Below are 57421 nucleotides of genomic sequence, written 5' to 3' on the forward strand. Positions count from 1 at the left end.
GGGAATGCGGTCGCCGGGGCGCACCAGGATGATGTCGCCGATGGCGAGGCTGTCGGCGCTCACCTCACGGGTGGTGCCGTCGCGCTCCACCCAGGCGGTCTTGGGCACCAGGTCGGTGAGCGAAGCGATGGAGGCGCGGGCCCGTCCGGCTGCGACCCCTTCCAGCAGTTCGCCCACGAGGAACAGGAACACCACCGCCGCCGCCTCTTCGGCCGCGCCGATGATGACGGCGCCCACCGCGGCGACGGTCATCAGCGTCTCGATGGTGAACGGCATGCCATTGGTGGCGGCGGCGAACGCGCGGCGGGCGATAGGCACGAGGCCCACCAGCATGGCGAGCACGAACAGCGGCGTGTCGAAGCGCGGCGCCAGCAGGCCGGCGCCGAAAGCGGCGGCCAGGGCAACGCCGCTGGCCAGGGTCAGGCGCGCCTTGGTCGAGCGCCACCACGGGCCCTCGATCGCCTCATGCTGGTGGCCATGCCCACCGGCGGGCGCGGGGGCATGGTCGTGCCCCGAGTGGTCGTGCCCCGAGTGGTCGTGCGCGGCGTGGTCGTGCCTGGCATGGCCATGCTCTGCAGGGTCATGCCCGTGTGCGGCTGGGGCGGCCTCGCGCGCGGCGAGCGGGGACAGGGTGTAGCCGAGCGTGCCGAGACGCTGTTCCAGCGTATCGAGATCGGCTTCCGGCGCATGGTGGAGGGTCACGGTGCCAGCGGTGACCGAGACGGAAACCTCGGAGATTCCGGCGACGCGCCGCGCGGCGCCCTCGATCTTGGTGGCGCAGGAGGCGCAGTCCATGCCGGTGACACGATACCGACTCTGCACGATGGGAGCGTTCACGTCGGGCCCCTTTCCTTGAAGTCGCGGGCACCCTACATCCTCTAGCGACTAGAGGAGCAAGGGGCGGGAGAGCGGAAAATGAGCGCGGGCGTGTCCATCGGCGCGGCGGCGAAGGCGAGCGGAGTGAAGGTGCCCACCATCCGCTTCTACGAGCAGATCGGCCTCATGCCGCCGCTGGTGCGCACCGAGGGCAATCGCCGCCTGTACGGGCCGGCGGACCTGCGGCGGCTCGCCTTCATCCGCCACGCGCGGGAACTCGGCTTCGAGATCGAGGCCATCCGCGCGCTGCTGGCGCTGCAGGACCATCCCGAGCAATCCTGCGCCGGGGCGGACGCCATGGCCCATGCCCGGCTGGAGGAGGTGCGCCGGCGCATCGCCAGCCTCAGGGCCCTGGAGGCGGAATTGGAGCGCATGGTGGGCGAGTGCAGCCATGGCCGTGTGGCTGAATGCCGGGTCATCGAGGTGCTCGCGGATCATTGCGAGTGCCGCTTCCATGCCCATGAGGAGGGCCGCGCCGGCACCGCTGGCGAGGCCTGAGCCGCACACGCACCGGTCCTGATCCCGGCCTCGCGCGGGTTCGCCCGATCATTGACGACTCCTATGATTATCGAATATCGATATTGATATGCGATATATCGCCATGTCCGGCAGGCGGGCATGCCGCGCCGCCGTGCTGTCGGCCGGTCATCCGGGGGCAGGTCCATGGGTTGCGACGCCGTCGAACACGCCGTCCCCACGGGTGCCGGATCGCCGGCCGAGGTGTTCCGGGCCTTTCTGAAGCTTGGGCTCACCTCATTCGGCGGTCCTGTCGCCCACATCGGCTATTTTCGGGACGAGCTGGTGCTGAAGCGGCGCTGGCTGGACGATGCCGGCTTCGCCGATCTCGTGGCGCTGTGCCAGTTCCTGCCCGGCCCGGCGTCCAGCCAGCTTGGGTTCGCCCTTGGCATCCTGCGCGGTGGCGGCCTGCTCGGCGGGCTTGCCGCCTGGTGCGCCTTCACGCTGCCGTCGGCCCTGGCGCTGGTCGCCTTCGCCCTGGGGGCGGCGGCTCTGAGCGGGCCCTGGATGGCAGGCGCCCTGCATGGGCTCAAGCTGGTTGCGGTTGCGGTGGTGGCCCAGGCGGTGTGGGGCATGGCGCGCACTCTCGCGCCCGATGGCCCGCGCGCGGCCCTGGCGCTGGTGGGCGTGCTGATGGTGGTGTTCGTCGGCGGCGCGGTGGGGCAGCTCGGCGCCCTGGCGGTCGGGGCCGTGGCGGGCCTGAGATTGTGTCGCGGCGCGGCCGGCGCGCGCGCTGGCGCGTTCGCCTTTCCCCTGTCGCGCCGGCGTGGCGCGGCCCTGCTCGTGCTGTTCGCGCTGCTGCTGACGGTGCCGCCGCTGCTGGCGGGCGGGGCGCAGGGGGTGGCGCTGTTCGAGGCGTTTTATCGATCCGGCGCCCTGGTGTTCGGTGGCGGCCACGTGGTGCTGCCGCTGCTGCAAGCGGCGGTGGTGGAGCCGGGATGGGTGAGCAACCAGGCTTTCCTCGCCGGCTACGGCCTCGCCCAGGCGGTGCCGGGGCCCCTGTTCACCTTCGCGGCCTATCTCGGCGCGGTGATGGGGCCGGCCCCGACCGGCCTCGCCGGCGCGGCCATCGCCCTTGTGGCGGTGTTCCTGCCCGGCCTGCTGCTGGTGGCGGGCATGTTGCCGTTCTGGAACGGGTTGCGGGCGCGCGCTTCCGCCCAGGCCGCCATGCGGGGGGCGAACGCGGCGGTGGTCGGCATTCTGGGGGCGGCGCTCTACGATCCGGTGTGGACGGGAGCGGTGCTCGGCCCGGCCGACTTCGCCCTCGCTGTGGCCGGCTTCCTCCTGCTCACCCGCTGGCGGGCGCCGCCGGTGCTGGTGGTGGCGTTGCTCACTCTCGCCGGCCTCATCGGCGTGCACGTGTAAGCGCCGCCCGTTTCTCATATGGAGGGGGACGGGCGAACACGGCCCATGTCCGGCGCGAATCGGCGCCGGCGCGCGTCGGAGGGGCGAGACTACGGGCTCTCCTATTAAGGAGGTGCCAAAATACCAATGTTCCGCCTGTGGGCGCGCCCCGGTGATCGACCTCTCCAATTCGTGACCGGCGCCCCGGCCCGCCGTTGCGGCGATGTCCGAATTCTCCGCGTTTACGACCTTAGGCGCAGTGCCATCCGGCGACTAAGCTTCTCCGGAACATTTCCAAGCTGGACATAGCCATGAGCACCATCCGCGTGAACGGACGCCCGCATGACGTGACGGTGGAGCCTGACACGCCCCTGCTGTGGGTGCTGCGCGACACGCTGGGGTTGACCGGAACCAAATATGGCTGCGGCGTCGCCCAGTGCGGGGCCTGCACGGTCATCATCGATGGTGCGGCCGCGCGCTCCTGCCAGGTGAGCGTGGACAGCCTCGCCGGTGCCGACATCCGCACCATCGAGGCGGTGGAGGAGGATGAGGTGGGGCGCAGGGTGGTGGAGGCCTGGACCCGGGTGCAGGTGCCGCAATGCGGCTATTGCCAGTCCGGCCAGGTGATGGCGGCCACCGCCCTGCTTGCCAGGACCCCCCATCCCACCGACGCCGAGATCGCCGACGCCATGACCAACCTGTGCCGCTGCGGCACCTACAACCGCATCGCCGAGGCGATCCGCCAGGTGGCGGGCTGAGGGAGGCCATCATGAACGCTCTCGTCAAGCTCACGCCCGCCACCACTCTGCCACTGATGCGGGAACAGGGCGTCTCCAACCTGTCGCGCCGGCGCTTTCTCGGCATCGGCGCCGGGGCCCTGGTGCTCGGCGCGGTGCTTCCGACGGCGGTGCGCGCCGCCGTGCCGGTGGCCGACGCCGTGAAGCCGGGCACGCGGGTTCCCGCATTCCTGGTGGTGACGCCGGACAACCGCTTCACCCTGCTCAGCCCGTTCGTGGAAGGCGGGCAGGGCATCAGCACCGGGCTTGCTCAGATCCTGGGGGAGGAGCTGGACGTGGCTCCGGCCCGCTTCACGGTGGAATGCGCGCCGCCGGGGCCGGACTATGCCCTCGTCGATGGCCTGCGCCTTACTGGCGGCAGCTTCTCCACCCGGTCAAGCTATGCGGCCCTGCGCCGGCTGGGCGCCACGGCGCGCGACATGTTCATCCGCGCCGCCGCGACCCGGTTCAAGCTGGCGCCCGAGGCCATCGCCACCGATGACGCGACGCTCGTGCTGCCGGACGGGCGTCGCATTCCCTATGGTGAGGTCGCCGCCGAGGCGCTTGCCCTGGCGCCGGCGGATGACGTGAAGCTGCGCGATCCAAGCACCTTCCGCTATATCCGCCAGCCGGTGCCGCGCCTTGATGCCCGTGCCAAATCCACCGGCCGGGCGGTCTATGCCATCGACCAGAAGCTGGAAGGCATGCTGTACGCGGCGGTGGTGCATGCCGATCACCTGGGCACCGAGCCGGTGTCCATCGCCAATGAGGACGCGGTTGCCGCCATGCCCGGCGTGCATTCGGTGCATTGGCTGCCTGGCGCGGTGGCGGTCGCGGCCGACAGCTGGTTCCGCGCCCGCAAGGCGGTGGAGGCGCTGAAGGTCACCTGGTCCAGGCCCGTCGCCACCGGCCTGGATGCCATGGCGGCGGACTATTCCTCCGCGGGCCTTCTGGCGGCGCTCAAGGCGTCCGAGGCGAAGGGGCTGGTGGCCGAGCAGCAGGGCGATGTGGCCCGCGCCTTCGCCCATGCGGCCAAGGTGATCGAGGCGGAGTATGACGCGCCCTACCTTGCCCATGCCCAGCTGGAGCCCCCATCCTCCATGGCGCGCTTCAACGGCGACGGCACGCTGGAGCTGTGGGTGCCGAACCAGATGCCGGACCTGTTTGTATCGCTGGCGGCGCGGGCGGCGGCCCTGCCGCCGGACAAGGTGATCCTGCATTCGCCGCAGCTCGGCGGCTTCTTCGGTCGCCATTTCGCCTACGGCACCGCCAACCCGTTCCCGCAGGCCATCATCCTGGCCAAGGCCACCGGCCGGCCGGTGAAGGTGCTGTGGTCGCGGGAGGAGGAGTTCAAGATGGACGCGCTGCGCCCGCTGAGCTTCAGCCGCTTCCGGGCTGCCCTGGACGCCGCCGGCCAGCCGGTGGCGATCGAGGTGCGCACCGTGGGCGAGGGGCCGCTCGGGCGCTATTTCGGATTGCCGGACGGGAAGGTGGACGATTCCGCCGTGGAGGGCATCATCAAGAAGCCCTATGCCATCGCCAACCGGTCCGTGGCCTTCGTGAAGCGCGCCCACCCGGCGCCGCTCGCCTTCTGGCGCTCGGTCGGGCACTCCATGAACGACTATTTCTACGAGAGCTTCTTCGACGAGATGGCCGATGCCGGCGGGCAGGACCCGTTCGCCCTGCGCCGCGCGCTGTTGCAGCACGATCCGCGCCGCCTGAAGCTGCTGGACACCGTGGCCGACCTCTCCGGTGGGTGGCGGCGCGGGCCCTATGCGGCCGAAGGCGGGCGGCGGGCGCGCGGCGTCGCCATGGCCTCGCCGTTCGGCTCCGAGACCGCCACCATCGCCGAGGTGTCGGTGGAGGGCGGCGCGGTGAAGGTCCATAATGTGTGGGTGGCGTTCGATCCGGGCAGCATCGTCAACCCGGCCATCGTCACCTCGCAGGTGGAATCGGCGGTGGCGCTGGGCCTGTCCTCCACCCTGGTGGAGGAACTGGCCTATGCGAGCGGGGTGCGCCAGTCGCACAATTTCGATGACTATCCCATCCTCACCCGCGCCGACATGCCGGCGGTGCATGTGGCGATCGTGGAGAGCGGCGCGCCCATGGGCGGGGTCGGCGAGCCGGGATTGCCCGGCGTGCCGCCGGCGGTGGTGAATGCGGTGGCGGCCCTCACCGGCCGGCATATTCGCAGCCTGCCGCTGGCCAAGGCGCGCTTCGGCGCCTGACACTGGCGGTCACGCAGGCGAAGCAGGCGGGGGCCGGCAGGCCGGCTCCCGCCGCCGATCACAGCGGGCCGAGCGTCAGCACCAGCGACTTCGGCGCATGCACGCCGATGTAGCTGCTCTGCTCGCAGGTGTCGTCATAGCCGAAGGCGTAGGCCTTGCCGCCGATGGCCAAAGCGTGCAGGGCGCTGGCATAGATGTTCACCGGCTCGCTCTTGTAGAACTGGGCCTTGCGGCAGGCGTTCAGGTCGTCGCTCGTCAGCAGGGTCGTGCGCATGTAGGCGCCCTGCAACAGCGCCCCGATGGCGCGTCCCCGCCGTTCCAGGACCGGGTCGGTGGGGAGCGGCGAGGGCACGAAATTGCCGATGTAGGCGTTGAAGGAATCCGGCCGCGGGAAACGGAAGGTGCCCTTGGTCTTCGGATCGGTGAACACCAGGTCGCGGCCCACGGCGCGGCCGGTGAAGGTCACGCCCTCGGAGGTGCCACGCAAGGTCTTTGTGGCATATTGGATATAGGCTTGGTTGATGTAGGATTGGAGCTGGCCGCGCGGGAACCAGCCCATCTCCATGCCGTGATAGGGGGCGATCACGCGGATCGGTTTGCCGGCGGCATCGCGCATCACCAGACGGCTCCACGGGGCACCGGCCTTCAGCAGGGCGGAGAAATAGTCCCGCCGCATGCTGGTGTTGGGATTGACGGCGAAGCCGACGCTCTTGGTCACTGGGGTCTTCAGGTCGCTGTCGAGGCCGGCGAGGTCGATGCGCATGGCCATGCCGACCATGTCCACCTGGGTCAGGTTGCCGCCGAGGGAGGACAGCCCGTCCTTGACCCAGGTGAATTCCGCCCAGTCGAAGATGGTGTTGAAGTTCGGATCGTTCGGCACCCATCCGGCCGGCGCGCCGGGCACGCCATCGGGGCTGGTGTTCACCAGCAGCGGCTTGTCGAGCGAGACATAGATGCGCATGCCCACCAGCTGCGGCAATTGCAGGTCCATTTTGGTGGCCTTGCCGATGTTCAGCGCGAACGCGCGCGGGGTGGGCGAATAGGTGGAGCGTGCCACGTTCCCCTTGGCGTCGGTGACTGTGTACCAGTTTCCATTCACCATTCCGGTGATGGAGACATAGACGTTCTTGCCCGATGCCGTGTTGTTCTTGATGGTGAGCGGCAGGGTTTCGAGCCCGAGATTGTTGGCGGCGAGCGCGGGGGGCGCCAGCAGTGCGGCGGCGGCAAGAAGAGCACCGCCGAGGCGGGTGCGAAGACGCGACAGGCGCGTGCTCATGGTTGTCTCCGTGGATCGTGGAATGATTGCGGCTGGCGATCCGGCCGGGCCGATGCCGGCGATGGTCTTGGCCGTCAGCGGACGGGTTCCGATGCGGGGGCGCCTCGGGCTGGCCAGGGCGGGGAGCGCCCCTGGGCTCCCGGGGTGGTGCATGAGGCCTGGATTGTCTGGCCCTTTTCCGATGAAGCCGTCATGGGACTGATGTTTCCGTGTCCGCCGCAGATGTGAGGCGTGGAGTGCGCCACCTCGTCACGCTGGACTCTGTAGCTGTTCCCGAGCGGTCCTGCATCGGGTCGGACGCGGCCGGCGCCTGTTCTGGCGAACACTTGTGCGTGTAATGACGATGGCCCGGTTCGATTCATCGCCGGCGCCGCCACTTGCGGTGCCGCCATGCCGCCGGCGTTCCGGCTGCCGTTGCGCAGGGGCTTGCGCCGGAGCTGCGCCGTCCCGCGGGCGGTGGCGCTCGATCCGCGCGGCGTCCCGGCCGGTCCGGGCGGACGTGGGAGGAGGAGCGGCCTATGCCTGCGCCAGTGCCGCGTCGGGACGGATGACGACCCGGTTGCGCCCCGTCGCCTTGGCGGCATAGAGCGCCTCGTCCGCCTGGCGCAGGATCTCGGCCGCGGTATCGCCCGGGGTGGGCCGCATCGACGCCACGCCGATGCTGACGCACACCTGGTGCAACGCCGGGGTGCTCGGGCTGGGGGTGGTCAGGTGCATGATGTTGGTGCGGATCTTCTGGGCGACCTGCATCGCCGCGATGGCGCCGGTGCAGGGCAGCAACACCGCGAATTCCTCGCCCCCGTAGCGGGCGGCGAAATCGCCGGGCCGCCGCACGCTCTCGGAAATCTGCCGGGCGATGCGCCGGAGCACCTCGTCGCCGACCGCATGCCCATGGCTATCGTTGATCGCCTTGAAGTGATCCACGTCGATCATGAGAACGGAGACTTCCACCTTGTGCCGGATGGCGCGCCGGATCTCGTTGCTCATGGCCATGTCGAAGGCGCGCCGGTTGGGGATGCCGGTCAGGGCGTCGGTCACCGCCATCATCTCGAGCTGCTCCTCCATGTCCTGGCTGCGCGCGAGGGCCTGGCGCAGGCCATGGAACAGCAGCACGATGAGGATGCAGACGATGATGGTGACCGCCAGCGTCACCAGCGCGCGCTCGTTCCATTCCTTCATGGCCGCGGTGGTGGAGATGCCGATCGACAGCAGAAGCGGAAAATCACCTACCTTCGCGCTGAGATAATACCGACGCGTTTGATCGAGGCGGGAGCTGTCGACGAACGGCTCGCCGGGCTGCTGGAGCATCTTCTGGAATATGGTGGACGTGGAGATGTCGACGCCGATGTTCTCGTCGTTGGCGATCGGCGGGTAGCGGTACAGCAGGACCCCGTCGGTGCGTGCGAGCGCGATCGCGCCGCCCGGGCCGAGGTCCACCTGCTGGAACATCCGGCGGAAGAACTCCATCCGGATCGAGGCCACGGCGATGCCGGCGAACTCCCCCTCTGCGGTGGCGATGCGCCGGCTGAGCGCGACGCTGGGCTCGCCGGCGCGAATGCGGCTGAAAAAGGGGCGGCTGATGAAGGTGGCGCCGTGTCCCGGGGTGCGATGGATCTGGAAATAATCCCGGTCCGCGAAATTGAAGTCGCGCGGGGTGGGGAAGCTGGAATCGAACCGGATATTGCCGTTTGCGTCCATGGTCAGCATGGCGCCGAGAAACTGGGCGCTGGCGGCGCGGTCGAAAAGCAGCATGTTGCGGACTTGTGGGGGAAGATCATCAACCCCTTCAATGCGTGACGCCGTTTCCAGTCCGATCAGCGAAAGCTCGATGATCTCCAGGTTGCGTTCGATGGTGGCGGCGATGGTGTGCAGCACGTTTTCGGCCGACCGGGTCGCGAGCAGCCATGTGGCCTGGTACGAGCGGTACAACGCATAGCCCTGGGCGCAGATGATGACGGCGACCAGCAGCGCCAGAATGAAGGGAAAGCCCGCGCCCCGTGCGAGGCGCTTCAGGGAATCTTTCATGTGCGCCATCTTGCCCCGGGACGTGGTCCAGCCTGCTTGCGTCTTGAACGCGGCCGGCTTCGCGGCAGACCGCCCTCGGCGCCTCATGATGCACACAGCGCAGGTCTTTGGCATCACCTGCGGGCGCGCGGTGACCTTGCGTTCGTTCGGTGCGCGTGTCTCCTCCATCCCAGACCAGGGCACCTGTCATCGGAGTGTGATGATATTTGGAGCGAGGCCGGCATGGCAATGCGGTCCGCGTGCGCCGGGTGGCCGCCGGCGGCGCGGCGGCACGGTGGTGACCTAGGGTCATGTGTGAGCTAAAAATAGTCGTGACCCTGAAATTCACTGTTTCTAACGTATAGCTGTGTATTTTCGGGGCCAGGGGACGGGCTTTGCTTCCGCGCGCGCGAGCGGGCGACGGGGGTTTATCAACACGATTTTACAGCGATTCTGGGCCGCGGGCGTTCCCCTCGCCGGTTGCCGGCACCGGATTCCCAGGGGGGCGGCGCTGGGCGGCGCTGTCTTCAGCGCGCCGGGCGGACGACCGGGCCGCTGGCGGGGCGCGGCGTTTGCGCGCGCCTCCTTGCGGGGCTGGTCCTGGCGGGCGGCGGCGGCTGGCCGGCGATCCCCCGGAAAGGCCGTGAATGCGGGTCCTTGGTGCCGCCTGCGCTGCGCTGCGCCAAAAGTCATTGACGTCACGCAAGGATGAAAATTCTTTTGCCGCCTGTGGCCGCAATGTGTCAATGATCCGGCCGGCGAACGAATTGAATTTATGAGGACGCGATCTCATGGCCGAAACGAATGCCGCGGGCGGAAACCCGCTCGCCGCGATTTTCATTCTTCTCATTCTGGTTGCGGCTCTTGCCGGCGGCATCGTGTTGTGGGGGCCCGCGGTTCTCGGGCTGACTGGCGTTGTCGGAACCTTCCTGATGTTCATCGCCCTGCTGGTGGTGACCGTTTCCTGACGCAAGGTTCGGAGCGCGCCGGCCGCCAGTGCCGGCGCGCCATCGCCGGCTCCGGGTGCCTCCACCGCTGCGAGCGGAGACCGGGAGGCCGATGGCCTCAGCCCGCGAGCGGGCGTGCGGCGACGCGGGCGGGGGCGCCATCGCCGCCCACCACCGGCAGCGCGCCGAAGAAGAACTCCGCCCTTTGGCCGACCAGCGCATCATGGCCGGTGAGGTGCTCGCAGATCAGCACTCCGTGGCTCAGGAGCAGCTTGTGGACCGGCCAGTCGAAGCCCGCCGGGCGCAGGTGGCCGGCAAGGTCCGGGGTGGGAAAGTCCACGGCCAGCAGCTTGATGCCCTGCGCCACCAGCCACGCCGCCGCCTCCAGGCTCAGGCTGGGGTGCCGGTCGTAGAGCGGGGTGCCGGTGTGGGCCGACCAGCCGGTGTGGAGGGCGAGAATATCGCCCGGTTCCAGGCGCGGCGTCGCCGCTTCGAGCGCCCGCGTCTCGATCAGCCCTTCCGCCTCCACCGCCACCGGCCAGACCACGCCGGGACCGCTGAGGCGGTCCAGCGGAATGTCTTCGAACGCCGGGCCGTCGGTGAAGAAGTGGCGGGGCGAGTCCACATGGGTGCCGACGTGGGCGACGAACTCCAGGCTGGAGATGGTGATGGGATCGGCCGGCAGCGCCTTCAGCGTGTCGAAGCGGGGCGGCGGAAAAACCGGCAGGCGCGGCACCTCGGGGCCGAACGGGTGGGTCAGGTCCAGCCAGGGACCGGCGGGCCGGGCGTCGGGCCGGGCGGCAGGCAGGGGGCGCCATCCGGTCCATCCGGTGCCGAAGGTGTGACGGTCGCACATGGCCTTGTCTCCTCGTCGGGGGGGATCACTCCTGGCCGAGATAGGCCCGCTGCACCGCCGGATCGCCGGCCAGTTCCGCCGCCGGGCCGGCGCGCACCACCGCGCCGTGCTGGAGCACGTAGGCGCGGTCGGCCAGCTCCAGCGCCAGCCGGGCGTTCTGCTCGACGATCAGCAGGGTGAGCCCGTCGGCCTTCCAGCCCGCCAGCACGTCGTGCACCTGGTCCACGAACAGCGGCGACAGCCCCATGGAGGGCTCGTCGATGCACAGCAGGCGGGGCCGGCGCAGCCATGCGCGGCCCAGGGCCAGCATCTGCTGCTCGCCGCCCGACAGGGTGCCGGCCGCCTGCCGGCGCCGCTCCTTCAGGCGGGGAAAGGCGGCGAACACCCGCTCCAGCTCCGCTTCCAGGCCCGTGAGGTCGTGCCGGCGCGGGTAGGCGCCGAGCAGCAGGTTTTCTTGCACCGACATGCGCGGAAACACCCGCCGGCCCTCGGGCACGCTGCCGAGGCCGGCGGCGATGATGTCGGGCGTCGGCTGCCCGTCGATGCGCACGCCGTCGAGGAAGATGGCGCCCCGCGTGGGCCGCACCAGGCCGAGCACGGCCTTGAGGGTGGTGGACTTGCCGGAGGCGTTGCCGCCCAGCACCGCCACCGCCTCGCCGGCCTTTACCTGCAGCGAGACCCCGAACAGCGCCTGCACCGCGCCGTAATGCACGTCGACGGCCTCGATGCGGAGACGAGGTGCGGGTTCAGCCGGGGCGGGTTCAGCCAAGATGGGCGTCCTTGAACAGCTGGCGGTCGGGGCGGGCGTGGCCGAGATAGGCTTCCACCACCTTGGGATGGCTGAGCGCGTCCTCCGGCGGGCCCTCCACCAGGAGCGCGCCCTGGTTCAGCACCAGCACCCGTTGCGCCACCTGCCGCACCAGGGACAGTTTGTGCTCGATGACCAGGATGCCGATGGCCGGATGGGTGCGGCGCAGGTCGCCGATCAGCGCCGTCAGCTCGGCGGTTTCCGTGGGGTTCATGCCGGCGGTGGGCTCGTCCAGCAGCAGGTAGCGCGGCGCGCCGGCCAGCACCCGGGCGATCTCCAGCCGTCGCCTGTTGGCATAGGAGAGCGAGGCGGCGGGCGCCGTCCGGCGCGGCCACAGGCGATCGCCGAACAGCTTCAGCGCGGCCTCCGCCGCCGCTTCCTCGCGGGCGACGCGCCGGCGCCAGAACGGCAGGCCCAGCACCGCGCCGAGGCTTTCGCGCAGCGGATCGATGGCGCGCCGGCCATCGCCCCGCAGCAGGTGAAGCTGGCGGCCCACCAGCACGCTCTCCCACACCGAAAGGGCCGGGAACACCCGCGAGGTCTGGAAGGTGCGGCCGACGCCGAGGGCGGCGATGCGCTCGGGGGACCGTCCGTCCACCCGCGCGCCGTCCACCAGGAGCCGGCCGCCGTCGATGCGGTCCACCCCGCTCATGAGCTGCATCACGGTGGATTTGCCGGCGCCGTTGGGCCCCACCAGCGCCACCGTCTCCCCCGGCTTCAGGTGGAGCGAGACGCCGTCCACCGCGCGCACGCCGCGAAAGGCCTTGAAGACGTTCTCCACCCTATAGCCGGCGGTCATCAGCGCGCTCCCAGAAGACCTTGCGGCCGCAGCCGCAGCATGGCGAGGAGAACGAGGCCGAAGGCGATCATCCGCCAGTCGGCGAGGGCGCGCAGCAGCTCAGGGGCGAGGGTCAGCAGGAAGCCGGCCAGGGCCGCGCCGGTGATGTTGCCGAGCCCGCCCAGCACCGCCATGGTGACGACGACGATGGACAGCTCCACCGTGAAGCTTTCCGGGCTGACCACCGTCTGCACATAGGCCAGGAGTCCGCCCGCCAGCCCGGCCAGGGCCCCGGAGACGGCGAAGGCCAGCAGGATATAGCGCCGCACCGGGATGCCGGCGGCGTGGGCGGCCAGCCGGTCCTCGCGGATCGCCCGCCAGACCCGGCCGATGCTCGACCCCACGAAGCGCTCGGCCACGAGCAGGCCGAGGGCGACGGCCGTCAGCACCAGCCAGTATTTCTGCCCGAGGCTGGCGAGCTTGAGGTCGCCGAAGGCCGCCAGCACCGGCGCCGGCACATTGGGAATGCCGAGCGGCCCGCGCGTCAGCGATACCCAGTTGAGAAAGACGAGATGGCCGATCTGGCCGATGGCCAGGGTGCCGAGCGCCACCGTGTGCCCCGACAGGCGCAGCAGCGGCAGGGCGGCGGCCACCGCCACGGCGGCGGTGAGGACGATGGCGGCGGCGAGGGCGGCTTCCGCCGGCCAGCCCTGGAACCGGGCCAGCAGCGCCACCGCATAGGCGCCGACGCCGAACAGGGCGGAATGGCCGATGGACAGCAGCCCCAGCGTCCCCGACACCAGGCTGACGCTGGCGGCCAGCAGCGCGAAGATGAGGCCGAAGGTGACCGCCTGAAGCCCATAGCCGGCGCCGATCAGCAGCGGCAGCGGCGCCAGCGCGGCGGCGACCAGCGGGAAGCCCCAGGCCGGAAGGGTGATGACGCGACCGCTGGCCGGTCCGCCGCCGGCGGCGAGCAGGCTGGTGCTGGGTGCCGCGCCGGCCGCCGCGTGGGCGCCGCCGAGGGCTTCCAGGCGGTGGTCCCCGAGCAGGCCCTGGGGCCGGAAGGTGAGCAGCAGCAACAGGATGGAGAAGGCCACCACATCGCGATAGGTATCGCCGAAATAGCCGCTGGCCAGCGTCTCCGACACGCCGAGGACAAGGCCGCCGACAAGGGCGCCGGGAATGGAGGTGAGCCCGCCCAGCAGCGCCGCCGCGAAGCCCTTGAGGGCGAAGGGCAGGCCCATCTGCGGGAACACGCTCTGGAAATAAAGCGCCACGAAGATGCCGCTCAGCGCCCCGAGCGCCCCGGCGAGGGCGAAGGAATAGAGCCGCATGGCATCGGTGCGGATGCCCATCTGCAGGGCGGCGTCGCGGTCCTCAGCGGTGGCGCGCAACGCCCGCCCGACCCAGGTGCGCGACAGCACCAGCACCAAAGCGGCGGCGGCCAGCAGGCCGAAGCCGAAAATGGCGATGTCGGTGCCGGTCACATAAGCGGCGCCGATGAAGATGCGCTGCTCGGACAGGGGCGAGGGGAAGGCCTGCGGCTCGGGGGTCCAGATGATCTCGGCGGCCTGGTCCAGAATCATGGCGATGGCGAGGGTGGACAGCAGGGGCGCGATGGCGCTGGCTCCGCCGAGCGGGCGCAGCGCCACCCGCTCCAGCAGCGCGCCGAGGCCGGCCACCAGGATCACCGACAGCAGCGCCGCCGGAATCAGCGGCAGGCCCAGCCAGGCGACGCCGGTGTAGGCCAGGAAGGCCCCCAGCATGAACAGGGCGCCCTGGGCGAAATTGATGATGTTCGCCACCCCGAACACCATTGCGAAGCCGAGCGCGATGAGCGCGTAGACCTGGCCGATGACGAGGCCGTTCAGGATCTGGCTGAGGAAGAGTTCCATGGAAGGCCTGACGGGGACGGCGGCGCGCCGTCGCGGGGGACGAACGCGCGGCCAGGATGTCGCGCTCACGTCGCGGGCGGTTCTGGGCTGATGGCTTGGATTTGGCGGCTTGGATCTGGCGGCTTGGATTCGGGGTGGCGAGCATCTGCCGCCGCCGGCGGCTACCTCGGGCCCGGGTGCCGGGCGATGGCCGACCTTGGCCCGGCGCGGAGGGCCGGGAGCTCCGGGATGCGCGGTGGCGGCGCATCCCGGAGCCGCTACAGGGCCGAATAGGCGCCGTCGCGGATGGTGATGATGGTGGGCTTCTTGGTCACGTCGCCGCGATTGTACTTGGTGACGCCGGTCACGCCCTCGTAGGCGGGACCGTTGTCGAGCGCGTCGCGCACCGCCTCGCCGGTGATCGGCTTGCCCGAGGCCGCCACCCGGCGGATCGCGTCGATGGAGACGCCCGCGGTGTCGTAGGCGAGCGCGGCCCACTGGTCGGGCGGGCGCTTGTAGCGGGCCTCGTAGGCCTTGACGAAGTCCTGCTTGGCGGGATCTCCGACGAAGAAGATGGTGTGCAGCACCACCCCGTCCGCATCCTTGCCGGCGAGCTCGATGAACTTGGGATTGGTGAGCGGGGTCGGCCCGCCGATGGGGATGTTCACTCCCGCCTGTCGCAGATGCTGGGTGAGGATGGCCGCTTCCTGGGCGTAGAGCGCCACGAACACCGCGTCCGGATTCAGCGACTTGATCTTGGAAACCAGCGGGCGGAAGTCCTTGGAGTTCGGCGCCACCGGCTCCAGCAGCAGCACCTTGCCGCCGCCCTTCTCCACCGCCTCGGCGGTGGTCTTGGAGGAGAACTGGCCCCAGTCGTCCTGGTTGTAGGGAATGACGACGGTCTTGGCCTTCAGCTTGTCGAGGATGATCTCGGCGTTGGTGAGGGCGAGATTGTCCTCGCGGTTGTTCTGGCGGAACTGGTAGTCGCTCTGCCGGGTGAAATCGGGATGGGAGACCGAGGGGCTGACCTGCGGAATCTTGGCCTCGCCGAAGATGGGCGCGGCGGCGAGCGAGGCGGTGGTGGAGAAGCCGCCGATGGCCAGCACCAGGCCGGGGGTGTTCACCAGCTTCTGGGCGATGGTGGCGGCGTCCTTGGGCTGGTTGCGGTCGTCCTCGACCACCAGCTCGATGGGGCGGCCGTCGATGCCGCCCTTGGCGTTCACCTCATCCACCTTCAGTTCCACCGCCTCGCGAAAGCGCACGCCATAGGCGGCCACGTTGCCGGTGAGCGGGGCGAAGAAGCCGATGCGGATGGGCTCGGCCGCGCGCGCCGGCGCCATCGCGCCGGAGAGCGACACAAGGGCGCCGACCGAGGCCGCGAGGGTTGCGGCGCTGAGGAGCGCGCGGCGGTTCAGGGGGGGGTCTGAGGTGCGTGACATAAGTCTATTAAATCAATAAAATAACTTTATTGTCAACGTCACCACGGCTCCGCTCCCATGCGCGTCCACGCATAGCGGCTATGTTGCCGGGGTGCCGGGCGGTTCGCCGCCGTCAGCTCCCCGCATCGACGCTGGTGGCGGCGCGCGTGGCCTCGGCCTCGATGAGGGTCCACACCTCGTCCATCAGGCCGAGAAAGGCCGGCGTGCGCTTCAGCGGCAGCGCGCGGGGGCGGGCGAAGGGCACGGCGATGTCGGCCACCACCCGGCCGGGCCGCGCGCCGAACACCAGCACCCGGTCGGCGAGGTAGATCGCCTCGTCGATCTGGTGGGTGATGAACAGCACCGTCTTGCGCCTTTGGGCCCAGATCTTCAGCAACTCCCGCTGCATGATCTCTCGGGTCTGGGCATCGAGGGCGGCGAACGGCTCGTCCATCAGGAGGATGTCGGGATCGATCGCCAGCGCGCGGGCAAGGTTGACGCGCTGGCGCATGCCGCCGGACAGCTCGTGGGGGAACAGCTCGGCGGCATCGGCGAGGCCCACCAGCTCGATCAGCTCGGCCGCCCGCGTCAGCGCCGCCTTGCGGCTGGCCCCCTGCAGCTCCAGGCCGAACACCACATTGTCGACCACCCGCCGCCACGGCAGCAGGCTGTCATGCTGAAACACCAGGCCGCGGTCAGGCCCCGGGCCGTGGATGGGGTGGCCGCCGACCCGGATCTCGCCGCCATCGGGTGCCGCCAGCCCCGCCACCAGGCGCAGGAAGGTGGTCTTGCCGCAGCCGCTGGCGCCGACGACGCAGATGAACTCGCCCGGGGCGATGGCGAGCGACACTTCCGACAGCACCGTGCGGCGGTCGGCACCGCGGCCCTCGAAGCTCTTGGACAGGTTTTTGACTTCAAGCGCGGGCGCCATCAGGAAATCTCCGCCACGGTGGCGCGCCAGGGGGCGATGCGCCGTTCCAGCGCGTGCAGCGCCTCGGTGAGGATGAGGCCCACCAGCGACAGCACCAGCACTCCGAACAGCACCACCGGCGTGTCGAAGCTCTGGCCGGCGGTGGCGATGAGGAAGCCCACCCCGCCATTGGCGGCGAACAGCTCCCCCACCACCACGCCGGTAAGGCCCCGGCCGATGCCGAGCCGCAGGCCCACCACCACCGCCGGCAGGGCGGCGGGCAGCAGGATCTTGGTGAAGCGCTGCAGGCGGCTGGCATTGAAGGCCCGGCCCACGTCCACCAGATGGCGATCGATGGTGGACACGCCCGAATAGGTGGAGAGCAGGATGGGGAACACGGACACGATGAAGACGATGGCGATCTTGGAGGCGTAGCCGAGCCCGAACACCACGATCAGCAGCGGCATCAAGGCCACCAGCGGGCTCGAATAGAGGAACGACACCCAGGGGTCGAAGATGTCGCGGGCGAAGCGGTTTACCGCCATGAGCAGGCCGAACGCCACGCCGACCAGCGCCGCCAGGGCGAAGCCGCCGGCGAATTCGGCCATGCTCACCGCCAGATGGCGGCCGAGCTCGCCGCTCGCCGTCAGCGTCCAGCCGACGGCGAGCACCTTGGACAGGGGCGCGAACAGGATCGGGTTGGTGACCACGAAGCGGCCCACCAGCTCCCACAGCACCAGCCCGCCCACCACCGAGGCGAGACCGCGGACCAGCCGGCAGCGCCGCGCCCGGACGACACGTCGTTCAGCCATGGCCGGTCACGGCTTGCCGGCGGCGGCGAGGGCCGACAGATCGACGAACCCGGCCGGATCGTCGGTGCTCTTGCGGATGTCGAGATAGGGCTTGAGATCGGCGGCGGTCAGGGCGAGATCGGGGGAGATCACCCGGTCGGGGCCGAAATAGAAGTCATAGGTTTTGGCGGCGTCCTCGGGGCTGGACTTGATGGCCTTGACCAGGATGTCGATGGCGGCCTGGCGGTTCTTGTGGTCGTACAGCCACTGCGCGCCGCGCCGGGCGGCGGCGAGGAAGCGGGCGGCCTCCTCGGGGTGGCTCTTCAGCCAGGTCCCGGTGGCGGCGAACACGATGTAGGGGCCGGTGAAGGCGTCGGCGGTGTCGCCCAGCTTCACCTTGCCGTCGGCCACGGCCTTGAAGTCGATGGGCTGCGACAGCAGCGCCGCCGCCACGCCGCCGTTCTGCAGCGCGGCGAAGCGGTTGGGCGTCGCTCCCAGCGCCACCAGCTGGTAGTCGTCCGCCTCCAGGCCGTTCTTCTTCAGCAGCTGCCGCACCATGGTGGCGGCCGCCTCGTTGAGCTGGGTGACGGCGATGGCCTTGCCCTTGAGGTCGGCATAGCCGCGGATGTCGCCCTGGGCGACGAGCGAGAACGAGGTGCGGCGGGTTTCCGTGCCGATGGCCTTGACGTCGCCGCCCTTCTCTGCGGCGGCGATGACCAGTTCCGCCGGCACCGACACGATGTCCACCGCCCCCGTCACCAGGGTCTGGATGGCCTGGCTGGCGCTGTCGATGCGCGTCGCCGTGATGTCGAGGCCGGCTTCCTTGGCGAAGCCCAGTTCGATGGCGGCGAACACGTCCCAATAATAGGCGGTGGAGGAGATGTAGCCGTAGGTCAGCGGCCGCACGGGGGCCGGGGCCGTCTGGGCGAAGGCGGTGGGGGCGCCGAGCAGCGCGCCGGCGAGGGCGAGGGTGGCGAAGGCCGAACGGATCATGGGGCGCAACCGGGGCGGGAGGAACGGAAGGGGACGGCGGGCGCGCGGGCTCATTTCCGGAAGGCGCTCCACAGCGGGGCGAAGGAGGTATCCACCACCTCGTCGAAGCTGGGGGCGGGAGCGGCGATGGCGCCGCTCTTCAGCAGCAGCTCGGAGGTCTTGGCCACGTTCTCGGGGCTCAGCGCCGGGGCGAAGCTGTGCGCCTGCCGGGCCAGCGAGATCTTCACCACGTCCACCCCCGAGCCGCCGTACTCGCGATCGGCGATGGCGGCCAGGGCATCGATGTTGGCGGGATCGACGATGTAGCTCTGGGCCTTGACCAGCGCCCGCACCACCTTCTCGACGATGGGGCGGTTCGTCTTCACATAGTCGCGGGTGGTCTGCAGGGTGATGTAGCCGAGGCCCTGGAACACCTTCGGTCCCTCGCCGGTGGTGATGTTGAGCACATAGGCCCACTTGTTGCTCTTCTCCACCGCGATGACCGACCACGGCTCCATCACGAACGCAGCCTCGATCTCCCCCGCTTCGCCGGCGGTGAGCTGACGGTCGGCGCCGCGGATGGGCACCAGCGTCACGTCCTTCTCGGCGTCCAGGCCGGCATCGGCGAGGATGTAGCGGGTGGACACGTCGGCGAAGCCGCCGCGCGCCAGGGTGCCGATCTTCAGGCCCTTGAGGTCGGCCACCGTCGGCTTGCCGGCGAGTTTATCGGCCACGTCCTTGCGCACGATGACGGCGCCGGCGAAGTCGGTCTGCAGGTTGAGCACCGACACCAGCTTCTGCCCGTTCTTCACCGCCTTGATGTTGTTCTCGAAGGCGGCGTCGATGAACTGCACCGAGCCGCCGATGAGCGCGGCGGTCGCCGGGGTACCGCCGGCGAAATAGTCGATGCCGACGTCCAGCCCTTCCTCGGCGAAGAAGCCGCGCTCCTTGGCCACCACCACCGGCAGGCCCAGAAGCGAGCGGTTGGAGATGCCGATGGCGATCTTTTCCGGCGCGGCGGCCGCCTTGTCCGCGGCGTGGGCGAGGCCGGAGACGAGGCCGCCGGCGAGCGGCAGGGCGAGGCCGGCGGCCAGCACCAGCCGGCGCAGGGGATTGAAGCTGTGGGTCACGGGGCTCTCCTTGGATCGGGTGCGGAAGGGAAGGGGAGGCGGCCGGCGGCTAATGGGCCGCGTCGCGCCAGCGCATGAGGGCGTTGGAGATGGCCAGCACCAGCCGGTCGAGGCCGAAGGCGGCCAGCATCAGCACGGTGAGCGGCATCAGCATGCCGGTCACGTTGAAGTCGCCGGCGGCGCGGTCGATCATGTAGCCGATGCCGGCGCGCGCCGAGATCAGCTCGCCGACGATGGCGCCGATGATGGCGAAGGAAATGGACACCCGCAGGCCGGAGAACAGCCACGGCACGCAATTGGGCAGCAGGACCTTGAAGAAGATCTGCGCCCGCGACGCCCGGAACACCTGCATCAGCTTGACCAGAGCCGGATCGACGCTGCGCAGGCCCTCGTAGGTGTTGATCATCATCGGCACCACCACCAGCGACACCGCCAGCACGAACTTGGAGGCGAAGCCGATGCCCACGAACATGATGATGAGCGGCGCCAGCGCCACCCGAGGCAGGCTGTTGAGGGCGATGACGAACGGTTCCAGCGCCGCGCCCACGAGCCGGCTCAGGCCCAGCAGCAGGCCCAGCAGCACGCCGAGCCCGGCGCCGACCGCGAGCCCGGCCAGGGTCTCGCCGCCGGTCACCAGGGTATGGCGGACGATCTCGCCGGTGCGCAGCGCGGCGATGAAGGCCTCGAGGATGCGGCTCGGGCTGGAGACCCAGAACGGGTCGATGACGCCGATGCGCCCCAGCCCCTCCCACAATGCCAGAACGACCACCAGGATGGCCGCCTGAAGCGACAGGATGGTGCCGGGCGCGGCCGGCCTTGGCGCGCTCATGCGGGCTCCTCCCCGGCGTCGGGGCCATCGGGCGGCTCCTGCCGCAGGTGGTCCCAGATGCGGTCCAGGAGCAGGTTGAAGCGCGGCAGGTTGTGGAGCCTCTGCACGTCGCGCGGGCGGGGCAGCTCCACCGCGTATTCGGCGACCACCCGGCCCGGCCGGGCGCCCATCACCAGCACCCGGTCGGCGAGGGCGATGGCTTCGGCCAGATCATGGGTGACGAGCAGCACCGACTTGCGTTCAGTGGCGCTCGCCGCTTCCCAGGTGCGCAGGAACAGCGCGTGGGCGTTCAGCTTGGTCTGGGCGTCGAGGGCGCCGAACGGCTCGTCCATGAGTAAAAGCGCTGGGTCGGCCACCAGGGTGCGCGCCAGCGCCGCCCGCTGGCGCATGCCGCCGGACAGCTCGGCGGGAAAATGCAGGGCGTGGCCCTCCAGGCCCACCTGGGCCAGCATATGGGTGGCCCGCCGGCGCCGCTCGGCGCGGTCCATGCCGGCCACTTCCAGCCCCAGCTCCACATTGCGCAGCACCGTTCGCCACGGCAGCAGCGCATGGGTCTGGAACATGTAACCGACACCGGCGGCGCCGGGCGGCCCGCCCAGCACCGAGACGCTGCCGGTTTTGACCGGTAGCAGGCCGGCGATGAAATTGAGCAGGGTGCTCTTGCCGCAGCCGCTGGGGCCGACGATGGCGACGAACTCGCCGGCCGCGAGGGTGAGGTCGATGCCGGACAGGATCGGGGTGTGCCCGCCGCCGCGTGCGGCGACGCGAAAGCTAAGGCCGCGGATGGAGACGGCGGGCGCGCCCGCGCCCGCCGCCGCGCCCGGCGCGGTGGCGCGGGCCGCGGCGTCCGCCGTCGCGGCCATCAGGCGGTGAACCCGGTGACGGCGTGGAAGTGGTCGAGCGCCGCCTGGGCCACCACCTGGTCCTCGCCGGCAGTGCCGGAGCTGATGCCCACCCCGCCGACGATGGCGCCATCCACGATCACCGGCAGGCCGCCACCGATGATGGAGAAACGCCCGCCATTGGTGATGTGGATGCCGAAGGTGGGCTGGCCGGGCTGGCAGAGCTGGTTGTAGACGTGGGTGCCCTTGCGCGCCGCCGCCGCCGTGAAGGCCTTGTCGATGGCGATGGAGATGGAGCTGATCTTGCCGCCGTCCATGCGCTTGAAGGCGATCAGGTTGCCGCTCTCGTCGGCCACCGCGATGCACATGGGAATGTGAAGGGCGAGGGAGGATTGAACCGCCCCGTCCACCAGGATCGTGGCTTCGGCGTCGGACAGGCGTTTGATCTCAAGCATCGGCGGGCTCGCGGGCGGGGACGGGGGAGGCGAGGGCGGTGGTGGCGAGATAGGCGTGAAGCGCCTCGAGGTCGGCGCCGGACACCGGGGCATAAGGCGGGTAGGGCAGGCCGGCGGGCACCCCCAGCCAGGTGGAGGCGGCCTTCATCACGGCAGCGAGGCCATTGCCCATCCAGCGGTTTGGAAAGGTGGCGAACTGCTTCTGCAGGGCGATGGCGCGGGCGGTGTCGCCGGCCGCGAAGGCATCGATGGCGTGGCGCGCGATTTCCGCCGCCGGCGGCGGCAGGGTGATGCCGGAGCCGCCGAGCTGCAGGGTGATCAGCAGCATCTGCATGGTGGTGAAATAACGGGCGTGCCCGGCGAGCTCGATCTCGGCGATGAGGCGCGAGACCCGCGCCAGGTCGCGCGAGCTTTCCTTGATGAACTTCACGCGGTCGAGCTTGGCCAGCTCGATGGTGGCGGGAATGGAGACGTCGGCGCCCGGGCCGGCGTTGAGATAGAGCATGATGGGCAGGCGGGTTTCCCGCGCCACCAGCTCGAAATAGCGCACCAGCTCGGCGGTGGTGGGGGCTCCGCCCGTGGGCTTCAGCGGCGCCAGCAGCTGCAGGGCGCTCGCCCCCAGTTCCTCGGCGAAATGGGCAAGGGCGACCGCGACCTTGAACGAGGGGTGGGAGATACCCACTGCCACCGGGCGCCGTCCGTCCACCCGCTCCACCGTGGCGCGGATGAGGTCCTTGCGCTCCTCGAAGGTGAGATACTGGTATTCTTGCGCCTCGACGCCGGCGGCGATGACCATGGAGGCGCGGCAGCGCTCCACCACATAGTCCACGCCGGCCCCAAGCGCCGCGAAATCCACCTTCAGGTCGTCGGTGAACGGCGTCAGCGGGGGAACGATCGTCCCGGAAATCATCTGTCACGTCCTCAGCCGGAGCGCGAGCGGGCGCAGGGCGCGCCGGTCGCGGGGTCCGTAGGGTAAATCACAATATATAAAATCGATAAAATTAATCATTTCTCATAGCAGCTATGGCCGGTGCCGCATTGGCCTCACCGGGGGCGCTATGTGACCCTCGCCTCGGCCGCTTCCGAGCGATGGGTGAAAATGTGAGTATCGTCAGTAGTGTAGACCGGCCCGTGGCAAGCGGTGCGAACGGCGTCTGGGGCAGCGATGTGATCGCCGACACGCTGCGTCGTCTCGGCGTGAAATATGCGGCGCTCACCCCCGGATCGAGCTTTCGCGGCCTCCACGACAGCCTCGTCAACCACCTCGGCAACGAGGCGCCGCATCTGCTGCTGTGCCTGCACGAGGAGCATGCGGTGGCCATCGCCCACGGCTACGCGAAGGTCACAGGCGAGCCGCTGGCCGCCATCGTGCACAGCAACGTCGGCCTGATGCATGCCTCCATGGCCGTGTTCAACGCCTGGTGCGACCGGGTGCCCCTGCTGCTGCTGGGCGCCACCGGCCCGGTGGATGCCGCGGCCCGCCGCCCCTGGATCGACTGGCTGCACACCTGCCGCGACCAGGGCGCGTTGATCCGCCATTACATCAAGTGGGACGATCAGCCGGCCTCGATCCCGGCGGCGGTGGAGGCGCTGGTGCGGGCGGATGCCATAACCCGCACCGCTCCGCACGGCCCGGTCTATGTGAATCTCGATCTCCAGCTCCAGGAACAGCGCCTCGACGGCGCGCCGCCGGCGCCGGACCTGCGGCGGTTCAAGCCGCCGCGGCCGGCGGCGCCTCCCACCGAGGCGGTGGCCGAGGCGGTGGCGCTGTTTGGCGGCGGCGCGCGGGTGGTGATCCTGGCCGGCCGCACCTCGCGCCGGCCGGCCGACTGGGCGCGGCGGGTGGCGCTGGCTGAGCGCCTGGGCGCGCGGGTCATCACCGACATCCGCGTCGGCGCGGCCTTTCCCACCGATCACCCGCTCCATGTGGGCAAGCCGGCCATGTTCCTCGATGCCGCCGGAGCGCAGGCGCTGCGGGCGGCGGATGTGATATTGAGCCTGGACTGGCTCGACCTGGCCGGCACCTTGAAGCTGGCGGCGGCCGGCGGCGCGCCGCTGCGCGCCCGCGTGATCCAGGTGTCGCTGGACCACCAGCTGCACAACGGCTGGGGCATGGAGCATCAGGCGCTGCCGGCGGTGGACCTCTCCATCGCCAGCCTGCCGGACCTCGCCGTGCATGCCCTTGCCGATGCCCTCGGCGTGGGCGAGGGCACGGCGCCCGCCGAGGCGCCGACCCGGCCGGCGGTGGCGCCGGTTGCCGCCGACAGCGCGCTCGACATCCGCCGCCTCGCGGCCGCCCTGGGCGCGGGCCTGGCGGGCGAGCGCGTGTGCCTGGTGCGGTTGCCGCTGGGGTGGAGCGGCGATGAATGGCATTTCCGCCATCCCCTCGATTTCCTTGGCTATGACGGCGGCGGCGGCGTCGGTTCCGGTCCCGGCATGCTCATCGGCGCGGCGCTGGCGCTCGACGGCAGCGGCCGGCTGCCGCTGGCGGTGCTGGGCGACGGCGACCTGCTGATGTCGGCGAGCGCCCTGTGGACCGCCGCCCGCTATCGCATTCCGCTGATCGCCGTGATCGCCAACAACCGCTCCTTCTTCAACGACGAGGTGCACCAGGAGCGGGTGGCGCTGCACCGGGGCCGGCCGGTGGAGAACAAGGGGATCGGCCAGCAGATCGCCGGGCCGGACGTGGACATCGCCGCCCTGGCGCGGGCGCAGGGGGTGGAGGCCATCGGCCCGGTGGCGCGGGCGGGCGAACTCACCGCTGCCGTGCGCCGGGCGGTGGAGATCGCCAAGGCTGGCGCGCCGGTGCTGATCGACGCCCGGGTCGTGCCCGGCTACGGCGCCGGCGTGTCCTCCGCCCTCACCGCCAAGACATCGAGCTGACGGTCAAGGCATCGAGCTGGCCGTCAATCGCACCCTGACCGCGGCGGGGCTTGCCTGCCCGCGGGATGATCGCTGCCGAAGGAGCACGCGTCATGACCCCTCTTGAGACCCCCGCGCAGGGGCTGCCCACCTATGGTCTTTACATTGGCGGAGCCGAGGTGCCGGCCCGCCGCAGCTTCCAGAGCCTCAACCCGTACACCGGCGCGCCGTGGGCGGTGGTGGGGGAGGCCGATGCCGAGGAGGTGGACCGCGCGGTGCGGGCAGCCCGCACGGCCTTCGCCGAGGGCCCCTGGCCGCGCCTCACCGGCGTCGAGCGGGCGGCGCTGCTGCGGCGGCTCGCCGACATCATCGCCCGCGACGCCGAGGTGCTGGCGCGCATCGAGCTGAAGGACAATGGCAAGCTCTATCGCGAGCTGATCGGCCAATGGCGCGACCTGCCGAACCACTTCCTGTTCTTCGCCGGCCTCGCCGACAAGATCAGCGGCGAGGTCGCGCCCTCCGACCGGCCCAATTTCTTCATCTACACCCGGCGCGAGCCGCTGGGCGTGGTGGCCGCCATCACCCCATGGAACTCGCCGGCCCTGCTGCTGGCCTACAAGCTGGCGGCCGGACTGGCGGCCGGCTGCACCTTCGTGGTGAAGCCGTCCGAGCATGCGCCGGTCTCGACGCTGGAGCTGGCGCGGCGCATCGCCGAGGCCGGCTTTCCCGACGGCGTGTTCAACGTGGTGACGGGCCAGGGCGAGACCGGCGCCGCCCTGGCCCGTCATCCCGGGGTGGACAAGATCGCCTTCACCGGCGCCACCGCCACCGGCAAGCGCATTGCCGCCGAGGCGGCGGCGAACCTGACCCGGGTGTCGCTGGAACTGGGCGGCAAGTCGCCCAACATCGTGTTCGATGATGCGGACCTCGATCTTGCCGCCAACGGCGCCGTCGCCGGCATCTTCGGCGCCACCGGACAGACCTGCATGGCCGGCTCGCGGCTTCTGGTGCATGAGCGCGTTCACGACGCGCTGGTGGAAAAGCTGGCGGCGCGCACCCGCGCCATCCGCCTCGGCGATCCCGAGCACCCCGAGACCGAGATGGGGCCGGTGGCGAACCCGCCGCAATACCGCAAGGTGCTGGACTATCTCGACGTGGCGCGGGCCGAAGGCGCGCGCCTGGTCACCGGCGGCCGCGCCGCCCCGCTCGGCGGCCTGTTCGTGGAGCCCACCATCTTCGCCGATGTCACCAACGACATGCGCATCGCCCGCGAGGAGGTGTTCGGGCCGGTCCTGTCCGTCCTGAGGTTCAAGGACGAGGACGAGGCGGTGCGCATCGCCAACGACACACGCTTCGGCCTGGCCGCGGCGGTATGGACGCGCGATGTCTCCCGCGCCCACCGGGTGGCGCACCGGCTGCGCGCCGGAACGGTGTGGATCAACGCCTATCGCGTGGTGTCCTACACCGCCCCCTTCGGCGGCTTCGGCGAAAGCGGCCTCGGCCGTGAAAACGGGGTGCACGCGGTGCAGGAGTTCACCGAGCCGAAGTCGGTCTATGTGGAGCTGTCAGGGGCGCCGCGCGATCCCTTCAAGCTCGGGTAACGGCCGTCCGGGTCTTGGAATAAATATATTAAAACAATCATTATAATTGACATAAAAACGGCCGCCCCCCTATCCTCGGCCGGGCAGAGGGGCGGCCCGGCAATCCCCCCGTGACAGACGAGGGACCCACTTGAACATCCGGCAGCTGCAGCTTTTCGTCGAGATCGCCCGCAGTGGCAGCCTCTCGGGCGCGGCGGCGGTGTTGGGCACGGACCAGCCGTCCCTGAGCCGGCAGGTGAAGCAGCTCGAGGAGGAGGTGGGGGCGCGGCTGTTCTTCCGCACCGGGCGCGGGGTCAAGCTCACCGACGTGGGCGACGACCTGCTCGGCATCTCCAACCGCTACCTTAACGACATGTCGGACCTGCGCCAGCGCATCCAGGACGAACGCGCCCATCCGCGCGGGCGGGTCTCGCTCGGGGTGGTGCAGTTCCTCGGCGCCACCTTCGCGCCCGATCTGCTGATGCGGTTCCGGGAGATGTTTCCTGACATCGCGGTTCACATCACCGGCGGCAACAGCGGTGTCATCCACGAATGGCTGCTGAACGGGCGCATCGATGTCGGCATCCTCTACGATGCCGGGCGCTCCCATGAGCTGAGCGGCGAGCCGATCCTGAAGGAAAGAACCCATCTGTTCGGTTCCCGCGCCCTGGCCGAGGCGCACGGCATCGCGGATGCCGACCATGTGCCGCTGACGGCGCTGGCGCGATTGCCGCTCATCCTCACCAGCCGCCATCACGGCCTGCGGCGGGCCATCGAGCATCAGGCGGCCCGCGCCGGAACGCGCCTGTCCATCGCCTATGAGGTGGACAATCTGGCCACCATCAAGGCCCTGTGCCGCGCCGGGGCCGGCTTCGCGCCGCTGCCGTGCGGCGCCCATGCCGAGGATTGCGCGCTGGAGCAGGGTTTCGCCGCGCCCATCACCCCGGACATCGAGAGCGTGTTCTCCATGGTGTTCGCGCGCCACCGCCCGCTGACTCCGGCGACCCGGGAACTGGCCGGGCTGATCCGCACCGAGATCCGCAAATATGCCCTGCGCCAGGGGCAGTCCGCGGCGGCCTGCTGAGCCGCGGCGCCTTCAGGGCCAAGCCTTTCCGCGACACTTGCGGTTCCCGACATGGCGGTTATGGCGCTCCGCCGGGCGTCCCCTTTGGTGTGGGGCGTGACAAGCTGCGCGCGAAACTCCCGCCCCGCTGAAGCGGGGCGGGACCCCCTTGTCCGCCCCGTTCCAACAGCGCGAAAACCCATGACCTCAGCTTCCGAAGCCGTCGCCGGGCCCCTCGATTTCGAGGACAGCCCGCTTGCGCGCGCCGCCCGCCAGCCGCTCATGCTTGGCCTGTTCCTGCCCACCCAGACCGGCGGCTATTCCCAATCCACCCACCCGCGCGGCACCCGCTGGGATTTCGAGTACAACAAGGCCCTCACCTTGAAGGCGGAGGCGCACGGCTTTGACTTCGTGTTCAGCCTGCAGCAGTGGCTGCCCAAGGGCGGATTCGGCGGCGAGGCCCATTATCGCGAGAACTTCCTCGATCCTTTCATCACCACGGTGGCGCTCGGGGCGGTGACGCGCCGCATCATCGCCATTTCCACCGTGCACGTGCTCTACGGCAACCTGCACCCGCTCTACCTCGCCCGCTTCGCCGCCACCGCCGACCACATCACCGGCGGCCGCTCCGGGGTGAACGTCATCACCGGCTACGATGCCCACGAGCCGCGCATGTTCGGCATGCAGCGGGTGGACCACGACCTGCGCTACGAGCAGGCCGATGAGTTCGTCTCCATCATGGAGGAGTTGTGGGAGGGGGAGGACAACGTCACCCGCGATGGCCGCTTCTACCAGCTCGACGGTGCCTATGTGTCGCCGCGTCCCCACTACGGCCGGCCCATCGTGGTGTCCGCCTGCGCCTCCGACGCCGGCTTCGACTTCGCCGCCCGCCACGCCGACGTGGTGTTCACCTCCAGCCCTGGCGGCGCGGTGTTCGAGACGGCGATCGCGGCGCTGCCGGCCCACACCGCGCGCATCCGCGCCGCCTATGCCAGGACCGGGCGCGCCGGCAAGATCATCATCTTCCCGCTCATCATCTGCCGGCCCACCCGCGCCGAGGCCCTGGCCTATCGCGACGCCATCGTCGAGCGGGCGGACATCGCCTCCATCGTCGCCTATACGGCGCGCCATTCGGGCGGCGACGCGCAGGGCTGGCCCAAGCACGTGCCGGCCGACCGGGTGCTGGGGGGCCACCTGCAGATTGTCGGCGACCCGCAGAGCGTGGCCGACGACATCGCGCGCCTGCACGCCGCCGGCTTCGACGGCATCCAGATCGGCTTCTACGACTATGGGCCGGAGCTGGATTTCTTCCTCGAGAACGTGTTGCCGCTGCTCGAGGCAAAGGGCCTGCGCCTGCCGGTGGCGGCGTCGTGAGCGCGCCCGGCCTCATCCTCAATGTCGCGGTGCTGGGCCTCGGCATGCACCTGGGCGGCTGGCGCAAGCGCGAGGGCTCGCCGTTCGACTATCTCGATCTGTCCTATTACCAGGACATCGGCCGCATCGCCGAGCGCGGCAAGCTGCACGCCGTGTTCCTGGCCGATACGCTGGCGGTGGCGGAGGAGAATTTCGAGCGCCCCAACCTCGGGGCGCTCGATCCGGCAGTGACGCTGGCGGCGGTGGCGGCCTCCACCCGCCACGTGGGCCTCGTGGCCACCGCCTCCACCACCTATAACGAGCCCTACAACCTGGCGCGCCGCACGGCCTCCCTCGACCATCTCAGCGGCGGTCGCGCGGCCTGGAACATCGTCACCACCTTCGTGCCCGACGTGGCCGCCAATTTCGGCGGCGACCCCCTGCCGCTCGGTCCCGAGCGCTACGCCCGGGCCGAGGAGTTCGTGGACGTGGTGCTGGCGCTGTGGGACAGCTGGAAAGAGGGCGCGCTGATCGGCGACAAGGCCGGCGGCCGCTTCGTGGACCGCGCCAAGGTGGCGCCCATCGACCACGTCGGCCGCTATTACAGCGTGCGCGGTCCCCTCACCCTGCCACGCTCGCCGCAGGGCCGGCCGGTCCTGTTCCAGGCCGGCAGCTCGCAGCAGGGGCGGCAACTGGCGGCACGGGTGGCGGACGCGGTGTTCACCGTCCATGCCACCCGTGACAGCGCCGCCGCCTATTACGCCGACATGAAGCGGCGCGCCGCCGGTTTCGGGCGCGCCGCGGATTCCCTCAAGATCCTGCCCGGCATCGTGCCGGTGCTCGGTTCCACGGTGGCGGAGGCGCGCCAGCGCAAGGCCGAGCTGGACGCCCTGGCCGGTGATGCCGAGCTGCGCAAGCTGGCGCTGCGGGTGGGAGTGCGAGTGTCCGATCTCGATCTCGACAAGCCGCTGCCGTTCGATCTCATCGCCGCCAACGGCGGCTTTCGCGCCTCCGAGGGGTTCCGCTCGGCGGCGGTGGAGCTCGGCCGGGCGGGGCCGCTCACCGTGCGCCAGATCGTCTACGAGAACGGTGGCGGCCATATCCAGGTGGTGGGTACCCCCGAGCAGGTGGCCGACACCATCGAGGATTGGTATCGCGCCAAGGCTGCCGATGGCTTCAACCTGATGATCGACACCCTGCCGTCGAGCCTCGACGACTTCGTGGATAGCGTCGTGCCCATCCTGCAGAAACGGGGCGTGTTCCGCACCGATTTCGCCGGCACCACGCTGCGCGCCAACCTGGGCCTGGAGACCCTGCCATGATCGACTACTCGGCCGCCGACGGCGTCGCGCGCATCACCTTCAACACGCCGCAGACGCACAATCATTTCACCTATCAGCTCATGCTCGATTATATCGCGGCCCTCGACGCGGCCCGCGCGAGCGGCGCCCGCGTGCTGGTGATCGCGGCCGAGGGCGAGCATTTCACCCTCGGCCGCGACCAGAAGGAGGTTCGCCCCGATGTGCCGCGCCGCCAGAACCTGGGCCTGATCCTGAAGGCCAACGCGGCGTTGCGGGCGTTTCCGGGGGTCAGCATCGCCCTGGTCAACGGCCGCGCCATGGGCTTCGGCTCCGGCGTGTCGCTGCACACCACCATCTCGCTGGCGGCCGACGATGCCATCTTCGGCTTCGACGAGATCGGCCATGGCCTCGCGCCGCTCATCGTGCAGGTCTACCTGCCTTATTTCATCGCCCCCCGCACGGCGCTGGAACTGGTGGCGACAGGCCGCGACGTGAGCGCCGAGGAGGCGGCCCGCATCGGCCTCGTGAGCCGGGTGGTGCCGAAGGCGCAACTCAAGGCCGAGGGCGAGGCGCTGGTGGAAAAGCTGCGCGCCAACAGCGCCGCCGCGCTCAGCCTCATCACCGCGTTCGGGCGGGAGGTGAACGGCTATCCCGATCCGGCGCTGGGCGAGGCGGCGGCCGACCGGCTCGCCGAGTGGATCGCCGCCGGCAAGCCGGTGCTGGCTGGCGCGTGACTGGCGCACGTCGCTGACCGGCCGGGGTGGGCCCGGCGAGGACCGGGCGCGAAGGCCGGGACGGCCTGCGCGGCATGTCCCGTCCCGGCCTCCCGCGCTCAGCGGGCCAGCGCCGGGGCGCGCCGCGGTCGGTGGCGGATCGTCCGCTGCCGGCGTTTCCCGTCAGGGCCGTGCCGCCCGCGACAGCGGTGGATCGTACCGGCGTCGGACATGGGGATGCCGTCGCCATCATCGCTCCGCCGGGGTTAGCGGGGCACGCTCTTGCAGGGGTAGGCGTCCAGAAGCGACCAATATATGAGGAGCGAGGGATTGTATTTCAGGTCATCCGGATTGTCGTGCACATATGTAAGGAAAAGGTCGACAACCTGACGGCTGGTGATCCCATCGGGCAGGCACACTCCAAGCGTATGTTGTCCGGTTTCGTTGTGAAAATTGAGGAAGGCGAGGGCGGAGTTGATCCAGCCGAGACAATATCCGCTTTGGTAGTTCTGAGTGTATTTGGTGATTTCCTCAGCTTCGTCGGTCTTCACCGACCATTCGAAGGCCGTGCAGCGTTCAACCATGCGTTGCGTGGAGGTCGAGCCTGTGCCGTAGGGCCCCTCCTGAAGCGGCGCGGTGATGACATCCTCCCACACGCCGAGATGAGGCCGCGGCCCGGCTGCATCCTCTGCCGACGCCGCGGCCAGTTGGGCGACCACGCCCAGGCTGAGGGCGGCGATACGAACACCTTCCATCTGCATTCTCCCGTGAGCTTCGAAGTCTGCCGTCCGGCGAGAAGGCCGCGCGGTGGCGGGCCTCCTCGCCGGTGTGGTCCTCAGCACCGCATGCCCGGCCTGCAGGGTTGCGGCCGCGCGGCTGGCGCGGCGCGCGGCACGCTTGGCCGTGGTGGTGCCACCGCCCGCGGCGCGGCTGGATGGGCGGGCGCCGCCGCGCGGGGCGGCGCATTCGGCCGGGACGGTACCCCGGGCCGGGCATTCGGCCGGGTGGGCGCCACGGCCCGGGGCGTGCCGGGGCGGCTCGGGGACACGGCCCGCGATGACGGATGGGGCCGGCTTGGCGCCGCGCCCTGCGGGCGTGCCCCGGGCCGGACGGGGGCCACCTGGCGTGTCGGCACTCCGGGTCGCGTCGGTTGAACCCGGGTCGGCGGCGCGGTGACTGCTCCCGGCCGGCCGGAGTGGGTTTGCGTGCGCGGCCCCGGCCCCGGCGCCGCCGGCACCGGCCGGTTCGCAGGACGCAGGCCCGGCCGGGTGGGCCCGGTTAGGGTGCCGCTTGGCGCCCGCACCCCGGGGGGATGGGCGCCCGGTTGCGTCGGCAGCGCGGCCGGCGCTCCAGGAGGACGCGCGCCTGGGAGAAGGCCACTCGGCGGTCGTCCGCCCGGCTGCGTGGGCAGCGTGGTGGGCGCGCCGGGCAGGTGCCCTCCGGGCGGGCGAGCCCCGGGTGCCGGCAGCGTGGCCGGAGCCCCCGGCAGGTGCCCTCCGGGCGGGCGAGCCCCGGGTGCCGGCAGCGTGGCCGGAGCCCCCGGCAGGTGTCCTCCGGGCGGCCGGACGCCGGGTGTCGGCGGCAGGAGCGGGCTGGTCCCCGGCAGGTGACCGCCGGGCGGCCGGACGCCGGGTGTCGGCGGCAGGAGCGGGCTCGTTCCCGGCAGGTGACCGCCGGGCGGCCGGACGCCGGGTGTCGGCGGCAGGAGCGGGCTCGTTCCCGGCAGGTGTCCTCCGGGCGGCCGGACGCCGGGTGTCGGCGGCAGGAGCGGGCTGGTCCCCGGCAGGTGTCCTCCGGGCGGCCGGACGCCGGGTGTCGGCGGCAGGAGCGGGCTTGTTCCCGGCATGTGTCCTCCGGGCGGCCGGACGCCGGGTGTCGGCGGCAGGAGCGGGCTCGTTCCCGGCAGGTGTCCTCCGGGCGGCCGGACGCCGGGTGTCGGCGGCAGGAGCGGGCTCGTCCCCGGCAGGTGCCCTCCGGGCGGCCGGACGCCGGGTGTCGGCGGCAGGAGCGGGCTCGTCCCCGGCAGGTGACCTCCGGGCGGCCGGACGCCGGGTGTCGGCGGCAGCAGGGGACCCACCCCCGGCGGGTGGCCGCCCGGAAGCGGCGGGCACACCTGTCCCGGCTCGCAGTGACCCGGAGGCCGCGGCGGCAGCACCGGCGGGTAGTGCGGAGGACCGAGAGGCGGCACATACACCGGCGGCACATACACCGGCGGGACGTAGAGCGGCGGCAGCGGATAGACCGGCGGCTCGTAGATGGTCGGCGGGGGCACGTAGTCCGGTGGCACCTCATCCGGCGGCACATAGAGCGGCGGAGCATAGACCGCTGGTGGCGGCGCATGGACCGGCGGCACGTACACGTTCGGCGGTGGGCTCCGCACCACCGGCGGGCGCACGTAGGCTGGAGGCGAATAGGACGGCGGCGGACGCGAGATCAGTGGCGTGGCCGGAGGCTGCGGCGCTGGCGGGCACACCAGCTGCAATTCCCATTGGGTGCCGGTGCCGGTGCCCGGCTCGCAGTTCGGCTCCACCCGCACCCTGACGTTCTGCGCGCCGGGAGGAAGGGTCAGCGGCACGTCCCTGGTTCCCTCCGACCCGACGCAGGTGGTGTCGAGAACATTCTGGCCGTCCACATAGACCAGGATCCGGTCCTTCTTCGAAAAGGTGTTGAACTTGAAGGTCGCTTGTCCTGGACGGTTGGTGACCGCGATATCGATGGTCTCCGGAGTGTCACCCCCTGGATGGAGCGCTTCATCGCAGCTTCCCGGTCGCGGCGTCTCCGGCGTCGGCGTGGGCGTCGGCGTGGGTGTCGGAATGGGCGTCGGCGTGGGCGTGGGAATGGGCGTGGGAACGGGTGTCGGCGGCGTCGTGTTGATGGGGATGCAGGCGCCCTCCGCGCAATTGACGCTGCCCGCCGGCAGGTCGGGCGGCAGTTGCACCGTCAGCGTCAGCGTCAGCGCTTCTCCCGGATTGAGGACCGCGCCGGGATATTCGCACGTCACCTGCAGGCCGTCGGGCGCGCAGGCCCAGGGCTCCGAGGCGCTCAACGCGGTCACGCCGGGCGGCAGCGTGTCGGTGACGCGCGCGGTGTCCGCAAAGACGCCTGCCCCGGAATTGGTGAGCACCACGTTGAACGTGCATGGGCCGCCGGCGGTGCAGGCGGGCTCCACCTGCGCCTTCGTCACCGTGATGTTCGGGGGCGGGGCCGGTGGCGGGAACGGCGGGGTCGAGGTGATGACGATGCAGGTATCGTCGGCGCAATTGACGCTGCCCTGCGGCATGTCCGCGGGCAACTGCACCGTCAGGGTCAGGACCAGCCAGTCTCCGGGATTGAGGGCTGTTTCCGGATACTCGCAGGCCACCTGCTCCCCCAGCGGCGCGCAGGCCCAGGGTTCGGACGCGCTCAGCGGCGTGGTGCCGGGCGGCAGCGTGTCGATGATGCGTGGAATGCCGCTCCACACGCCAGGGCTGTTGTTGGCCAGGACCACGTTGAAGCTGCATGCGCCGCCCGGCGCGCAGACCTCCTCCACCTGCGACTTCGTCACCGTCAGGTCCGGAGCGGACGGCGGGGGCGGCGGCGTGGTGGTGATGACGATGCAGGTGCCTTCGACACAGTTGAGGCTTCCCTGCGGCAGGTCGAGGGGCAACTGCATGGTCAAGGTCAGGCCCAGTTGCTGGCCGGGGTAAAGCACCCCCTGCGGATAGTCGCAGGCCACCTGGTCGCCGATGGCCACGCACCGCCAGGGCGCCGAGGCGCTCAGGACGGCGGTGCCCAGCGGCGGCGTGTCCATGAGGCGCAGGAGACCGCTCCACACATCGGTGCCCACATTGGTGACCATGACCTCGAACGTGCAGGCGCTGCCCGGCAGGCAGGCCGGGTCCACCTGCCGCTTCAGCAGTGTCAAGGTGGAGGGACGGGCCGGTGCCGCCGGCCGCGGCACCGGCGGCGGCGGCGCCTGTGCCTCCCGGGCGCAGGGCTCGTAGATCGCCACATCGCCGATGCGCGTGGCGTCGTTCCGCGTCAACCCGCTGCGCTCTACCTGCCCGTCGGAGCCGACGTTGATGTCGGTGTCGATCAGATAGGATTGGGCAAGGCCGACGGGAGGATAGGGCGGCCCCGCTGGCGGATAGGCCCGCGCGGCCTCCGGCGGCAACAGCTCGTCGGCCATTCCCGCTGGCGTGCCCTGGATGCCGTTCACCTCGGAGCCATCCACGGCGGCCTCGGAACCGGGCGCGAAGCACGGCCCCTTGGCCGAGCACAGGACATCGCCGGAAAGCCACGCCGTCTGGTCGGGCCTCGCCCGGTCTATGCTCCAGTCGCCCGGCGAATAGCCGTAGCCGAAGGCGACGCCGCCGGCGCAATTGGCCCGCACATAGGGCTGCCCCTCGCCACGGCGATCATAGAAGCCCACGTCGTAGCGGCCGGCCGCACGCCAGCCCCCGCCGGCGTCGAGCGCATAGCGCAGGGCCCGGGCCTCGTGGGGCCGGGCGAATGCGTTCTCCGCCGCGAGCCCGAGGTTGCGCAGGCCGCCGCGCTCGCCGAGCAGCATAACGTTCCGGTCGCCGCATTCCGAAAAGGCGATGTCGCTCACCGGGTGGCTGTAGCCCCACCGCGCCACCTCCTCGGGCCGCGTGAAGAAGGCCGGAACCAGAAGCTCGCGACGCACGTCGGTCAGGTCGAACGCGCCATCCTGCGCGATCCGCACCGACCAGACCGCGTTCTGCTTCTCGTCGTCCGGCAGCCGGCTCCAGTCCGTCGCGCCGGGCCCGGGGCCGCTCCACACGGAATAATAGAGGCGGACCTCGCCGGTGCGGACATCGGAGCGCACGGCGATGCCCCAGGTGCGCCGACCGGAGGCGGCGAGGTTCCAGCACTCCGGCGCGCGGGCGAAATCTCCGGCGGGGCAGTCGGCGATGCGCGCGCGCGTGGCGGGGTCGAAGACAAGCGGCGGCAGGCTTTTCAGCTGTCCCGAGGGTGCGTCGACAAACCGTGGCCGCCCCTGTGTTCCGTGATCGTAGGCGCCGAGATCCACGCCGTCCGCCTCGCGGAAACGATGAATGAAGCCGGTCTCGAGATCAGATGCGAAGAGCTGCCGGTGGGCGCGATCAAACGCCAGATTGCCGAGCGCGGCGCCGGTGTTCGGTCGTCCGTTCAGCGTCACGTTCGCAAACACCCGCGGCTGGTAATTGCGCGCGGCGTCGAGGCGATAGATGGTTCCGGGGCCTCCGTCTCGTCCCCACATGCCGGCCATCCATTGCCGTCCGTCCGCCGCCAGGTGCAGGCCGAACGCGGCGGTGGCGCCAACGTAGATGTTGGGCGGCGTGGCATCGTCCAGGGCGATGCCGAAGATCTGTCCCACCTCGCCCGCGCTGACAGGGGTGCGCTGCGGCTCGTCCAGCCAGTGCTCGCCGCGCGGAGGCCGGCCCGGCGCGCGAATATCGATGATCCCGCCCACCGTTCCGTTCACATCGATGGCGGCGCCATCTGGCGTTACACCCGAGAACCGGGTGACGTAGGCCTCACCGGGACGAAGAGGGAATTGCTGCGCTGCGGCCGGATGAGCGCAGACAAATGACAGAAAACAGGCCACCACCACAAGATACCGTCGAACACTGAAGGGCTCTGCCGAGCAGAACGCGAAAGCGCGGTCACCGTCTGGCATTTTCCAACCCCTATATTATGTTCTATTTTCTTGAAACGTACTCCCCTCCTGCGGGATTTGAAATTGTCGGATGTCAAATTTTAAAGTGGGAATCCTTCCATAACACCATACCGGTGAGCGAGGCGGCGCGCGCGGGCGGGCGAGATATGGCGTGTGGCCCCCGACCTGGCGACCTTCGGAAGGCGCGGGTGAAAGAGGCTCGGTCAGCCCAAGCTCGGCGCCGGTGCCCTGTCTTTACGGAAGGACCGGTGCGATGGGGCCTTCCCGCGGGAGGCGAAGCGCCGCTCGCGGCCGGGCCCCGCGGTTTCGCTCCGGCGGCGGTCAGGCGGCGGGCGCTTCCTTATGATTGCCCCCCGATGTGGGGGGAGCCCTGCGGGCGAGCAAGATGTCGGCCGGCGCCGCTTCAGGCGGGAGCCGTGTCAGGATTCCATGGAAGCGCTGGCTGGGCATATCCAGGACCGGAGCGCCGACACCACCAACCTTCCCGCCCCCGCGCGGACGCTGCGTCTCGTCCCGCCAGTAGGGGAGTGCACGGCGCGTGTCGTCACAAGAGCACGGTGAAGCGCCGCCGCCGAAGCCTCCGCGCATCGGCCGGATCGCCGACGCGCTGGTCCGGGGCATGCGGAGCGCCGTGGAGGACGGCGTGCAGAAGGAGGGCGGCGCGCAGAAGAGGGATTCCTCGCCAGTCGGAATCGATGCACAAGCGCCTCGGTCCGGACGAATGGAACCCGCTGAAGCCCTGTCGCGGCAGAGTGGAAGCAGCTATTTGAGCGCCGTCATGACCAATCAATGAACGTCATGTGGCGCGCCCTAGGGGAGTCGAACCCCTCTCTCCACCGTGAAAGGGTGGCGTCCTAACCGATAGACGAAGGGCGCTGAGCGCAGGGTCCTTATAGGCAAGCGCCGGGTGTTCGGCAAGCGTCGGGGGGTGAGTTTTCCAAAGGCTTTCCACGGCGGCTGCATGACCAAGAAAAAGGGGCGCCTCGAACGGGCGCCCCAGTCGCAGAAAACGTGCACATCACGGAAGCGGCCCGGCACGGGCCGGGCCGCCTCGATCCTCACACCGAGTAGTACATCTCGAACTCGACCGGGTGCGGCGTCATTTCGAAACGCATCACTTCGGTGTACTTGAGCTCGATATAGGACTCGATGAAGTCCTTCTGGAACACGTCGCCCTTCAGCAGGTACTCGTGGTCGGCGGCGAGCGAGTCGAGCGCCTCGCGCAGCGAGCCGCACACGGTCGGGATCTGCTTCAGCTCGGCCGGGGGCAGGTCGTAGAGATCCTTGTCCATGGCCTGGCCGGGGTCGATGCGGTTCAGGATGCCGTCCATGCCGGCCATGAACAGCGCAGCGAAGGCGAGGTAGGGGTTCGCGCCGGGATCGGGGAAGCGGACCTCGACGCGCTTGGCCTTCGGGTTGTTGGTGTAGGGAATGCGGCAGGACGCCGAGCGGTTGCGCGCCGAATAGGCGAGCAGCACCGGGGCCTCATAGCCCGGGACCAGGCGCTTGTAGGAGTTGGTCAGCGGGTTGGTGAAGGCGTTCAGCGACTTGGCGTGCTTGATGATGCCGCCGATGTACCACAGGCAGTACTCGGAGAGGTCGGCATACTTGTCGCCGGCGAAGAGCGGCTTGCCCTCCTTCCAGATCGACTGGTGGACGTGCATGCCCGAGCCGTTGTCGCCGAACACCGGCTTCGGCATGAAGGTCGCCGTCTTGCCGTAGATGTTGGCCACCTGATGGATACAATACTTGTAGATCTGCAGGTGGTCGGCCATCGTCACCAGCGAGCCGAACTTGAGGCCCAGCTCGTGCTGGGCGGAAGCGACCTCATGGTGGTGCTTCTCGACCTTGGCGCCCATCTTGGCCATGGCGCCGAGCATCTCGGAGCGGATGTCCTGGGCGCTGTCGATCGGGGGCACGGGGAAGTAGCCGCCCTTGGTCTTCACGCGGTGACCGAGGTTGCCGCCTTCGTACTCGGTGTCGAAGTTGGTGGGCAGCTCGACGGAGTCGAGCTTGAAGCCCGTGTTGTACGGGTCGGCCTTGAAGCGCACGTCGTCGAAAATGAAGAACTCGGCCTCGGGGCCGAAGTACACGGCATCGCCGATGCCGGTGGACTTGGCGTAGGCTTCCGCCTTCTTGGCGATCGAGCGCGGATCACGGCCATAGGGCTGGCCGGTGGTCGGCTCCAGGATGTCGCAGACGATCGACAGCGTGGTCTCGGAGAAGAAGGGGTCGATCACCGCGGTGGTGGGATCCGGCATCAGCTGCATGTCGGATTCGTTGATGGCCTTCCAGCCGGCGATGGAGGAACCGTCGAAGGCGGTGCCTTCGGAGAACAATTCTTCATCCACCATGGAGATGTCGAAGGTGACGTGCTGCCACTTGCCGCGCGGATCGGTAAAGCGCAGGTCGACGTACTTCACATCCTCGGCCTTGATGAAATCGAGGACGTCTTTGCCCGTCTTGATCGTCATGTGGTTGTCTACCTTTCTGCGGAAAACTGCTGAATCTTGAAGGTGTCAGATCGCGTCGAGGCCGGACTCGCCGGTGCGGATGCGGATGGCTTCTTCGACGGGCGAGACAAAGATCTTGCCATCACCGATGCGGCCGGTCTGCGCGGCGCGGCGGATCGCGTCCACGGCCTTTTCGACCATCTCGTCGGGAAGCACGACCTCGATCTTCACCTTGGGGAGGAAGTCCACGACGTACTCGGCGCCGCGATAAAGCTCGGTATGGCCCTTCTGCCGCCCAAAGCCCTTCGCCTCCGTGACGGTGATGCCCTGCAGGCCCACGTCCTGCAACGCTTCCTTCACCTCATCCAGCTTGAAGGGCTTTATAATCGCCTCGATCTTCTTCATGCGCTCCGTCTCCCGTGGCTCGACCCCCCGCCGCAGGGCCAAGCCGGCGACAGTTAAGCAGGATGCGTGCCATGCGCCGGTCCACGGGCAGACGCCGTCGCGTGGCCGAGTTATGGCTTGTAAGTGATGTAAAAATAGTCATTACGCCTAATAAATGTGCAAAGTTTGCCCGTCGGGCCGTTCGCAATTGTGCATGAACTAGGCATTGCCGAGAGGAGACCGGAGTGTACGCGCTTCTCGACCCCCAGGAGATGGGCCGTGCGGACCGCCGTGCGGTGGAAATGGGCGTGCCGTCGCTCGCCTTGATGGAGAAGGCCGGGCGGGCGGTGGCCGATGTGGTGGCCCGCCGCCCCTTCACCACCCGGGTGCTGGTTCTGTGCGGTCCGGGCAACAATGGCGGCGACGGCTTCGTGGCCGCGCGGGTGCTGGCGCAGCGGGGGTACCGTGTGCGGCTGGCGCTGCTCGGAGGCCGGGAGCGGCTGACCGGCGATGCCGCCGCGGTCGCCGCCTTGTGGAGAGGGCCGGTCGAGGACACCGCGGTGGTGGACGTGGAGGCCTGCGACCTGATCGTGGATGCGGTGTTCGGGGCCGGATTGGCGCGGGACCTGGACGGGGCGGCGCTGGCGCTGGTGCAGCGCATGGCCACGTCGGGCCGGCCGATCGTGGCGGTGGACCTTCCGTCGGGCCTGGACGGCGCGACCGGGCAGGTGCGCGGCGCGGCGGCACCTGCGGTCGAAACCGTAACGTTCTTCCGCCGCAAGCCCGGGCATCTGCTGGAGCCCGGCCGCAGCCTGTGCGGGAAGGTGCGGGTCGCGGATATCGGCATTCCCGAGGCGGTGCTCGATCTGGTGCGCCCGCGCACCGCCGTTAATGGTCCCGAGTTCTGGGCCGGGACCTTTCCGCTGCCGCGCCGCGTCGGGCACAAATATGCGCGTGGCCATGCGGTGGTGGTAAGTGGTGGCGCCTGGACCAGCGGCGCGGCGCGGCTGGCGGCGCGCGGGGCGCTGCGCGCCGGGGCCGGGCTGGTCACCGTGGCCTGTCCTGAAGACGCGCTGCCGCTGCATGCGGGTTCCTACGCGGCGATCATGGCGCGGCCACTGGAGTGTCCGCAGGATCTTGCCGCCCTGCTCGCCGATTCGCGGCTCGACACGGTGCTGCTCGGTCCCGGACTGGGCGTCGGGGCGGTGGCGCGGGATCTGGTCGCGATCGCCGCGCCAGGCCGCCGGCTGGTGCTGGATGCGGACGCGCTCACCTCCCATGCCGGCGCGGCCTGGGCGGTGGGCGACTTGGCGCGGCGCGCGCGCGCCCTGGTCATAACCCCCCATGACGGTGAGTTTGCCCGCCTGTTCGAGGGGGTGCCGCAGGTGCTGGAGGCGTCCGGCAAGCTTGCCCGCGCCCGCGCCGCGGCGGCCGCTGTCGGGGCGGTGGTGGTGCTGAAGGGGCCGGACACGGTGGTGGCGGCCCCCGACGGGCGCGCCGCCATCGCCGAGAACGCACCGGCTTATCTCGCCACGGCTGGGGCGGGGGACGTGCTGGCGGGTTTCATCCTCGGCCTGCTGGCGCAGGGCATGCCAGCCTATGAGGCGGCGGCTGCGGCGGTGTGGGCGCATGGCGAGGCCGCGCGCGCCGCCGGCCCCGGCCTCGTCGCCGACGATCTGCCGGAGGCGCTGCGCGGCGTTTATGCGCGGCTCTATGAAACGCTCGGCGCCGATTGAGCGCGCGGGTGGGGTGCGATGAGTCCTCCGCTCCACCGCCGGGCCGAGGCCGCCTGGCCCCGGCGGTCTGACGGACGGATCGCGCGCTCGGGCCGGTCAGGCCGTGACCTGATAGGTGCGGGCGGCGACGACGGCGGTGTCGCCGCCGCGCTGGGCGATGACGGACCATGTGCCCGCCGTCTCCGCCTTGAAGGCGACGCGGGCGATCCCTTTCGCAGGCACCGGGACGGTGTCGTGCCACCACGGGCTCCAGCCGTCGTAATTGGCATCGAGCAGGCGCGCCGGATGCCCGTCGATGCGCACCACCACCGGCGTCTCCAGCGGGTTGTCCAGGGTCAGCACCACCACCTGCCCAGCCTTGACGGTGCCGAGCGAGGACGGCTTGGCGGCGGAGGCCGGATCGTCGAGCTTGAAGGTGAAGCGGGCGGCGTTCGACAGGGGCAGTTCGGCCGGCAGGCCATTGCCCGGCAGCGGCGCGGGCGGGCCGCTGGGCGCCGGGCCGCCGGCACCCACCGGATTGACGATGGCGAGCTGGATCGGGTCCTTCGCGGTCTCGATGGACAGGATCGCGGGGTCCGCCGCATCCAGCGTCACCGCCAGGTCGATGCGGCCACCGGGGGCGATCTGCACCCGCTGGTCCTTGGGGGCGAAGGGCTCGGCGGGCTGGCCGTCCACCGCGATCACGTAGGATGCGGGCGCGTTCACGCGGATCTTCAGGAACAACGGCGTGGCGTTGATCAGGCGCAGGCGGGTGCGCCCGTTCGCAGGTCCCTGGAGGGTGGGCGAGATGGCCCCGTTGACCGGAAACAGCGGTACGCCGCTTTCCGGCGGAAAGCTCTGGATGAGCAGCACCTGGTCCGAATCGTAGGCGGGTCCACCCGCCTCGTCCACCACCAGGGCGCCCGCCAGCGCCCGCCGCGTCAGTGCCGGGCTGGCGGCGTGATACCAATAGGTGCCGGCATCGCGCGGGGTGATCTGGGCACTGGCCTGGCTGCCCGCCGCCACCGGGGCGGGTGCGGTGCCGGCGGCGGTCCGAACCCCGTGCCACACCAGAGCCAGCGGCTCCGGCAGGCCATTTTCGAGGGTGTAGGAGAGAGGCGCGCCCGCCTTCACCCGCAGCAGGGGGCCCGGCAGTGCGCCGTTGAAGAGGGCGATCGGGCCCTGGCCGGCGAGTTCCGGCAGGCTGGCGTTCGCCGCCTTGAGCACGACGGCGCCGGCGTCTTGCGCCGCCGCGGGCAGCGCCAGCGCCGGAGCGAGCAGGGGGGAGCAGGAGAGGGCGGCCGCCCCCTTCAGTACGGTACGCCGGGAGACAGTGTGCGTGGTCACGCGAGGCTCTCCAAAGGGGCAGCTCTTCCGGGCGCCCGGCGCCGCGCCGGGGCGGGCGCGCCGGGACGCTCAGCGGACCTTACTGATCTCGCGCGCCCAAGGGCAAGCCGCATTCCCGCGGCGATCCCGGTCAGACCGTCCCCGCCGTGCGGTGGGGAGGGCACCATTTTCTTGCTGCGCCCCGCATGGAGCGTGATATAAGCCGCGACCCGTCCGGCGTTTGCGCGCCGGGCGAGGGCCTCCCATGGCGCGCGGCCCCAGCGGACGTGGCGATGGTATGCGGCAGCAGCAGCCGAAAACGGCAGGCGGCACCTACGGTTCGCACCGGAGGGTGAGCGCCGCCGGATGCGGCGCGCGGGCGTGGCGGAACTGGTAGACGCGCGGGATTTAGGTTCCCGTGACGCAAGTCGTGGGGGTTCGAAACCCTCCGCCCGCACCACGGTGCCGGTGAGTTCCAGTGCGTCGCCGGTCCTGCCGCAACCCCGCCCGGCCTAGCCCGCGGCGGGTCGGCGAGGCCGTTTCCGGCGCGCCGTGGGGCGCCCCTCGTGCCGTGCCGGCGCCCATCGCGGGAGCCACCGGATTCTCAAGTTTCCGCCCTGACGCGGCGGCAAGGATGTGAAGGCAAGACGATGCAGGTGACCGAGACCCAAGCCGAAGGCCTCAAGCGCGCGTTCCGCGTGGTGGTTCCCGCCGCGGACCTGGACGCGAAGGCCGACGCGCGCCTGAACGAGCTCAAGGGGCAGGTGAAGCTGAACGGCTTCCGTCCCGGCAAGGTACCGGCGGCGCACCTCAAGCGCGTCTACGGCAAGTCGGTCATGAGCGAGGTGATCGAGCAGACCGTCAACGAGACCAACAGCAAGATCGTCGAGGAGCGCGGCTTCCGCCTGGCGCTTCAGGCCAAGGTGACCCTGCCTGAGGAAGACCCCCAGGGCCAGGGCCTTCTGGATGGCGGCAAGGACCTTGCCTACGATCTGGAAATCGAGATTCTGCCCAAGATCGAGTTGGGCGACTTCGCCACCATCGCCATCGAAAAGCCGGTGCTCGAGGTGACCGACGCGGAGGTTGAGGAGACCGTTCAGCGCATCGCCGATTCCAATCGCCCGTTCACCCCCAAGGAGGGCGCGGCGGCCGAGGGTGATCGCGTCACCATCGACTTCACCGGCTACGTGAACGGCGAGAAGTTTGAGGGCGGCTCCGGCGAGAACATCGACGTGGTGCTCGGTGCCAAGGGCTTCATTCCCGGCTTCGAGGAGCAGCTGGTCGGCATTGCCGCCGGCGAGAACCGCACCCTGTCCGTGACCTTCCCCGAGGATTACGGCGCGGCGGAGCTGGCCGGCAAGGCCGCCAGCTTCGAGGTGACCGCCAAGGCCGTGGCCGCCCCCGGCGTGGTGACCGTCGACGACGAGTTCGCCAAGACCCTGGGCCTGGAGAGCCTCGAGAAGCTTCAGGGCATGGTGCGCGAGCGCATCGGCGCCGAGCACGCGGGCGTTGCCCGCCAGAAGGTCAAGCGCGCGCTGCTGGACGCGCTCGACGGCCTGCACCAGTTCGAGGTGCCGCAGGGCCTGCTGGAGCAGGAATTCGAGGGCGTGTGGAACCAGGTCCAGCAGGATCTGGCCGCGCAGAAGCGCAATTTCGCCGACGAGGGTACGACCGAGGAAGAAGCCCGTTCCGACTACCGCAAGATCGCCGAGCGCCGGGTGCGCCTGGGTCTGGTCCTTGCGGAAATCGGCGAGCGCAACAATATCCAGGTTTCCGACGACGAAGTGACGCGCGCGGTCGTGGAGCGGGCGCGTCAGTTCCCCGGTCAGGAACAGCAGGTGTGGGAGTTTTATCGCCGCAATCCGCAGGCGCTGGCTTCCGTGCGTGCCCCCCTGTTCGAGGAGAAGGTCGTGGACTTCCTCCTGGGCCTCGCCAACGTGACCGAGAAGAGCGTCACCAAGGACGAACTCTACAAGGTGGAAGACGAGGACAAGGCGGCCTGAGGCGTCCGGCCGCGATCGTCCTCAGCATGAACCCGGGTGGCGCGCCGTGGTGCGCCACCGCCTGCGCCGAAGATCGACTGCGCGACGGCACAGCAGCCCTGGCCCGACAGCGCCCGAGGACAAGATATGCGTGATCCTATTGATACTTATATGAATTACCTGGTGCCCATGGTGGTTGAGCAGACCAACCGTGGCGAGCGGGCCTACGACATTTATTCGCGTCTCCTGAAGGAGCGCATCATCTTCCTCACCGGTCCGGTGGAAGACGGCATGTCGACGCTGGCGGTGGCGCAGCTGCTGTTCCTGGAGGCCGACAATCCGAAGAAGGAAATCTCGATGTACATCAACTCCCCCGGGGGAGTGGTGACGTCGGGTCTCGCCATCTACGACACCATGCAGTTCATCAAGCCGGCGGTGTCCACCCTGTGCATCGGCCAGGCGGCCTCCATGGGCTCGCTGCTGCTGACCGCCGGCGAGAAGGAGCTGCGGTTCGCGCTGCCAAACGCGCGAATCATGGTTCACCAGCCGTCGGGCGGCTTCCAGGGCCAGGTGACCGACATCATGCTGCACGCTCAGGAAATCCTGAACCTGAAGAAGCGGCTCAATGAAATCTATGTGAAGCACACCGGGCAGCCGCTGAGCGCCATCGAGGACGCCCTGGAGCGCGACAACTTCATGACGGCGGAAGCCGCCAAGGACTTCGGGCTCATCGATTCCGTGATCGAGAAGCGCCCCACCGAGGAAGCGCCCAAGGCCTCCTGAGAGGTGTTGGGCGAGGGGTGAGGGGAGGTCGCGGCCACCCCGGGGGAGATAATCTCTCTTTGTGCCCCTTGCGTGCGGTGCGAGATCGCGCTTGCATGTCGTTAAGCCGGCATCGGATGCCGCGTGTCGGCCCTCGCCCTCGGTGGCGGGGGTCGTTGCGTTTCAGGGTTCCCGTCATCGACGGACGGGAGCGGCGCTGACGAGACCGGGCGACGACGCGATCTGGCGCGCGGCCGTGGTCTGCTTTAACCAGCACCCATGATGCCGCTGGGGAATTGACCTCAATCGCCTTGATCGCGCCGCCGGAGGGTGATTGGCTGACCATCGGCCAAAAACCAAATCGGGGTTGGCGAGCTTTTTGCTTGGTCCAACTCCCCACTGGTGATCTGTACGACACAGGCGCGCTTTGTGTCCGTATCGATAGATCGTAGGAGACGAAGATGAGCAAGACCGGCGGCAGCGACAGCAAGAACACGCTTTATTGCTCGTTCTGCGGCAAAAGCCAGCATGAGGTCAGGAAGCTCATCGCCGGACCGACCGTGTTCATCTGCGACGAGTGTGTCGAGCTGTGCATGGACATCATCCGGGAAGAGTCCAAGTCCTCTCTGGTGAAGTCGCGGGATGGCATCCCGACCCCGAAGGAAATCCGCAAGGTCCTCGATGACTATGTCATCGGCCAGGACCACGCGAAGAAGGTCCTCTCGGTGGCGGTGCATAACCACTACAAGCGCCTCAATCACGCCAGCAAGCATGGCGACGTGGAACTGGCCAAGTCGAACATCCTGCTCATCGGCCCCACCGGCTCGGGCAAGACGCTGCTGGCGCAGACCCTGGCGCGCATCCTCGACGTGCCCTTCACCATGGCCGACGCGACCACCCTCACGGAGGCGGGCTACGTGGGCGAGGACGTGGAGAACATCATCCTCAAGCTGCTCCAGGCGGCGGATTATAATGTCGAGCGAGCGCAGCGGGGCATCGTCTACATCGACGAGATCGACAAGATCAGTCGCAAATCCGACAATCCCTCCATCACCCGCGACGTGTCGGGAGAGGGCGTGCAGCAGGCGCTGCTGAAGATCATGGAAGGGACGGTGGCTTCCGTTCCGCCGCAGGGCGGGCGCAAGCATCCCCAGCAGGAGTTCCTGCAGGTGGACACCACCAACATCCTCTTCATCTGCGGCGGTGCCTTCGCCGGGCTCGACAAGATCATCTCGTCGCGGTCGAAGGGCTCGACCTCGATCGGCTTCTCCGCGAAGGTCGCCCCGCCGGAAGATCGCCGTCCCGGTGAACTGTTCCGGGAGGTGGAGCCGGAGGATCTGCTGAAGTATGGCCTCATTCCCGAGTTCATCGGCCGTCTGCCGGTTCTGGCGACGCTCGGCGACCTGGATGAGGAGGCGCTCAAGAAGATCCTCGCGGAACCGAAGAACGCGCTGGTGAAACAGTACCAGCGCCTGTTCGAGATGGAGAATGTGGACCTCACCATCCACGAGGAGGCTCTCGGCGCCATCGCTCGCAAGGCGATCGAGCGCAAGACCGGCGCCCGTGGCCTGCGCTCGATCATGGAGGGCATTCTGCTCGACACCATGTTCGACCTGCCGGGTCTGGAAGGTGTCGAGGAAGTGGTGATTTCCCGCGAGGTGGTCGAGCAGAACGCGCGCCCCCTCTACATTTACGCCGACCGCGTCTCCGACGCGGGCGCCAGTGCCTGAGGGCGCTTTTCCGACACTTCTCCCTCGCGCCGCGCGCGCGGGGGACCCCAGGTTTTTTGACAGATCGGACGTTTGTCGCTCATCCCGTGTCGTTCTTCGCGGGTGCTCGCGCCGGCTCTTGAAACGGGCTGGCGGCGTATCCATGTTCTTAATCGAAGATCCGGTCTCCGTGCTCGGACCTCATGCCTTCCGCGGCATCCGCCGCTTCAGCATTGAAAAGCCGTTCCGGTCAGCCGGCCGCGTGCACGCGCGGCAGCGCCTTCGCGCGTGCACCACTTGAAAGGATTGGGTCATGACGAGCCAGAAGCCGCGCCCCCCGCTCGTTGCCGGTGTGTCGCAAACCTACCCGGTGCTCCCGCTTCGGGACATTGTGGTTTTCCCTCATATGATTGTTCCCCTGTTCGTGGGGCGCGAGAAGTCTATCCGCGCCCTCGAGGAGGTGATGCGCGGCGATACTTATATCCTGCTCGCAACTCAGGAGAATGCGTCCGACGACGATCCGGCGCCCGATGCCATCTACAGTGTCGGCACGCTGGCGACGGTGCTGCAGCTGCTCAAGCTCCCCGACGGCACGGTGAAGGTGCTGGTGGAAGGCGTCAGCCGGGCCCAGGTGTCGCGCTATACGGATCGCACCGACCTCTATGAGGCCGAGGCCATGATGCTGGACGATGACGCCGGTGATCTGGTCGAGGCGGAGGCGCTCGCGCGATCGGTGGTCACCGAGTTCGAGAATTATGTGAAGCTCAACAAGAAGGTGTCGCCGGAAGTGGTGGGCGTGGTCGGCCAGATCGACGACCACTCCAAGCTGGCCGACACCATCGCCTCGCACCTTGCGGTGAAGATTCCGGAGAAGCAGGCGGTGCTGGAGACCGTGAAGGTTTCCGACCGGCTGGAGAAGGTGCTCGGCCTCATGGAGAGTGAGATCTCCGTGCTGCAGGTGGAAAAGCGCATCCGCTCCCGCGTGAAGCGGCAGATGGAGAAGACCCAGCGCGAGTACTACCTCAACGAGCAGATGAAGGCGATCCAGAAGGAGCTGGGCGACGAGGACGGCAAGGACGAGCTGCAGGAGCTGGAAGATCGCATCAAGCGGACCAAGCTCACCAAGGAAGCCCGTGAAAAGGCCACCCACGAGCTGAAGAAGCTGCGGCAGATGTCGCCCATGTCGGCGGAAGCCACGGTGGTGCGCAACTATCTCGACTGGCTGCTGTCCATTCCGTGGAGCGTCAAGAGCAAGATCAAGAAGGATCTGAACTACGCCCAGGAGATCCTGGACGCCGAGCACTACGGGCTTGAGAAGGTCAAGGAACGCATCGTCGAGTATCTCGCGGTGCAGAGCCGCGCGAACAAGCTCACGGGGCCGATCCTGTGCCTTGTCGGTCCGCCTGGCGTCGGCAAGACCTCGCTCGGCAAGTCGCTGGCCAAGGCGACCGGACGTGAGTTCGTGCGTGTCGCCCTCGGCGGCGTGCGCGACGAGGCGGAGATCCGTGGCCACCGGCGGACCTATATCGGCTCCATGCCGGGCAAGATCATCCAGTCCATGCGGAAGGCGAAGAAGTCGAACCCGCTGTTCCTGCTGGATGAGATCGACAAGATGGGCGCCGACTTCCGTGGCGATCCGTCGTCGGCCCTGCTTGAAGTGCTCGACCCGGAGCAGAACAAGACCTTCGCGGACCACTATCTGGAGGTCGATTATGACCTTTCGAACGTGATGTTCGTGACCACGGCGAATACGCTGAACATCCCGCCGGCCCTGCTGGACCGCATGGAGGTGATCCGCATCGCCGGCTACACCGAGGATGAGAAGGCGGAGATCGCACGTAAGCACCTGATCCCCAACGCCTTGCAGAAGCATGGCCTGTCGGCGAAGGAATGGACCATCGACGACGCGTCGCTGCAGACCCTGGTCCGGCGCTACACCCGCGAGGCGGGCGTGCGCAACCTGGAGCGCGAAATCTCCACCCTCGCCCGCAAGGCGGTGAAGGAGCTGATGCTGTCCAAGAAGAAGTCGGTGAAGGTGACGGTCAAGAACCTTGAGGATTTCCTCGGGGCGCCGCGCTATCGCTACGGGGAAATGGAATCCGAGGACCAGGTGGGTGTCGTCACTGGCCTGGCCTGGACCGAGGTGGGCGGAGAGCTGCTGACCATCGAGGGCCTGATGATGCCCGGCAAGGGCAAGATGACGGTCACCGGCAACCTCAAGGACGTGATGAAGGAGAGCATCTCCGCGGCGGCCTCCTACGTGCGGTCGCGGGCGGTGGACTTCGGCATCGAGCCGCCGCTGTTCGAGCGCCGGGACATCCACGTGCACGTTCCCGAGGGGGCGACCCCGAAGGATGGCCCCTCGGCGGGTGTGGCCATGGCCACCGCCATCGTCTCGGTGATGACTGGCATCCCGGTGCGCCGCGATGTGGCCATGACGGGTGAAATCACCCTGCGTGGCCGGGTGCTGCCCATCGGCGGCCTCAAGGAGAAGCTCCTGGCCGCTCTGCGCGGCGGCATCAAGAAGGTGCTGATCCCGGAGGAGAACGCCAAGGATTTGGCGGACCTGCCGGCCAACGTGAAGAATGCGCTGGAGATCGTGCCGGTGTCGCGGATGGATGAGGTTCTTGCCAATGCGCTGGTGCGCCGGCCCGAGCCCATCATCTGGGAGGAGAAGCCGGTCAACGCTCCGGTCGGAGGCGAGGACGCCTCCGGAGTGGTGGCGCATTGAGGCCCCGCCGCCGGGCGGAAAGGCTCCGCCCGGCGGCGGGGGCGCTCCGTCGGGCCCGCTTCGGGCGTTCGAAGCCGTCGTTCGTTATATCAATGGGTTAGAAGCTTAGGCCGGGCGGTCCGAATTTCGGGCCGCCCGGCTTTCTTTCGCGGTTGCAACGGCGGAAATCGTGCATTGGCGCGGGTTTGTAGCGGATGATGCTTGCAAAAGCCGCATTTTCCGTGATTCTCCGGCCGATCGTCGGGGCCTGCCCTCCACGATTCGCGTTTTGACAACGGAAGGAATGGTCAGATGACCACCAAGAACGAACTGATCGCCGCGGTGGCTGAGGAGGCCAAGCTGACGAAGACGGCGGCTGCTGCGGCCGTGGAGGCGACCTTCGACATCATCACCAAGGCGCTTCAGCAGGGTGAGGAAGTCAAGCTGATCGGTTTTGGCAGCTTCTCGGTGGTGACCCGCGCCGCGCGCGAGGGCCGCAACCCGCGCACCGGCAAGCCGGTGAAGATCAGCGCGTCCAAGGCGCCGAAGTTCACCCCCGGCAAGGGGCTGAAGGAAGCTGTCAACGAGTGATTCCGGACCCGTCGGACCGCGCTCCGCGCGATGTTCGATGTCGTCACCGTGCCGATGGCGAATGCCGGCCTGCCATGAGGCAGGGGGCAGGGCGGAACGGGCCTGGCACGGGGATGACGGGGCGCAGCCGCTTCTGAGCGCGTCCATCGCGCGCCAGTGCTGAGCGCGCCTCCTCCCGGCGGCTCCGACCAGGGCCGCCAGCGCCCGCGCGCCACGTGCGGGCGCTGTCATGCGCACGAATCTTGCCCGGAGAGGATGTCGCAAGGCTTCCGGTCGACCCGTTTTGGGCGATCAGGCGCCACCGTGGGCGTTGCCACGCGTGGGTGTTGGGCCGGGATGGCGGCCGGATGGCGCGGGCGCCGTTTTGGGCGATGCGCGGCGATGGTGTGACGCCCATGGTCGGGATGCCGGTCCACGTCCCGTTTTCAGGATGCCGTTTCCACCGCGAGCATCCCGCGGAACTCTTGCCGCTGAGGGCGGGAGGTGGTTTAAGGTGCCGGTCGCGCAGGGTGGGGCGGTTAGCTCAGTTGGTAGAGCATCTCGTTTACACCGAGAGGGTCGGCGGTTCGAGCCCGTCACCGCCCACCATATTTCTCAATGACTTGTGAGTTCTGTTCATGCGCACGGGGACAGTTATAGGGACAGATTAGAGCGCCACGACATTGCCCCGTGGCCTCCCGAGCTTGGCCTTGCCTGTGGCGGGCGCTTCTCCCCGTTCCGATGAGGGATTCAGCAGTCGGGGGGATGTTTCTTTAACTGGATACGACGCTCGTCGACTTGCGATTCGCGTGGGAGCGCCGGGCTCGTCGGCGTTCGATCTCGGCTCGCTGCGGGTGCCGGCCGTCGGTGCGGATTGCCGCGCCAGGGATGGCGCGGCGATGGGTGATGTCGCGCCGATGCGGCAAGGCGAATGCGTCACCCGAAGGTCTGGGCAACCTGGGCGAGGACGGACTGGATGGTGGCGGCGAACCGGTCGCGGACTGCGGGAATGGTGCTCGGGGCGCCGTTCCAGTTGATGCAGAACGCGAAGGTGACGGGGGTGGCGGCCGCCACCTGCATCTGGCCCGGCAGGCAGAAGCAGTTGAAATTGTTCCATTCAATGCTGCCGCCCTTGCCATAGGCAGCGGTGTTCTGGGGCACCACCTTCCACAGCGCGTCGCCCATGGAGGAGATGCGGCGGAACTCGGTCTGCATCTCCGGTGTGCGCAGGAAGGCTCCGCCGAGGAGACGTTCGTAATATTGAACGAAGTCGGCCGCCGAGGCTTTCATGCTCTCGCGCGTGTTCATCGCCGGGCGCACGGGCCCGAATAACTGGCCCTTGGCGATCCGTTGCGCCCCCTCCCAACCGACATCGACGCCGTATGGCGCGCCGGCGAGATAGGAAATGAGCCGGCGGGTAGAGGCGGGAACCTGTACCGACGTGAGCCCGGCGCTGGCGATGAAGGCGCGCACGCGCTCGATGCCCACCTGGCTGATGGCGATGTCGGTGGCGGTATTATCGGAGTGGGAGATCATCGCCTCGAGCACGGACGTGCCGGGGGTCTTGCCGGTCAGTTCGAGAAACACCGAGCTGTCGAGGGTGCGGACGGCGTCGTTGACCGCGAGCTGCTGGCTTTCGTTCAGGCGGCCGTCCTCAACGTCCTTCAGGAACCGTGTGAGGATGAAGGTCTTGACGGCGCTGCCGACGAACATCTGCGTGGTGGCGTTGCGGCTCGTTTCCCAGGCTTGGCGGCCGGGCTTGCCCACGCGGATCATGTAGGCCACGGTGCCTGGAAGCTTGTCGAAGCCCTGTAACGCCTGCGTGATCGCCCGGCGGTCCGTGGCGGCGATGGCTTCGGTGCTGAGCGCGGTCGGCGCCATGAGAGCCGCCGCCGCAGCCCCGCCCCAGCCGAGAAACGCCCGGCGATCGATCCCCATGGCCATCGGGCCCCTCCGTCTGGTTTTGATATCCAAATTGCACCATGCACCGGCGCTGAGCGGCTCGGTTTCCGTTCGGTGTCCTGGAGCCAGGCTCGCGCCAAGAGCGGTGGATCGCCCTATATTACCTGCGGCCTATATTACCTGTGGCCCATATGACCTGCGTCCCACGGCGGCGTCGTTCGCAGGACGGGGAGACGTCTGATACTAGGCTGGGTCCAAATCGGACACGCGGGCCACGGGGCCTCCCGGATGCGAGGAGCGACGGCGGCCATTTTGGCCAGCGGCGGGCGTACGTCAATACTCCGCTCCGGCTCATCGCGGCCGGTCGGCGCGGCATCGAAGGGGGCGCTCCATTTCGCGCGGTCGCGCAAGCTCATCTTGCGTCCCATTCATAATGCCCGAATCAGCGTCCCTTGCCGGCTGCCGCAGGTCCTCGTCAGCTTGCCGGCGTTTTCTTCGACGCTTCGGTCGATACCAATCGTGGCATTCTCAATCGCGCCGAACAGGACGGCCTCAAGAAGGCGGAAGGCAAAGGGCGGGGCAGATCTTCGGTGCTGAAATTGCGGAAGCTCCATGTGGCGCTTCGCTCGGCCGCTGCGGTCATTTCACTTTCGGCATCCACAGGAAACCGACTGCGGAGTGTCGCACGGCGTTCTGCTGTTCCGCAGTCCGGTCGTGTTCCATCACCGTCTCGATCTGGCGGACGGCGGGCGTGTCCGCCGCTTGGGCGCGAGAGTGGCCAGGGGCGCCCGTTGCGCGCGGGTCAGTCGATCTCTTCGGAGCCGTCTTAATCTGAGGGAGGATCGGCGCCCGCCCCCTCCCGGAGGTCCAGGCCGTGTCGCTGTCCGACGTGGAAAAGGAGAGTTGGATATTTCCAATTATAGATCGGAATTTTGAGGGTTCGGTACCTCGGGGTCGGCTTGCGTGTTCTTGAAGTGTTCTCAATTCCGAGTCAGTGTGCCACAACTCCAAGTGAGGGCGCAGACGTCAGGGGGATCGATGGTGAAGAAGACGTTCTACGTGGTGCAGCCATATGTGGTGGGCCGGCGCGGCGCGTTGACGGCGGGGCCGGCGCGGGAGGCACGAAGCGCGGCGGAGGCGGAGCGAATCGCTCAGCGCCTGGCGAGCGTGGGAAGTGGTGCCATCGCGTTCTCGCGGGAGGTGGACCCGGATTCGGACGATGCGGAGGCGCCAGTGCTCATCGCAAGCTATGGGCAGGTGCCGGATGAGGTGCGGGATGGGGGGATGGAGGCGGGCTAAGGTCGGCGCGCGATAAGGTCGGCGCGCGATAAGCTCTCGCGGCGCACGCCGATTGGCATTTCGACGCTGACGGGAAACGCCCTGGGGTGGCAGTGCCGATCCCAGGTGCCCTGCTGCTGCGTCTCATGGGCTTGATCAAAGGAAGAGCATGTGGAGAGGGCTCCGGCAGATGATGCAAGTCCGATCCGAAGTGGCAGGCCATAAGGGGCGTGCAAATTGACGGAATGAGACTGGTTACGCAGGGCTGATGGGTTCACGTCCCGCTGATCTCGGGCCTCGGCGGCTGTCCGCGGCTCACCGTCTGTCGTATTTTCCCACCACTCGGTGGCAGGTCGGCCAGTCGCCCCGCAACTCGGTCCAGGCTTTGGGTGGGTTGTATTGCTCCAGGCGCCACTCCAGTTCGGTCCAGGTCACCAAATGCTTGATGATGGCTTCTGCGTCGCCGTTCGGCGGATGGTCGTAGAGCACCACGTCTCTGCCGGCGGCGGGGCCGAGGCCGGGATGGATCAGCGCCATGTCTCCATGGCGATAGGCGGGGGACATGGAGTCGCCGTACACCAGAAGTCCATAGGAGCCGGGCACCCCTTCCAGGATCGCCGGACGCTTGACCCATTCGATGGCGTCGAATGTCACGATCAGGTGGCCGGAGCCGCCGGCCGCCGCGGCGTAAATCGGGAAGTCCTTGTTTCCGACCAGCTCCGCGCCGGAAACGATCTCGGGCCTGAAGCTGCCGACTGTCGGGTGGCGCTGCCGGGCGATCTCGTCGCCCTGCTGTCGCGCCGTGAGCGCCTCCAGGCTGAGGTCGAGCGCAGCCGCCATCTTGGCCAAGTTATCGCCGCGTACCGACCGCTTTTTCCCTATCAGGATATCGTTGACGAAGTTGCGCTCAAGCCCCCCGATCCGAGCGGCCTCGAACGGGTTGCGGTTGAGTTCGGCGAGGCGCGCCTCGATCACATCCTTCAACGTCGGCATGCGGATTTATCCGACGAATGGCCGGCGGCAATCCAGACGGAAGTTTCCGATTGACGGTCGGGGAAAAATCCGACTAATCTCCAACTTATGGAGACTGAACTTCGTCAACACCTGCGTGCCTGCGCTGTGGCTTATGCCGACGCGAGGGGCGTTGAAGTTTCCACGGTCGGACAGCGCGCCGCAGGGAATTGGCGCTTCTTTGCCGGAATGGCCGAAGGAGAGAGTTTCACGGTGCGCACGTACGACTGTGTGCTGGAGTGGTTCGCTTTCGATTGGCTCGACGATGTGCCCTGGCCCGACGGTGTGCGCCGCCCTGTCCCTGCCTGGCAAGGAAAGGTGGCATGATGGACGGGGCAACCATGGCAACCATGGCAACCGCGGCGGCCTGCCGGGGGCTGGCTCGGGTCGCGCCCGTCTTCGCCGCCGGGGCGTGTGCTGCGCGGCCGTGCGGCCTTACGTCCGGCACCTTCGCGGAGGCGGGGCGGTGGATTGGAGTTCCGCCGCGCCGCGCGTGCCCCTCGCGGTCCTTCACAGTCTGCGATGGCGCCAATCGCGAAGAGGCGATCGCGGTTGCCTGTTCCACAATCGTGGCCGGGCGGAGGCGCGGCATGAACCCGGGTCGCGCCTTGGCGGATCCAGGCGGCAGCGCCAGCTCCCGAGCCGATCTTGCGCGCCCTCTGGTCGAGCCGAGGCTTGGACATGACGGCGCATGGCGGCGGCCCTCCGCAACATGGCAACCTGGGATTGTCTGGCGCCTCGTGGCGCCGCTGCTCCCGGCGCATTGCAGGCTCTGGATTCCTGATCGCCCCGCGGTCGGCAGAGACGCGCACGCCGATGTCGGATTGGCTGACAGGCCGATGACGCTGGCCTGACCGCGCGGCTTCGGTCGCATCCCTCACCATCCGCCGATCACCGGCATTTCGCCGGGCGCCGACGTGCGCCCGAACCCCGGAGGCTTGCCATGTTCGCCGATCTTCCGCAGCCCATGTCTGGAGGCCGCAGTGGGCTTCGACAGGAAACATATCGCATCCTTTATTTGGCGCTTCCGGCACCTTGAACAAGAAGAAAAGGGTGGCGAGGATGCTCTGAGGGCCATGCGCGGGGGCGCGAGCCGATGGCTTCAATCCGAAGACTTCGCGCTCGATCCTGAAGACCCGCAAGACAAGCCTGCGAGTGCCGCTGACCCCACGCCATGGCCGCGCTTCGACGCCGGGCCTTGGGCCTCGTTTCGTAAGAGGGGTCGAGGCTGTGCCGGCCCGTAGTCGGGGAAGCCTTCCTGGCTGGGCAGCCCCCACGGCGGCGCGGGGCGCCATGAGCGGCACGGCCTCGTTTCTTCCGAGCCGGCGCGCGGGCGCCGCCGCGCGTGATCAACGGCCTGCCGGCCGCTCGATGCGATGGCCAGCCTCTCCGGTCGGCGCGTCAGCCTCCGGTTCGCGACGGTTCGGCGTCGCGCGCAACGGATGCAGCCCACGTCGACCCGTGGGCTCATGGCCACGCCGATGGCGTGGCGCGAGCGCCAGGAGTTCCCGCCAGGGCCTCCCGGTCAGCTCGATCACGCGCAGGCCACGGGCGGGACGATGCCGGCAAGGCCGCGGCCGTGGCCGTCGCCATGCCCGTGGGTTTTCCCGCCGGTGACAACCAGCCCGATGGCCGCGTGCCTTTGCATCGGGCCTTTGAAACAAAGGGAGCCACCCAATGGCCCGCCATCCCATCCTTGAAGATCATCTCGCCTTGCACCGCGAAGCCTCCGCCGTGGCCATGAACATCCTGCACCGCCAGGCTCTCCGTTCACTGCTGACGCCTCCGATCATCACTTATGCGCACCCGGTGTCCCAGTTCGGGGCGCCCATCAAGATTCTGGATGCGCAGACGCGTGCGCTCATTGATGCAGCAATCGAGGCGCGCCGGTCATGATCCGCACTTTGGCGCGCACGCGGTGGCACAGCGGTCCGCGCCGCTCGTCTTGCTTCCTTGGCCAAATTGACCCGCGCGCCGACGAAGAGACCGGCCGGGGCATGCGCGTGGCCTGCGAAACGGGGGAGCGGGTATGAGCGGGCACCCTTGGTACAAGCGCTATGGCGCCGACTTCGTGCACGGCTGCCTTGGGCTGAGTCTCGAAGAGAAGGGAGCCTACAGCCTCTGCCTGGATCTGATCTACGACCATGGCGGTCCGATCCCCGACGACGGGAGGTGGCTCTCCGGTGTGTGCGGCGTCTCGCTGCGCAAGTGGAGTGCCCTGCGGGGCCGTTTGATCGAGGCCGGGAAGCTCGTGGCCGCGGATGGGCGGTTAACCAATCGCAGGGCTGAGAGAGAGATCGAAAACGCCGCGAAAGCCGCCCGGAAACACGCCGAAAACGGCGCGCAGGGCGGTCGAAAGCGCGCCGATAATGAAGTCGAGCGATGCAAAGGCAAGACGTTAGGCGAAGCCAGCCTGAGGCATCGCGAGCGGAACCAGAAGCCAGAACCCAGAAGCCAGAGTTCCGATGCTGACGCATCGGGCGCCACGCCGGCGCCGGCGGAGCCCGTATATGCCGATGCCCGCCACGCGCTCTACGGCGAGGGCAAGCCCATTCTGCTGAGCCTTGGCGTCGCCGAGAAGCAGTGCGGAGCGATGATCACCCGCTGGCTCCGGGACACCGCCGACGATTGCGGCGGCGTGCTGGATGCGATCCGCCGGGCGCGGGACAAGCGGGTGCTGGACCCCATCTCCTGGATCACCCGCGCCCTGCCGACGAGGACCCGCAATGACCGCCCTGACCGTCCCCACGCCGACCGTCGCTCTCCTGTGCCCAGCACGTTCAACACCGCCCTGGCTGATGCGGTCGCTCGACGCGCTGGGCGCGGGCATCCGCCCGACGATCCCGGAAGCGCAGGCTTTGACTGATCACCGTCGCGAAGTGGTGACGCAAACGCGGGCGCGGCTGACGAAGCATCTGGCGCCAGCGGAGGCCGCCGAAATCGCGAAGTGCGTGGCCGTGCTTCAGGCGCAGTTTCCCGGGCGGGAGACCGATGCCGCCAGCGCCGCGGCACGGGCCGAGGGCTACCTGCTGGCTCTGGAGGGCGTGCCGCTGTTCGCCCTGCGCGAGGCGGTGCGGCTCGTCCTGAGCGGGAAGGCGGAGGGCTTCAGCTCGAAGTGGATGCCCACCTCTGCGCAACTCCGGGAACTGGCCGACAGGCTCGCGCTGCCGGCGCGCTGGCACGCGGTGCAACTGCGCCGGCTGCTGGAGGCCGAGGTGGAACGCGAGATCAGCGCGCAGGAGCGGTCCCGCGTCGCGGCCCGGTTCCGGCACATCCTGTCGCTGGCCGAGGAGGCCGGCCCATGACCGGCGGCATCGCGCCGCCCATGGGCAGGCCGATGGATCGCGCTGGACCGAGCCCCTGCGCGATGACGGTGGAACCCAGGGGCACGCCGGGTGATCTGCGATCCCGCGTGCTCATCGCGAAAAGGCGTGGCGATGCGGGAGCTGCGGATC

Annotated in this window: 46 protein-coding genes and 3 tRNA genes (1 of these 49 cut by a window edge); 24 read left to right on the forward strand and 25 right to left on the reverse strand. The window is 69.0% G+C overall.

All coding sequences use genetic code 11. The features are described from left to right. A protein-coding gene (locus V5F53_RS02255) for a heavy metal translocating P-type ATPase (protein WP_509213004.1) crosses the window boundary here: on the reverse strand, positions 1–795 show its start. Its footprint begins 1410 nt before the window's first position; 795 of the gene's 2205 nt are visible here — the first part of the coding sequence; it begins with the start codon at positions 793–795; its stop codon lies off the left edge, out of view. A 120-nt stretch (positions 796–915) separates the two neighbouring features. Between V5F53_RS02255 and V5F53_RS02260 the strand changes: the two genes are divergently transcribed. The 4 genes from V5F53_RS02260 to V5F53_RS02275 all read left to right on the forward strand — a co-directional run bounded on the left by V5F53_RS02260 (position 916) and on the right by V5F53_RS02275 (position 5740). Next, entirely contained in the window at positions 916–1374 is a 459-nt protein-coding gene (locus V5F53_RS02260; protein ID WP_393996849.1) for a MerR family transcriptional regulator, read from the forward strand. 165 nt (positions 1375–1539) lie between these two features. Next, positions 1540–2757 (forward strand): chromate efflux transporter, encoded by a 1218-nt coding sequence (gene chrA, locus V5F53_RS02265; RefSeq protein ID WP_393996850.1) that lies wholly within the window; start codon positions 1540–1542, stop codon positions 2755–2757. Positions 2758–3047: 290 nt separating this feature from the next. Next, the gene (locus V5F53_RS02270; protein ID WP_393996851.1) at positions 3048–3494 is read left to right on the forward strand and encodes a (2Fe-2S)-binding protein; all 447 of its coding nucleotides are present in this window, start codon (positions 3048–3050) and stop codon (positions 3492–3494) included. 11 nt (positions 3495–3505) lie between these two features. Continuing rightward, positions 3506–5740: a xanthine dehydrogenase family protein molybdopterin-binding subunit gene (locus V5F53_RS02275; RefSeq protein WP_393996852.1), complete on the forward strand. Its 2235-nt coding sequence runs from the start codon at positions 3506–3508 to the stop codon at positions 5738–5740. A gap of 58 nt (positions 5741–5798) precedes the next feature. On the opposite strand, the gene V5F53_RS02280 is transcribed toward V5F53_RS02275, so the two are convergent. Together V5F53_RS02280 and V5F53_RS02285 are read right to left on the reverse strand one after the other, a co-directional pair. Further along, positions 5799–7016, reverse strand: coding sequence for a beta-1,3-glucanase family protein (locus V5F53_RS02280; protein ID WP_393996853.1), 1218 nt, complete (start codon positions 7014–7016; stop codon positions 5799–5801). Positions 7017–7532: 516 nt separating this feature from the next. After that, positions 7533–9209 (reverse strand): sensor domain-containing diguanylate cyclase, encoded by a 1677-nt coding sequence (locus V5F53_RS02285; RefSeq protein ID WP_393996854.1) that lies wholly within the window; start codon positions 9207–9209, stop codon positions 7533–7535. Positions 9210–9811: 602 nt separating this feature from the next. Between V5F53_RS02285 and V5F53_RS02290 the strand changes: the two genes are divergently transcribed. Then, positions 9812–9988: a hypothetical protein gene (locus tag V5F53_RS02290; protein ID WP_393996855.1), complete on the forward strand. Its 177-nt coding sequence runs from the start codon at positions 9812–9814 to the stop codon at positions 9986–9988. 97 nt (positions 9989–10085) lie between these two features. Here the strand turns inward: V5F53_RS02290 and V5F53_RS02295 are convergent, their stop codons facing one another. From V5F53_RS02295 to V5F53_RS02355, 13 genes are all read right to left on the reverse strand, one after another. Continuing rightward, positions 10086–10823, reverse strand: coding sequence for a cyclase family protein (locus V5F53_RS02295; protein ID WP_393996856.1), 738 nt, complete (start codon positions 10821–10823; stop codon positions 10086–10088). Between the two features lie 25 nt (positions 10824–10848). Next, entirely contained in the window at positions 10849–11592 is a 744-nt protein-coding gene (locus tag V5F53_RS02300; RefSeq protein WP_393996857.1) for an ABC transporter ATP-binding protein, read from the reverse strand. Continuing rightward, positions 11585–12430 (reverse strand): ABC transporter ATP-binding protein, encoded by an 846-nt coding sequence (locus V5F53_RS02305; RefSeq protein ID WP_393996858.1) that lies wholly within the window; start codon positions 12428–12430, stop codon positions 11585–11587. Before V5F53_RS02305 ends, V5F53_RS02300 begins: the two co-directional genes overlap by 8 nt. Continuing rightward, positions 12430–14304, reverse strand: a complete 1875-nt coding sequence (locus V5F53_RS02310; protein ID WP_393996859.1) for an ABC transporter permease — start codon at positions 14302–14304, stop codon at positions 12430–12432. Before V5F53_RS02310 ends, V5F53_RS02305 begins: the two co-directional genes overlap by 1 nt. A 257-nt stretch (positions 14305–14561) precedes the next feature. Then, on the reverse strand, positions 14562–15722 hold the full coding sequence (locus V5F53_RS02315; RefSeq protein WP_393996860.1) for an ABC transporter substrate-binding protein: 1161 nt from the start codon (positions 15720–15722) through the stop codon (positions 14562–14564). A gap of 112 nt (positions 15723–15834) precedes the next feature. Continuing rightward, on the reverse strand, positions 15835–16632 hold the full coding sequence (locus tag V5F53_RS02320) for an ABC transporter ATP-binding protein (RefSeq protein WP_393996861.1): 798 nt from the start codon (positions 16630–16632) through the stop codon (positions 15835–15837). Continuing rightward, entirely contained in the window at positions 16632–17423 is a 792-nt protein-coding gene (locus V5F53_RS02325) for an ABC transporter permease (RefSeq protein WP_393996862.1), read from the reverse strand. The genes V5F53_RS02320 and V5F53_RS02325 overlap by 1 nt, the downstream gene beginning before the upstream one ends. 6 nt (positions 17424–17429) lie before the next feature. Next, the gene (locus V5F53_RS02330) at positions 17430–18395 is read right to left on the reverse strand and encodes an ABC transporter substrate-binding protein (RefSeq protein WP_393996863.1); all 966 of its coding nucleotides are present in this window, start codon (positions 18393–18395) and stop codon (positions 17430–17432) included. 50 nt (positions 18396–18445) lie between these two features. After that, the gene (locus V5F53_RS02335; protein ID WP_393996864.1) at positions 18446–19504 is read right to left on the reverse strand and encodes an ABC transporter substrate-binding protein; all 1059 of its coding nucleotides are present in this window, start codon (positions 19502–19504) and stop codon (positions 18446–18448) included. Between the two features lie 49 nt (positions 19505–19553). Continuing rightward, positions 19554–20333 (reverse strand): ABC transporter permease, encoded by a 780-nt coding sequence (locus tag V5F53_RS02340; protein ID WP_393996865.1) that lies wholly within the window; start codon positions 20331–20333, stop codon positions 19554–19556. Further along, positions 20330–21196, reverse strand: coding sequence for an ABC transporter ATP-binding protein (locus V5F53_RS02345; RefSeq protein ID WP_393996866.1), 867 nt, complete (start codon positions 21194–21196; stop codon positions 20330–20332). Before V5F53_RS02345 ends, V5F53_RS02340 begins: the two co-directional genes overlap by 4 nt. Then, a complete protein-coding gene (locus tag V5F53_RS02350; RefSeq protein WP_393996867.1) occupies positions 21196–21630 on the reverse strand; it encodes a GlcG/HbpS family heme-binding protein in 435 nt (144 codons plus the stop codon). Before V5F53_RS02350 ends, V5F53_RS02345 begins: the two co-directional genes overlap by 1 nt. Next, entirely contained in the window at positions 21623–22540 is a 918-nt protein-coding gene (locus tag V5F53_RS02355) for a dihydrodipicolinate synthase family protein (RefSeq protein WP_393996868.1), read from the reverse strand. Before V5F53_RS02355 ends, V5F53_RS02350 begins: the two co-directional genes overlap by 8 nt. Positions 22541–22761: 221 nt before the next feature. Between V5F53_RS02355 and V5F53_RS02360 the strand changes: the two genes are divergently transcribed. The 6 genes from V5F53_RS02360 to V5F53_RS02385 all read left to right on the forward strand — a co-directional run bounded on the left by V5F53_RS02360 (position 22762) and on the right by V5F53_RS02385 (position 30523). Next, on the forward strand, positions 22762–24513 hold the full coding sequence (locus tag V5F53_RS02360; protein ID WP_393996869.1) for a thiamine pyrophosphate-binding protein: 1752 nt from the start codon (positions 22762–22764) through the stop codon (positions 24511–24513). A gap of 92 nt (positions 24514–24605) precedes the next feature. Further along, complete coding sequence (locus V5F53_RS02365) at positions 24606–26093, forward strand: aldehyde dehydrogenase (RefSeq protein ID WP_393996870.1); 1488 nt, start codon at positions 24606–24608, stop codon at positions 26091–26093. A gap of 130 nt (positions 26094–26223) precedes the next feature. Then, entirely contained in the window at positions 26224–27156 is a 933-nt protein-coding gene (locus V5F53_RS02370) for a LysR family transcriptional regulator (protein ID WP_393996871.1), read from the forward strand. Positions 27157–27336: 180 nt separating this feature from the next. Then, positions 27337–28509, forward strand: a complete 1173-nt coding sequence (locus V5F53_RS02375; RefSeq protein WP_393996872.1) for an LLM class flavin-dependent oxidoreductase — start codon at positions 27337–27339, stop codon at positions 28507–28509. Continuing rightward, on the forward strand, positions 28506–29810 hold the full coding sequence (locus V5F53_RS02380) for an LLM class flavin-dependent oxidoreductase (protein ID WP_393996873.1): 1305 nt from the start codon (positions 28506–28508) through the stop codon (positions 29808–29810). Before V5F53_RS02375 ends, V5F53_RS02380 begins: the two co-directional genes overlap by 4 nt. Beyond that, positions 29807–30523: an enoyl-CoA hydratase/isomerase family protein gene (locus V5F53_RS02385; RefSeq protein WP_393996874.1), complete on the forward strand. Its 717-nt coding sequence runs from the start codon at positions 29807–29809 to the stop codon at positions 30521–30523. The genes V5F53_RS02380 and V5F53_RS02385 overlap by 4 nt, the downstream gene beginning before the upstream one ends. Before the next feature lie 245 nt (positions 30524–30768). On the opposite strand, the gene V5F53_RS02390 is transcribed toward V5F53_RS02385, so the two are convergent. Both V5F53_RS02390 and V5F53_RS02395 read right to left on the reverse strand, forming a co-directional pair. Next, complete coding sequence (locus tag V5F53_RS02390) at positions 30769–31257, reverse strand: Rap1a/Tai family immunity protein (protein WP_393996875.1); 489 nt, start codon at positions 31255–31257, stop codon at positions 30769–30771. Between the two features lie 80 nt (positions 31258–31337). Continuing rightward, the gene (locus tag V5F53_RS02395) at positions 31338–35957 is read right to left on the reverse strand and encodes a COG1470 family protein (RefSeq protein ID WP_393996876.1); all 4620 of its coding nucleotides are present in this window, start codon (positions 35955–35957) and stop codon (positions 31338–31340) included. Positions 35958–36702: 745 nt separating this feature from the next. On the opposite strand from V5F53_RS02395, the gene V5F53_RS02400 reads away from it, so the two are divergent. Next, positions 36703–36957, forward strand: coding sequence for a hypothetical protein (locus V5F53_RS02400; protein WP_393996877.1), 255 nt, complete (start codon positions 36703–36705; stop codon positions 36955–36957). Positions 36958–36965: 8 nt separating this feature from the next. On the opposite strand, the gene V5F53_RS02405 is transcribed toward V5F53_RS02400, so the two are convergent. From V5F53_RS02405 to V5F53_RS02415, 3 genes are all read right to left on the reverse strand, one after another. Further along, positions 36966–37040 (reverse strand) — tRNA-Glu (locus V5F53_RS02405). Between the two features lie 182 nt (positions 37041–37222). Beyond that, the gene (gene glnA / locus V5F53_RS02410) at positions 37223–38632 is read right to left on the reverse strand and encodes a type I glutamate--ammonia ligase (RefSeq protein ID WP_393997028.1); all 1410 of its coding nucleotides are present in this window, start codon (positions 38630–38632) and stop codon (positions 37223–37225) included. A 51-nt stretch (positions 38633–38683) separates the two neighbouring features. Beyond that, a complete protein-coding gene (locus V5F53_RS02415; protein ID WP_393996878.1) occupies positions 38684–39022 on the reverse strand; it encodes a P-II family nitrogen regulator in 339 nt (112 codons plus the stop codon). Between the two features lie 251 nt (positions 39023–39273). Here V5F53_RS02415 and V5F53_RS02420 point away from each other — a divergent pair, with 251 nt between their 5' ends. Beyond that, positions 39274–40737 (forward strand): NAD(P)H-hydrate dehydratase, encoded by a 1464-nt coding sequence (locus V5F53_RS02420; protein WP_393997029.1) that lies wholly within the window; start codon positions 39274–39276, stop codon positions 40735–40737. A gap of 96 nt (positions 40738–40833) precedes the next feature. Here the strand turns inward: V5F53_RS02420 and V5F53_RS02425 are convergent, their stop codons facing one another. Next, positions 40834–42063, reverse strand: a complete 1230-nt coding sequence (locus tag V5F53_RS02425; RefSeq protein WP_393996879.1) for a multicopper oxidase family protein — start codon at positions 42061–42063, stop codon at positions 40834–40836. A gap of 354 nt (positions 42064–42417) precedes the next feature. Between V5F53_RS02425 and V5F53_RS02430 the strand changes: the two genes are divergently transcribed. The 7 genes from V5F53_RS02430 to V5F53_RS02460 all read left to right on the forward strand — a co-directional run bounded on the left by V5F53_RS02430 (position 42418) and on the right by V5F53_RS02460 (position 50384). Further along, positions 42418–42502 (forward strand) — tRNA-Leu (locus tag V5F53_RS02430). Between the two features lie 190 nt (positions 42503–42692). After that, a complete protein-coding gene (gene tig / locus V5F53_RS02435; protein ID WP_393996880.1) occupies positions 42693–44045 on the forward strand; it encodes a trigger factor in 1353 nt (450 codons plus the stop codon). A gap of 126 nt (positions 44046–44171) precedes the next feature. Then, positions 44172–44807: an ATP-dependent Clp protease proteolytic subunit gene (locus V5F53_RS02440; RefSeq protein ID WP_393996881.1), complete on the forward strand. Its 636-nt coding sequence runs from the start codon at positions 44172–44174 to the stop codon at positions 44805–44807. Positions 44808–45247: 440 nt separating this feature from the next. Further along, positions 45248–46516 (forward strand): ATP-dependent Clp protease ATP-binding subunit ClpX, encoded by a 1269-nt coding sequence (gene clpX / locus V5F53_RS02445; RefSeq protein ID WP_393996882.1) that lies wholly within the window; start codon positions 45248–45250, stop codon positions 46514–46516. 292 nt (positions 46517–46808) lie between these two features. Then, positions 46809–49226: an endopeptidase La gene (gene lon, locus V5F53_RS02450; RefSeq protein ID WP_393996883.1), complete on the forward strand. Its 2418-nt coding sequence runs from the start codon at positions 46809–46811 to the stop codon at positions 49224–49226. A gap of 291 nt (positions 49227–49517) precedes the next feature. Next, positions 49518–49796, forward strand: coding sequence for an HU family DNA-binding protein (locus V5F53_RS02455; protein WP_393996884.1), 279 nt, complete (start codon positions 49518–49520; stop codon positions 49794–49796). A 512-nt stretch (positions 49797–50308) separates the two neighbouring features. Then, positions 50309–50384 (forward strand) — tRNA-Val (locus V5F53_RS02460). A gap of 327 nt (positions 50385–50711) precedes the next feature. Here V5F53_RS02460 and V5F53_RS02465 read toward each other — a convergent pair. Continuing rightward, positions 50712–51719: a serine hydrolase gene (locus V5F53_RS02465; protein ID WP_393996885.1), complete on the reverse strand. Its 1008-nt coding sequence runs from the start codon at positions 51717–51719 to the stop codon at positions 50712–50714. Between the two features lie 386 nt (positions 51720–52105). Continuing rightward, on the reverse strand, positions 52106–52291 hold the full coding sequence (locus V5F53_RS02470; protein ID WP_393996886.1) for a hypothetical protein: 186 nt from the start codon (positions 52289–52291) through the stop codon (positions 52106–52108). Between the two features lie 424 nt (positions 52292–52715). Between V5F53_RS02470 and V5F53_RS02475 the strand changes: the two genes are divergently transcribed. Beyond that, positions 52716–52976 (forward strand): hypothetical protein, encoded by a 261-nt coding sequence (locus tag V5F53_RS02475; RefSeq protein WP_393996887.1) that lies wholly within the window; start codon positions 52716–52718, stop codon positions 52974–52976. Positions 52977–53270: 294 nt separating this feature from the next. Here V5F53_RS02475 and V5F53_RS02480 read toward each other — a convergent pair whose 3' ends face one another. Then, complete coding sequence (locus tag V5F53_RS02480; RefSeq protein ID WP_393996888.1) at positions 53271–53948, reverse strand: S24 family peptidase; 678 nt, start codon at positions 53946–53948, stop codon at positions 53271–53273. 1695 nt (positions 53949–55643) lie between these two features. Here V5F53_RS02480 and V5F53_RS02485 point away from each other — a divergent pair. The 3 genes from V5F53_RS02485 to V5F53_RS02495 all read left to right on the forward strand — a co-directional run bounded on the left by V5F53_RS02485 (position 55644) and on the right by V5F53_RS02495 (position 57271). Continuing rightward, on the forward strand, positions 55644–55862 hold the full coding sequence (locus V5F53_RS02485) for a hypothetical protein (RefSeq protein ID WP_393996889.1): 219 nt from the start codon (positions 55644–55646) through the stop codon (positions 55860–55862). Positions 55863–55995: 133 nt separating this feature from the next. Further along, positions 55996–56832, forward strand: a complete 837-nt coding sequence (locus tag V5F53_RS02490) for a YdaU family protein (protein WP_393996890.1) — start codon at positions 55996–55998, stop codon at positions 56830–56832. Then, complete coding sequence (locus tag V5F53_RS02495; RefSeq protein WP_393996891.1) at positions 56765–57271, forward strand: hypothetical protein; 507 nt, start codon at positions 56765–56767, stop codon at positions 57269–57271. Before V5F53_RS02490 ends, V5F53_RS02495 begins: the two co-directional genes overlap by 68 nt. Positions 57272–57421 lie beyond the last annotated feature (150 nt).

Origin of the sequence: Xanthobacter cornucopiae, from assembly GCF_043195065.2 — a bacterium.
Taxonomy (GTDB): Bacteria; Pseudomonadota; Alphaproteobacteria; order Rhizobiales; family Xanthobacteraceae; genus Xanthobacter.

Excerpts from the sequence above, each read along its gene's own strand:
- V5F53_RS02260 (WP_393996849.1), top strand. The coding sequence starts at position 916 with ATGAGCGCGGGCGTGTCCATCGGCGCGGCGGCGAAGGCGAGCGGAGTG.
- chrA (WP_393996850.1), top strand. The coding sequence starts at position 1,540 with ATGGGTTGCGACGCCGTCGAACACGCCGTCCCCACGGGTGCCGGATCG.
- V5F53_RS02270 (WP_393996851.1), top strand. The coding sequence starts at position 3,048 with ATGAGCACCATCCGCGTGAACGGACGCCCGCATGACGTGACGGTGGAG.
- V5F53_RS02275 (WP_393996852.1), top strand. The coding sequence starts at position 3,506 with ATGAACGCTCTCGTCAAGCTCACGCCCGCCACCACTCTGCCACTGATG.
- V5F53_RS02280 (WP_393996853.1), bottom strand. The coding sequence starts at position 7,016 with ATGAGCACGCGCCTGTCGCGTCTTCGCACCCGCCTCGGCGGTGCTCTT.
- V5F53_RS02285 (WP_393996854.1), bottom strand. The coding sequence starts at position 9,209 with ATGGAGGAGACACGCGCACCGAACGAACGCAAGGTCACCGCGCGCCCG.
- V5F53_RS02290 (WP_393996855.1), top strand. The coding sequence starts at position 9,812 with ATGGCCGAAACGAATGCCGCGGGCGGAAACCCGCTCGCCGCGATTTTC.
- V5F53_RS02295 (WP_393996856.1), bottom strand. The coding sequence starts at position 10,823 with ATGTGCGACCGTCACACCTTCGGCACCGGATGGACCGGATGGCGCCCC.
- V5F53_RS02305 (WP_393996858.1), bottom strand. The coding sequence starts at position 12,430 with ATGACCGCCGGCTATAGGGTGGAGAACGTCTTCAAGGCCTTTCGCGGC.
- V5F53_RS02310 (WP_393996859.1), bottom strand. The coding sequence starts at position 14,304 with ATGGAACTCTTCCTCAGCCAGATCCTGAACGGCCTCGTCATCGGCCAG.
- V5F53_RS02315 (WP_393996860.1), bottom strand. The coding sequence starts at position 15,722 with ATGTCACGCACCTCAGACCCCCCCCTGAACCGCCGCGCGCTCCTCAGC.
- V5F53_RS02320 (WP_393996861.1), bottom strand. The coding sequence starts at position 16,632 with ATGGCGCCCGCGCTTGAAGTCAAAAACCTGTCCAAGAGCTTCGAGGGC.
- V5F53_RS02325 (WP_393996862.1), bottom strand. The coding sequence starts at position 17,423 with ATGGCTGAACGACGTGTCGTCCGGGCGCGGCGCTGCCGGCTGGTCCGC.
- V5F53_RS02330 (WP_393996863.1), bottom strand. The coding sequence starts at position 18,395 with ATGATCCGTTCGGCCTTCGCCACCCTCGCCCTCGCCGGCGCGCTGCTC.
- V5F53_RS02340 (WP_393996865.1), bottom strand. The coding sequence starts at position 20,333 with ATGAGCGCGCCAAGGCCGGCCGCGCCCGGCACCATCCTGTCGCTTCAG.
- V5F53_RS02345 (WP_393996866.1), bottom strand. The coding sequence starts at position 21,196 with ATGGCCGCGACGGCGGACGCCGCGGCCCGCGCCACCGCGCCGGGCGCG.
- V5F53_RS02350 (WP_393996867.1), bottom strand. The coding sequence starts at position 21,630 with ATGCTTGAGATCAAACGCCTGTCCGACGCCGAAGCCACGATCCTGGTG.
- V5F53_RS02355 (WP_393996868.1), bottom strand. The coding sequence starts at position 22,540 with ATGATTTCCGGGACGATCGTTCCCCCGCTGACGCCGTTCACCGACGAC.
- V5F53_RS02365 (WP_393996870.1), top strand. The coding sequence starts at position 24,606 with ATGACCCCTCTTGAGACCCCCGCGCAGGGGCTGCCCACCTATGGTCTT.
- V5F53_RS02375 (WP_393996872.1), top strand. The coding sequence starts at position 27,337 with ATGACCTCAGCTTCCGAAGCCGTCGCCGGGCCCCTCGATTTCGAGGAC.
- V5F53_RS02385 (WP_393996874.1), top strand. The coding sequence starts at position 29,807 with ATGATCGACTACTCGGCCGCCGACGGCGTCGCGCGCATCACCTTCAAC.
- V5F53_RS02390 (WP_393996875.1), bottom strand. The coding sequence starts at position 31,257 with ATGGAAGGTGTTCGTATCGCCGCCCTCAGCCTGGGCGTGGTCGCCCAA.
- V5F53_RS02415 (WP_393996878.1), bottom strand. The coding sequence starts at position 39,022 with ATGAAGAAGATCGAGGCGATTATAAAGCCCTTCAAGCTGGATGAGGTG.
- V5F53_RS02420 (WP_393997029.1), top strand. The coding sequence starts at position 39,274 with ATGGGCCGTGCGGACCGCCGTGCGGTGGAAATGGGCGTGCCGTCGCTC.
- tig (WP_393996880.1), top strand. The coding sequence starts at position 42,693 with ATGCAGGTGACCGAGACCCAAGCCGAAGGCCTCAAGCGCGCGTTCCGC.
- V5F53_RS02440 (WP_393996881.1), top strand. The coding sequence starts at position 44,172 with ATGCGTGATCCTATTGATACTTATATGAATTACCTGGTGCCCATGGTG.
- clpX (WP_393996882.1), top strand. The coding sequence starts at position 45,248 with ATGAGCAAGACCGGCGGCAGCGACAGCAAGAACACGCTTTATTGCTCG.
- lon (WP_393996883.1), top strand. The coding sequence starts at position 46,809 with ATGACGAGCCAGAAGCCGCGCCCCCCGCTCGTTGCCGGTGTGTCGCAA.
- V5F53_RS02455 (WP_393996884.1), top strand. The coding sequence starts at position 49,518 with ATGACCACCAAGAACGAACTGATCGCCGCGGTGGCTGAGGAGGCCAAG.
- V5F53_RS02465 (WP_393996885.1), bottom strand. The coding sequence starts at position 51,719 with ATGGCCATGGGGATCGATCGCCGGGCGTTTCTCGGCTGGGGCGGGGCT.
- V5F53_RS02470 (WP_393996886.1), bottom strand. The coding sequence starts at position 52,291 with ATGGAGCTTCCGCAATTTCAGCACCGAAGATCTGCCCCGCCCTTTGCC.
- V5F53_RS02475 (WP_393996887.1), top strand. The coding sequence starts at position 52,716 with ATGGTGAAGAAGACGTTCTACGTGGTGCAGCCATATGTGGTGGGCCGG.
- V5F53_RS02480 (WP_393996888.1), bottom strand. The coding sequence starts at position 53,948 with ATGCCGACGTTGAAGGATGTGATCGAGGCGCGCCTCGCCGAACTCAAC.
- V5F53_RS02485 (WP_393996889.1), top strand. The coding sequence starts at position 55,644 with ATGGCCCGCCATCCCATCCTTGAAGATCATCTCGCCTTGCACCGCGAA.
- V5F53_RS02490 (WP_393996890.1), top strand. The coding sequence starts at position 55,996 with ATGAGCGGGCACCCTTGGTACAAGCGCTATGGCGCCGACTTCGTGCAC.
- V5F53_RS02495 (WP_393996891.1), top strand. The coding sequence starts at position 56,765 with ATGCGGTCGCTCGACGCGCTGGGCGCGGGCATCCGCCCGACGATCCCG.